The 57,671-nt window shown below is 44.9% G+C and carries 46 protein-coding genes and 1 tRNA gene; 30 read left to right on the top strand and 17 right to left on the bottom strand.

What is annotated here, in order from left to right; genetic code table 11:
- Positions 1 to 204: 204 nt before the first annotated feature.
- Together ACO0K1_RS12220 and ACO0K1_RS12215 are read right to left on the bottom strand one after the other, a co-directional pair.
- The gene (locus ACO0K1_RS12220; protein WP_423026056.1) at positions 205 to 576 is read right to left on the bottom strand and encodes a hypothetical protein; all 372 of its coding nucleotides are present in this window, start codon (positions 574 to 576) and stop codon (positions 205 to 207) included.
- Positions 577 to 678: 102 nt separating this feature from the next.
- Positions 679 to 1,449: a DUF1223 domain-containing protein gene (locus ACO0K1_RS12215; RefSeq protein WP_423026054.1), complete on the bottom strand. Its 771-nt coding sequence runs from the start codon at positions 1,447 to 1,449 to the stop codon at positions 679 to 681.
- Between the two features lie 351 nt (positions 1,450 to 1,800).
- On the opposite strand from ACO0K1_RS12215, the gene ACO0K1_RS12210 reads away from it, so the two are divergent.
- Entirely contained in the window at positions 1,801 to 2,577 is a 777-nt protein-coding gene (locus ACO0K1_RS12210) for a substrate-binding periplasmic protein (RefSeq protein ID WP_423026052.1), read from the top strand.
- A gap of 34 nt (positions 2,578 to 2,611) precedes the next feature.
- On the opposite strand, the gene ACO0K1_RS12205 is transcribed toward ACO0K1_RS12210, so the two are convergent.
- Together ACO0K1_RS12205 and ACO0K1_RS12200 are read right to left on the bottom strand one after the other, a co-directional pair.
- On the bottom strand, positions 2,612 to 3,583 hold the full coding sequence (locus ACO0K1_RS12205; protein ID WP_423026050.1) for a fused MFS/spermidine synthase: 972 nt from the start codon (positions 3,581 to 3,583) through the stop codon (positions 2,612 to 2,614).
- Between the two features lie 87 nt (positions 3,584 to 3,670).
- Complete coding sequence (locus tag ACO0K1_RS12200) at positions 3,671 to 4,531, bottom strand: hypothetical protein (protein ID WP_423026049.1); 861 nt, start codon at positions 4,529 to 4,531, stop codon at positions 3,671 to 3,673.
- 449 nt (positions 4,532 to 4,980) lie between these two features.
- Here ACO0K1_RS12200 and ACO0K1_RS12195 point away from each other — a divergent pair, with 449 nt between their 5' ends.
- The gene (locus ACO0K1_RS12195) at positions 4,981 to 5,226 is read left to right on the top strand and encodes a hypothetical protein (protein ID WP_423026090.1); all 246 of its coding nucleotides are present in this window, start codon (positions 4,981 to 4,983) and stop codon (positions 5,224 to 5,226) included.
- A 23-nt stretch (positions 5,227 to 5,249) separates the two neighbouring features.
- Positions 5,250 to 6,095, top strand: a complete 846-nt coding sequence (locus tag ACO0K1_RS12190; protein WP_423026047.1) for a PA4780 family RIO1-like protein kinase — start codon at positions 5,250 to 5,252, stop codon at positions 6,093 to 6,095.
- 123 nt (positions 6,096 to 6,218) lie between these two features.
- Here ACO0K1_RS12190 and ACO0K1_RS12185 read toward each other — a convergent pair whose 3' ends face one another.
- Together ACO0K1_RS12185 and ACO0K1_RS12180 are read right to left on the bottom strand one after the other, a co-directional pair.
- Positions 6,219 to 6,698, bottom strand: coding sequence for a YHS domain-containing (seleno)protein (locus ACO0K1_RS12185; RefSeq protein WP_423026045.1), 480 nt, complete (start codon positions 6,696 to 6,698; stop codon positions 6,219 to 6,221).
- Between the two features lie 93 nt (positions 6,699 to 6,791).
- On the bottom strand, positions 6,792 to 7,523 hold the full coding sequence (locus ACO0K1_RS12180; protein ID WP_423026043.1) for a DUF6969 family protein: 732 nt from the start codon (positions 7,521 to 7,523) through the stop codon (positions 6,792 to 6,794).
- Between the two features lie 79 nt (positions 7,524 to 7,602).
- Between ACO0K1_RS12180 and ACO0K1_RS12175 the strand changes: the two genes are divergently transcribed.
- A complete protein-coding gene (locus ACO0K1_RS12175) occupies positions 7,603 to 7,917 on the top strand; it encodes a hypothetical protein (protein WP_423026041.1) in 315 nt (104 codons plus the stop codon).
- A 412-nt stretch (positions 7,918 to 8,329) separates the two neighbouring features.
- Here ACO0K1_RS12175 and phaP read toward each other — a convergent pair whose 3' ends face one another.
- Positions 8,330 to 9,406: a TIGR01841 family phasin gene (gene phaP / locus ACO0K1_RS12170; RefSeq protein WP_423026039.1), complete on the bottom strand. Its 1,077-nt coding sequence runs from the start codon at positions 9,404 to 9,406 to the stop codon at positions 8,330 to 8,332.
- Between the two features lie 251 nt (positions 9,407 to 9,657).
- On the opposite strand from phaP, the gene ACO0K1_RS12165 reads away from it, so the two are divergent.
- Entirely contained in the window at positions 9,658 to 10,062 is a 405-nt protein-coding gene (locus tag ACO0K1_RS12165) for a nucleotide pyrophosphohydrolase (RefSeq protein WP_423026037.1), read from the top strand.
- A gap of 141 nt (positions 10,063 to 10,203) precedes the next feature.
- On the opposite strand, the gene ACO0K1_RS12160 is transcribed toward ACO0K1_RS12165, so the two are convergent.
- Positions 10,204 to 10,770: a phasin family protein gene (locus ACO0K1_RS12160; RefSeq protein ID WP_423026035.1), complete on the bottom strand. Its 567-nt coding sequence runs from the start codon at positions 10,768 to 10,770 to the stop codon at positions 10,204 to 10,206.
- 441 nt (positions 10,771 to 11,211) lie between these two features.
- On the opposite strand from ACO0K1_RS12160, the gene ACO0K1_RS12155 reads away from it, so the two are divergent.
- The 3 genes from ACO0K1_RS12155 (at position 11,212) to pbpG (ending at position 13,488) form a co-directional block, all read left to right on the top strand.
- Positions 11,212 to 11,655, top strand: a complete 444-nt coding sequence (locus ACO0K1_RS12155) for an acyl-CoA thioesterase (RefSeq protein WP_423026033.1) — start codon at positions 11,212 to 11,214, stop codon at positions 11,653 to 11,655.
- Positions 11,648 to 12,343 carry a nitroreductase gene (locus ACO0K1_RS12150; RefSeq protein WP_423026031.1) on the top strand — a complete coding sequence of 232 codons (696 nt, stop codon included), beginning with the start codon at positions 11,648 to 11,650 and terminating at the stop codon, positions 12,341 to 12,343. The genes ACO0K1_RS12155 and ACO0K1_RS12150 overlap by 8 nt, the downstream gene beginning before the upstream one ends.
- Before the next feature lie 107 nt (positions 12,344 to 12,450).
- Positions 12,451 to 13,488, top strand: a complete 1,038-nt coding sequence (pbpG, locus tag ACO0K1_RS12145; protein WP_423026088.1) for a D-alanyl-D-alanine endopeptidase — start codon at positions 12,451 to 12,453, stop codon at positions 13,486 to 13,488.
- Positions 13,489 to 13,650: 162 nt separating this feature from the next.
- Here pbpG and glnE read toward each other — a convergent pair whose 3' ends face one another.
- A complete protein-coding gene (glnE, locus tag ACO0K1_RS12140) occupies positions 13,651 to 16,407 on the bottom strand; it encodes a bifunctional [glutamate--ammonia ligase]-adenylyl-L-tyrosine phosphorylase/[glutamate--ammonia-ligase] adenylyltransferase (protein ID WP_423026086.1) in 2,757 nt (918 codons plus the stop codon).
- Between the two features lie 368 nt (positions 16,408 to 16,775).
- Between glnE and ACO0K1_RS12135 the strand changes: the two genes are divergently transcribed.
- The 13 genes from ACO0K1_RS12135 to ACO0K1_RS12075 all read left to right on the top strand — a co-directional run bounded on the left by ACO0K1_RS12135 (position 16,776) and on the right by ACO0K1_RS12075 (position 38,757).
- Positions 16,776 to 20,888, top strand: a complete 4,113-nt coding sequence (locus tag ACO0K1_RS12135; protein WP_423026029.1) for a YhdP family protein — start codon at positions 16,776 to 16,778, stop codon at positions 20,886 to 20,888.
- On the top strand, positions 20,885 to 21,700 hold the full coding sequence (locus tag ACO0K1_RS12130; protein WP_423026027.1) for a carbon-nitrogen hydrolase family protein: 816 nt from the start codon (positions 20,885 to 20,887) through the stop codon (positions 21,698 to 21,700). Before ACO0K1_RS12135 ends, ACO0K1_RS12130 begins: the two co-directional genes overlap by 4 nt.
- A 156-nt stretch (positions 21,701 to 21,856) precedes the next feature.
- Complete coding sequence (gene tldD, locus ACO0K1_RS12125; protein WP_423026025.1) at positions 21,857 to 23,317, top strand: metalloprotease TldD; 1,461 nt, start codon at positions 21,857 to 21,859, stop codon at positions 23,315 to 23,317.
- 122 nt (positions 23,318 to 23,439) lie between these two features.
- Entirely contained in the window at positions 23,440 to 24,207 is a 768-nt protein-coding gene (gene bcsQ / locus ACO0K1_RS12120) for a cellulose biosynthesis protein BcsQ (protein ID WP_423026023.1), read from the top strand.
- A gap of 663 nt (positions 24,208 to 24,870) precedes the next feature.
- Entirely contained in the window at positions 24,871 to 25,362 is a 492-nt protein-coding gene (bcsD, locus tag ACO0K1_RS12115; protein WP_423026021.1) for a cellulose biosynthesis protein BcsD, read from the top strand.
- 47 nt (positions 25,363 to 25,409) lie between these two features.
- Positions 25,410 to 26,051, top strand: coding sequence for a cellulose biosynthesis protein BcsP (gene bcsP, locus ACO0K1_RS12110; protein WP_423026019.1), 642 nt, complete (start codon positions 25,410 to 25,412; stop codon positions 26,049 to 26,051).
- Positions 26,048 to 26,815 carry a cellulose biosynthesis protein BcsQ gene (bcsQ, locus tag ACO0K1_RS12105; RefSeq protein ID WP_423026017.1) on the top strand — a complete coding sequence of 256 codons (768 nt, stop codon included), beginning with the start codon at positions 26,048 to 26,050 and terminating at the stop codon, positions 26,813 to 26,815. Before bcsP ends, bcsQ (ACO0K1_RS12105) begins: the two co-directional genes overlap by 4 nt.
- Complete coding sequence (gene bcsA / locus ACO0K1_RS12100; protein WP_423026015.1) at positions 26,815 to 28,974, top strand: UDP-forming cellulose synthase catalytic subunit; 2,160 nt, start codon at positions 26,815 to 26,817, stop codon at positions 28,972 to 28,974. Before bcsQ (ACO0K1_RS12105) ends, bcsA begins: the two co-directional genes overlap by 1 nt.
- Positions 28,975 to 28,977: 3 nt before the next feature.
- On the top strand, positions 28,978 to 31,359 hold the full coding sequence (gene bcsB, locus ACO0K1_RS12095) for a cellulose biosynthesis cyclic di-GMP-binding regulatory protein BcsB (RefSeq protein ID WP_423026013.1): 2,382 nt from the start codon (positions 28,978 to 28,980) through the stop codon (positions 31,357 to 31,359).
- A 229-nt stretch (positions 31,360 to 31,588) separates the two neighbouring features.
- Positions 31,589 to 35,953 (top strand): cellulose synthase subunit BcsC-related outer membrane protein, encoded by a 4,365-nt coding sequence (locus tag ACO0K1_RS12090; RefSeq protein ID WP_423026011.1) that lies wholly within the window; start codon positions 31,589 to 31,591, stop codon positions 35,951 to 35,953.
- Positions 35,954 to 35,958: 5 nt separating this feature from the next.
- Positions 35,959 to 36,378 (top strand): tetratricopeptide repeat protein, encoded by a 420-nt coding sequence (locus ACO0K1_RS12085; RefSeq protein WP_423026009.1) that lies wholly within the window; start codon positions 35,959 to 35,961, stop codon positions 36,376 to 36,378.
- A 314-nt stretch (positions 36,379 to 36,692) separates the two neighbouring features.
- Positions 36,693 to 37,757 carry a 3-deoxy-7-phosphoheptulonate synthase AroG gene (gene aroG, locus ACO0K1_RS12080; RefSeq protein ID WP_423026007.1) on the top strand — a complete coding sequence of 355 codons (1,065 nt, stop codon included), beginning with the start codon at positions 36,693 to 36,695 and terminating at the stop codon, positions 37,755 to 37,757.
- Positions 37,758 to 38,205: 448 nt separating this feature from the next.
- Complete coding sequence (locus tag ACO0K1_RS12075) at positions 38,206 to 38,757, top strand: PEP-CTERM sorting domain-containing protein (RefSeq protein WP_423026005.1); 552 nt, start codon at positions 38,206 to 38,208, stop codon at positions 38,755 to 38,757.
- A 653-nt stretch (positions 38,758 to 39,410) separates the two neighbouring features.
- Here the strand turns inward: ACO0K1_RS12075 and ACO0K1_RS12070 are convergent.
- Positions 39,411 to 40,049, bottom strand: coding sequence for a retropepsin-like aspartic protease family protein (locus ACO0K1_RS12070; protein WP_423026003.1), 639 nt, complete (start codon positions 40,047 to 40,049; stop codon positions 39,411 to 39,413).
- A gap of 117 nt (positions 40,050 to 40,166) precedes the next feature.
- Positions 40,167 to 40,658, bottom strand: a complete 492-nt coding sequence (locus ACO0K1_RS12065) for a YajQ family cyclic di-GMP-binding protein (RefSeq protein ID WP_423026001.1) — start codon at positions 40,656 to 40,658, stop codon at positions 40,167 to 40,169.
- Between the two features lie 59 nt (positions 40,659 to 40,717).
- On the opposite strand from ACO0K1_RS12065, the gene murB reads away from it, so the two are divergent.
- The 3 genes from murB to ACO0K1_RS12050 all read left to right on the top strand — a co-directional run bounded on the left by murB (position 40,718) and on the right by ACO0K1_RS12050 (position 45,125).
- On the top strand, positions 40,718 to 41,773 hold the full coding sequence (murB, locus tag ACO0K1_RS12060) for a UDP-N-acetylmuramate dehydrogenase (RefSeq protein ID WP_423025999.1): 1,056 nt from the start codon (positions 40,718 to 40,720) through the stop codon (positions 41,771 to 41,773).
- Positions 41,774 to 42,126: 353 nt separating this feature from the next.
- Positions 42,127 to 43,827, top strand: coding sequence for an HD-GYP domain-containing protein (locus tag ACO0K1_RS12055; protein ID WP_423025997.1), 1,701 nt, complete (start codon positions 42,127 to 42,129; stop codon positions 43,825 to 43,827).
- Positions 43,824 to 45,125, top strand: a complete 1,302-nt coding sequence (locus tag ACO0K1_RS12050; RefSeq protein WP_423025996.1) for a putative bifunctional diguanylate cyclase/phosphodiesterase — start codon at positions 43,824 to 43,826, stop codon at positions 45,123 to 45,125. Before ACO0K1_RS12055 ends, ACO0K1_RS12050 begins: the two co-directional genes overlap by 4 nt.
- 172 nt (positions 45,126 to 45,297) lie before the next feature.
- Here the strand turns inward: ACO0K1_RS12050 and ACO0K1_RS12045 are convergent, their stop codons facing one another.
- Positions 45,298 to 47,211, bottom strand: a complete 1,914-nt coding sequence (locus ACO0K1_RS12045; RefSeq protein WP_423025994.1) for an ATP-binding cassette domain-containing protein — start codon at positions 47,209 to 47,211, stop codon at positions 45,298 to 45,300.
- A gap of 199 nt (positions 47,212 to 47,410) precedes the next feature.
- Positions 47,411 to 48,142, bottom strand: a complete 732-nt coding sequence (locus ACO0K1_RS12040) for a substrate-binding periplasmic protein (RefSeq protein WP_423025992.1) — start codon at positions 48,140 to 48,142, stop codon at positions 47,411 to 47,413.
- A gap of 562 nt (positions 48,143 to 48,704) precedes the next feature.
- On the opposite strand from ACO0K1_RS12040, the gene ACO0K1_RS12035 reads away from it, so the two are divergent.
- A tRNA-Arg gene (locus tag ACO0K1_RS12035) sits at positions 48,705 to 48,779 on the top strand.
- Between the two features lie 367 nt (positions 48,780 to 49,146).
- Here the strand turns inward: ACO0K1_RS12035 and ACO0K1_RS12030 are convergent.
- Positions 49,147 to 49,755: a PEP-CTERM sorting domain-containing protein gene (locus ACO0K1_RS12030; protein ID WP_423025990.1), complete on the bottom strand. Its 609-nt coding sequence runs from the start codon at positions 49,753 to 49,755 to the stop codon at positions 49,147 to 49,149.
- Positions 49,756 to 50,174: 419 nt separating this feature from the next.
- Here ACO0K1_RS12030 and ACO0K1_RS12025 point away from each other — a divergent pair, with 419 nt between their 5' ends.
- Both ACO0K1_RS12025 and ACO0K1_RS12020 read left to right on the top strand, forming a co-directional pair.
- Complete coding sequence (locus ACO0K1_RS12025; RefSeq protein WP_423025988.1) at positions 50,175 to 50,747, top strand: GNAT family N-acetyltransferase; 573 nt, start codon at positions 50,175 to 50,177, stop codon at positions 50,745 to 50,747.
- A gap of 36 nt (positions 50,748 to 50,783) precedes the next feature.
- Positions 50,784 to 51,410: a hypothetical protein gene (locus ACO0K1_RS12020; RefSeq protein WP_423025986.1), complete on the top strand. Its 627-nt coding sequence runs from the start codon at positions 50,784 to 50,786 to the stop codon at positions 51,408 to 51,410.
- A gap of 73 nt (positions 51,411 to 51,483) precedes the next feature.
- On the opposite strand, the gene gluQRS is transcribed toward ACO0K1_RS12020, so the two are convergent.
- Together gluQRS and ACO0K1_RS12010 are read right to left on the bottom strand one after the other, a co-directional pair.
- Positions 51,484 to 52,365 (bottom strand): tRNA glutamyl-Q(34) synthetase GluQRS, encoded by an 882-nt coding sequence (gene gluQRS / locus ACO0K1_RS12015; protein WP_423025984.1) that lies wholly within the window; start codon positions 52,363 to 52,365, stop codon positions 51,484 to 51,486.
- Positions 52,358 to 53,287 (bottom strand): LysR family transcriptional regulator, encoded by a 930-nt coding sequence (locus ACO0K1_RS12010; RefSeq protein ID WP_423025982.1) that lies wholly within the window; start codon positions 53,285 to 53,287, stop codon positions 52,358 to 52,360. The genes gluQRS and ACO0K1_RS12010 overlap by 8 nt, the downstream gene beginning before the upstream one ends.
- Before the next feature lie 107 nt (positions 53,288 to 53,394).
- On the opposite strand from ACO0K1_RS12010, the gene ACO0K1_RS12005 reads away from it, so the two are divergent.
- Both ACO0K1_RS12005 and ACO0K1_RS12000 read left to right on the top strand, forming a co-directional pair.
- The gene (locus ACO0K1_RS12005) at positions 53,395 to 54,096 is read left to right on the top strand and encodes a pirin family protein (protein WP_423025981.1); all 702 of its coding nucleotides are present in this window, start codon (positions 53,395 to 53,397) and stop codon (positions 54,094 to 54,096) included.
- A gap of 69 nt (positions 54,097 to 54,165) precedes the next feature.
- Entirely contained in the window at positions 54,166 to 54,735 is a 570-nt protein-coding gene (locus tag ACO0K1_RS12000; RefSeq protein WP_423025979.1) for a flavodoxin family protein, read from the top strand.
- A 79-nt stretch (positions 54,736 to 54,814) separates the two neighbouring features.
- Here the strand turns inward: ACO0K1_RS12000 and ACO0K1_RS11995 are convergent, their stop codons facing one another.
- Positions 54,815 to 55,267, bottom strand: a complete 453-nt coding sequence (locus ACO0K1_RS11995) for a hypothetical protein (RefSeq protein WP_423025977.1) — start codon at positions 55,265 to 55,267, stop codon at positions 54,815 to 54,817.
- A 576-nt stretch (positions 55,268 to 55,843) separates the two neighbouring features.
- On the opposite strand from ACO0K1_RS11995, the gene ACO0K1_RS11990 reads away from it, so the two are divergent.
- Positions 55,844 to 57,502 carry a M28 family peptidase gene (locus ACO0K1_RS11990; protein ID WP_423025975.1) on the top strand — a complete coding sequence of 553 codons (1,659 nt, stop codon included), beginning with the start codon at positions 55,844 to 55,846 and terminating at the stop codon, positions 57,500 to 57,502.
- The last annotated feature ends 169 nt before the right edge of the window (positions 57,503 to 57,671 follow it).

Raw genomic sequence — 57,671 nt, 5'->3', positions numbered from 1 at the left:
TTTCCTTAAAGAGCTTGTAGAGAACTTTGATGAGGTGTTGATGCAAGATAGCCGAGCTTGAGCGGCATGTCATTTATTTATCGGTGAATGAGGGGAATATGTCGGTGAATGTCGGCACCTTCTATGGCTATTCCATTGATTTACTGAGAAATCCAGGTAAAGTTTGATCGATCTAACGTGTCCTGTGGACATGGACAACCAGGCTTAACTTAATAGCTGATTAAAAGTGTCTGCCTGGCGGACGATACGTTTAGATTCGGTTCCAAACAGATCATGCGTCTCTTGCAGAACATAGTCGAAGGAGCCTTTGGTGCAATAGATAATGCCGCGAAAATTAGTTCCCAAATAGACGAAGGGCGTAAGCTTCGTTTTGACGGGCGTATCATTGCCGATTAACGCCCGGAGTTTTCGTTCAACGTCGTACAGACTTTTTTCGCTGAGTTTGACCATCGCACCCTTTGGGTTAGGAAAATTAGACTCAAACACAGGGTTTTGCCCCATTGGATTTCTAATCGCAATTTTGATGCCTAGTTTTAAAAATTTTGAAACAGCGGTAAAGTCATTTTCATCGTACATGGCAAGTTCCTTGTGTCGCGAATACTGAGCGTTATTGCTTGAACGCATGCCACAAGCTTGCCAGACTTCACTCGCAATGACAATCTTGATCGAAAAAAGTATTTAAATCTGTGTTTTACAAACTGGTAGAAGTAAAGATTGCAAGATCGCGCCGTTTTGATTTTGGATAAATCCGACGACCGATAAGTTACTCTTAACTGCCTGAGGTGGGATGGCTAATTGGAAAGTTTCGTGATGTGGACTTCCGGCCGTTAATTTGATGCTGTTTGACCAGTTGCGGGCGACGGCATCGTGTTGCAACGTCGATCCTTTATTTTCTCCAGCTTTGACCTGACTTACCAGTCCATTCTCTAACAGGACCAAATGTAGCTCGTCTGCTTGTTGTGAAACGCTTTCGGTTTTTATCAGCAATATATTTTCGGAGACTTGGGTTATGCCGAGATGGAGACTCGCTCTTGCAGGTTGAAGATTGATGTTTTTTGTGTATTTGATCAAATCGCCACGCCAGTTTGGCAACTCTTGTCCATTGATGAAGAATTCGGGTGTGTACACACCCCGTGCGCGAGAATGTTGTGCCAGATCGCGTTGTCTTTCGGCATGGAAAATCTGCGCATAAGGGTCCTTCCAGCCAATATAGTCCCAATAATTGACGTGCAAAGCGATAGGAATGAGCTGTTCGGTCGATAAACCTGTCAAATCTTGAAGATGTCGTACCGTTTTATCGGCTGGCGGGCAGCTATCGCAACCTTCCGATGTGTATAGCTCTAACAGCGCGACCGTGTGTGGAGGACTTGTTTTGCCGCATATCTCGCCCGCATTGCTCGCATTCACGAAGGCACTAATTATCGCTAATGTCAGTAATAGATTTTTCATGTGCTCTCCAAATTGATCAATAATGATGAGTCAAACGAAATCCCATTTCCTTACAAAAAGCTTGGTTTACGTGATGAGGAATCATGATCTCATTCACAAATTAGGCGTATTAAATTTGCTACAACAAGCTTTTCTGATCAGTTTCTTCTTGGCAAAGGTGTGTTCTGAAACTAGTATAAAAGTAAGTGAGAAAGGTGCAATCTGGTTTGAACGAATTAGATTCGAAATAGCGCATCAATAATGGCAAGCCCTCACTCATCTAAATTGATTCGCCGTGTACGATGAAGCTGTTGGAAAAGATTCGACGTCCTGAAAACGCAAAGGTGAATTTTGAAAATATTGAAAATAATTTTGATATTCATTATTTTTTTCCATACTCAGCGCGCGGTGAGTGCTGACATTCCAGTGTGTCCGGCACGAGCGATTCGTTATGCTGTGTTTGACTCTGGTTACTATTTTCACAATGGTAAAGGGATGGACGTTGACATCGCAAACGAGCTTAGCGCCCGAACGCAATGCAAATTTGATATAGTCGTTTTGCCGATCGCTCGACTGTGGGCTGAAGTCCAAAATGGCAAGGTCGATATGGTCGGCACGGGAGTTCGTACAGCAGAGCGTGAAAAGTACGCTTATTTTTTTAATCTGCGTTACTCAACACCGTATATCGTCGCCATGACGCCGCTACCTAAAAATTTCGTTTCGATGGAACAAATAATGAGCGACCCGACGATCACTATTGGCGTTCAAAGACAATTTGATCATGGTGTATTTTTTAATCCATTTCTTGAACAGTTGCGCGAAGCCAATCGCGTGATCGAGGCGGCGGATACAGAAGCTTTACTGAAAATGTTGGTCGCCAAACGATTTAGCGTTGCGCTCATCTACCCAATGTCTTATCGGCCTATTGCCAAAGAGCTTAAAATAGATCAGACACTCATCGCTTATGATGTTAGTCCTCCGAATACTGGAAAATATGGTGGTCTTGCACTTTCAATGCAATCATTTAGCGCTAGCGAGGCAGAAAAGTGGGGTTCGTTGGTATCTAAAATGCACAAAGATGGCACTGTCAGGAAAATACTGAGTAATTATTTACCAGAGCAAGAGGCAAGGAAAATTGCAATTCCTTAAGCGTAGAAAAAATACAAGGACGTCGCTTGATGTTTCAGTAGCGGCTAGAATCTGTCGGAGAGGGGAGCATTAAGGCTTTGAATTCAGCATAGTTCTGGGGAACGTTGGCATCGCTGACCATGATGCTGCGCAGACTTTTTAACAGCGCTGCTGATAGTTGACTTTCAGGGATTGACGCCTGTTTTTGATACCCGAGAGACTTTAATTTTTTTATTAAAGCTCCTAGTTCTAGCGTTGGGTGATTTTCAATGAGGCTGTCTGCGACCTGTTGCTGTGTGACCGCATCAACTATTGCATCGCTTTCTTTGACTGAAAATACGAGTAAGTTATAACTGTCAGCTGATTTTGCCCAACAGACCTGATGCAAAAATTGTTGATGCAGCATGGTGAGCATTGGCGCCAAAGTGCTGGGTTTTCCCCACACATTAGCAACCAAAATTCCCCCTTTATTCAATTGCTTGTAACAAGTCGCATAGAAGTCTTTGTTATTGAGCGCCGGAACTAAACCATTGATGTCATAAGCGTCCAGAAAAATTACATCGGCATCGCCTTGTTGCTGAGGTAACCAATCCACGGCGTCAGCGTGAATGATATTGAGGCGTTGATCGTCTGCGGGGATCATGAATTGTTCACGCATCGCAATCACATCCGCGTTGATTTCTACTGCTGTAATTCGGCATTCCGGAAAATATTGGTAGCAGTATTTGACCAATGAGCCGCCACCCAACCCGATCAATACAATATGACGAGGCTGTGGATTAAAGAGCACTAACCCCATCATTGTCCTGGAATAATCACATAACAGGTGCGTCGGGTCATCAATACGCATAACACTCTGCATACAATCTGGTGTCAAATACATCATCCGTAGCGGTACGTCGTCCAAAATAAATGGCTTACCTTGTGCCGCTTTTGCCAGCGTACTTAGTGTCGTTTGATGTATCGATTCATCCGCAGTGGATTCGCTTGAAAATCGATGCGATAAGCTTTGACGTGTTTGAGCCATGGTGGTTTACTTTTCCAAAAAGAACTTTGAACAAATAAAAACGATGTTGAACAACCGCGTATTTTTCACTTACCCTGAACCTATTTTTTAGACATTTGCCTGGACGTTTTCGAGCGCTGCTTGAAGCTGCGCTATTTTCTCTAATAAAGCAGCATTTTCATGCTCCAAAGCGATGATTTTTTGCTTTAACACTGGAATATCCGGATCACTTTGTTGATCGTCTGAATTTGTCGTACGACTTTCATTGGTTGCTTCAGATGATTCTGATTGTTTTGCCGCCAGATTCGCATTTTTTTCTGGTGCTTTTTGTTCGCGAATTTTTTCTCGCACTTGCCTTGCAGCTTGTTGCAACTCTTTTCGACCACCGGCGACAGCAGCAATTTGCTCATAATTCGGCAGCGAAGCAACGGCCGCTGCTGCACTAATCGAAATCGTACCATCTCGTACTGCCTGCACCAGCGCTGGGGAAGCAGTACGTTGGATTTTTTCTATTTGTACTACGGCATTGCTACTGATGCCCGCGGCTCGTGCAATTTCCTGACGACTTTGGGTCGGTTTAATCACCGGCACAGCGACGTCACTTTCAGTGTCCGCGGAGGGCAAGCTCTCTTCATGTTGCTTAGTGCGGGCCGTAATAATCTCCTTTTTTCGTAGGGCAAGCATGCCGCGTTGGAAGTCGGAGACGCTGCGACGGCCCAGATGATTATCGATCATCCACAATTGAACATCTTCAATATTGCTAAAATTGTCATTTTGGACGATCTTAAACGGGATCTGGTGTCGTTGACAAATGGCATAGCGGTTATGACCATCAATCAGGACATCACCCCAACATACTAAGGCATCGCGACATCCTTCTGTGAGAATGCTACGTTCAAGCGCTGCGTATTCGTGTTCGGTTAGTGGATCGATATACGCACGTAAGCCTTCGTGAATGGTGATGCTCATGATTCAATCCTTGCAATATGTCGTTGAAGGCGGAATTGTAGCTGAGAATTTGACAAAAAATCACCTACGAAAGAAGTAGAGACCATCAAGCCATTAAGCCGTCAAGCCATTCAAACGATTCTTGCCATTTAGCGGTAGATGCTCCGGTCACGTGTACAATGCTGTGCTGAATACCGCATTGGCGACAATTCAAGGGTAAATATTGATTTTATCGACGATTGATTTCGATGATGTGCAATACATCATAGTAAAAAGCTAAAGATCGCTAAAGTCAAATGTGGCTTAATGCTGGCAGAGTGAATCTGCGTCAATACATACAAACTGCCCCAAGTTTAAAGCATTTGGTTGAACCCACCAGTTAAAAACGCCAGCATTTAATGCTGGCAACTTATTACTATTTATCACTTAAAAGGCGCAATGGCGCCTGATTTGAAGGAATTTCGATTATGATGACCTACGAGCAATATCTAGATGAAGTCACCACACTCATGACGGAAAAATTTGATTTGACCGATGAAGATGCGATCAAACATGTCATGCGCGCACAGGCAAACGATTTTTTTACTTTACATGACGATATCCCTGAGATGCGCACCCAGGAACGTGCCGAACAAGATGCGCAAACGATTTATGATCAACGCAACAAGTCACGCCCACACACGCCGCCCCAGCGCGCTGGCAAGCCGCGTAAATAATTTACCCTAGCCAAAGAACCTAGATGAAAACACCTAAGAGAATCCAGCCATTGGTCGAAGAAGGCTTGGTCGATGAGGTTCTGCGTCAATTGATGAGTGGCAAAGAAGCGACTGTATATGTGGTTCGCTGCGACGAGGAAATACGTTGCGCTAAAGTCTACAAAGAAGCAAGCCAACGTAGCTTCAAACAAGCGGCCTCATATCAGGAAGGACGAAAAGTTAAGAATAGCCGACAAGCGCGTGCGATGGAGAAGGGCACGCGGTATGGTCGCAAGATGCAGGAAGAGGTCTGGCAAAATGCTGAAGTCGATGCCCTCTATAAACTGGCGGCGGCAGGCGTTAAAGTACCTAAGCCGTACATCTGTTTTGAGGGCGTGTTGCTGATGGATTTGGTCACGGATGCGGATGGAAATGCTGCACCTCGCCTCAATGATATTGCGTTGTCCCATGCACTGGCTTTGCAATATCATGCGCAATTATTACAGCAAGTGGTTTTGATGTTATGCGCGGGTGTGATTCATGGCGATTTGTCCGAGTTTAATATCCTGGTTGATGCGGAAGGCCCGGTGATTATCGATTTGCCCCAAGCCATTGATGCTGCAAGTAATACCGAAGCGGCGACGATGCTCGAGCGTGACGTTGCAAACCTTGCCTCTTATTTTGGACAATTTGCGCCAGAATTGAATGGCACGCAATACGGTAAAGAAATTTGGAAATTATATGTTGCCGGTGAATTGACGCCTGACAGTAAATTGACTGGTTATGTCGCTGCGGATACCCGCCCAGTGAACGTCGGTGCCGTCATGAAAGAGATCGAGTCAGCAATTTTTGAGGAGCAGGAACGTTTGCGGCGTATGGCGGAGTTATAAGATTCGCATTAATATCTCAGGACCCGATCTCGAAAGTTAATCTCAGAAATTGAGCAAATGTTGGGCGGGCTGCAACCGCCCAACTATATTTGTTAATGCATTAATTAAATCTTCAATTAATTCTTACTTTTCGACGTACGTACCAGCTTTTAAGTCTGGCCAGTTTTGATTGGCATCATGAATATAGCCAGGAATGTCTTCTTGCCAGCGCTTAAGAACAACTTTGCTTAAGTTTAAATACAATTTTCCATCGACCACTTTGTATGCATACGGATCCGTTTCTGGTGTATACCCTTGCGCTACACCGTAGGCGCAGTAACCACCGTACTGCGGTGAATATTTTTCTGGATCTGCCTTAAATGCATCCAAATTGGCTTGAGTACTAAAATGCCAGGTAGCACCTTGCCATTCGTAAGACAAATTTGCTTTACCTTTTACGGGCTTATTTTGCTTAAAGTAAGCGACCGGGTCGTAGCCACGAATAGCGCCAGCTTGTGTAGAAAAAATGGGAGCGATAGCTTCAGCGAACGCGCTATTTCCTGCAAAACTAAGAACAGCGGCAGCACAAATATGCATAATCAGTGAACGACGGCTTAATGACATGGTAAAACTCCTTTAATTGATTGAATCGGGCGAACGTGAACGAGATATCAAGTAGTCGTTGGAAATACAAAAAACTTACAAAACGTTCGTTTTTTATTTCTTTTTAGTTTTACTTTTTCTTTGCACAGCGAGTTCCAGGCAAGCGATATCGTCCATTAAATGAATCGGGACATAACATAAGACTTCGATATGACGATCAGCAAACACGCTGCGTCGGTCACGTTGCCCGGATAAGGTATTCATGATCTCATCACGCTGTTCCAGCAGAGCTGAAATGGGACGTTGATAAAGCTGAACCAGCGACTTTAAGAAAGAATTGATCTCTTTTTCACCCTTATTGGGTGGAATTTTGAAATGCTGTAGTCCGCGTTCACATTCTGTTTTGGTTAACCAAGGCCCTTTGGTTACCCAGCGATTAACGATAAAAAAACCACTTGGAATTCCTAGCGCATCCATCGATACGGCAACCAGATGTGCTGGCGCCGGCGAATAGGATGGATCTGGGCGCCGTAAACCAATCTTTTCAGCATGTATGAATAGATGGAAGTGGCCATGCTCAATAAAAGGTCTCTGCAGACCTGGATGAGCATGGTAAAAATATTGGGAGGCGTTTTTATCGTCGCGAACGTCATTCTCTGGATAATGATTCCATTCAACGAAAACATGATCGCCAATGATACTCTGTACGACTTGTTTATTTTGTTCAGTCAGTTTCTGCATACTGCCAATGAGCTTAGCTGCAGCTTGCAAAAATTGTTTCAATTCTGTGTCTGAATATTGAGTCCAGTCAGGCTTGTATTTGAGTACCTGAGGTAGTTTCATCATGTTGACCGAGCTTGACGAGAGGGCAGAGACTGTTTATGGATTGAAATGCACGCAGCGAAGCAGATGAACTGATCACTGCGTGCACGAAGCGCTAAATTATTTCTTGGCAGCGCAGCAGCCCTTTTTCGCAGCACAGCAGCCTTTTTTCGCAGCACAGCAGCCTTTTTTCGCATGCTTTTTAGCTGCGCAACAACCTTTTTTGGCCGCACAGCAACCAGTCTTTGCTGCACAGCAGCCTTTTTTACCAGCACAAGCTGACTTTGGTGCACAGGCAGCGACGGCTGCTACAGGTGCAGCAGCGATGGCTGATGCTGCTACTACGGACGCGCCAACGACTTTTTTCAAAACATTTGTCAGGGATGTTGATTTCATAGTTTCCTCCGGTTTGATTTAAGGAGCCTGTAGCTTGGCTAGATTGGTACTGCAATATTTGATGCTACAGTGATTTGGTCGGTCTTCATTCGAATAACTTACAAGCTTATTCAAAATTTCATTAAAAGAGATTAAATTTTCTTAAATCTAAATATTTGAAATTTAATTCTTAAAAAATCTAAATTTAATATTAAAAATTAAGATGGTGTCGTTTTTTGACGATAGAGCATGTCGCTCGAATTCTGAATTAATCAACTTTTAGAGCGCAATTTTTATCTATTTGCGAAGGGGGTTTGAGAATTCGTGAGTTTAAAGACGGAGGTTTTCAATAAAAAAAAGCATGATGAACTGGGTCATCATGCTTTTCTTATTGCTCGAATGTTATGAGCAATAATGATAGGTGCAAGTTATGTGGCTAAAAGTACAATCGTCAATTATTGGCGAACACGCTTTTTCGCCCCTGTTGCAGGGCTTGATTTTGCTTTGAATGCTGGTCTGCTGCCCGTTTTAGGAAATGCCGGCTTATCTCCTTGCAAGCTTTGGGTCAGCGCTGCTGGAAATTTCACAGCAGATTTTTTCTCAACTGCTGGCGCTGTGGTAACTTCAGCGACAGGTTTTGGAACTGCAACCGGTTCAGATGTGTTGTTGTCGACTTTTGTTGTGTTTGAAATCACTGCTGGGGAATCACTTTCTTTCTTAATTGCTGCTTTAGTTACTGTTGCTTTCGCAAGCGGCGTTGCTTTTTTAGGTGTCGAACCTGTCAAACCTTCAGCGTTGGCAGATATAGATTTTTCTGCTGGCTTCGCGATCTTTTTGCTTGCGATTTTAGGACTGGTTTTGGGGGTATCCACGGTCGCCTTAACTACGTCCTTAACTACTTCTTTAGGTGTTTCTTTTACTGCCGATGTCTTTGCAACTTTCGTAGCAGGTTTGGCGTTTGCTACTACTTTTTTAGACGCTGGTTTTGCAGGTGGTTTTGTTGCTTTTTGAGTTTTTTGCTCAGGTTCACTTAATAAGGGCAATTGTGTATTCACTGGCGTTTTTGCAATTGCCTTCGGTGTGGCTTTGCTTGTGCTTGTTTTTGTCTTTGCTTTTGTTTTGACTACAGGCTTTACTTCTTTCGAAATCGGCAAAGCAACAACGTCAGATTGCACTGCGATGATGCTTGGTGTCGCGATCGATGCTTGTGAAGGATTGACCAGATGCAAAACTTCTTCACGAAAACTAGCGGAAATCGTCGCTAGTTCGCGCCCGTAGGCCAACAGCCTCTCAATTTGCGGCGTGCTCTGCTCTTGTACTTTAACCAATAATTCATGCGGCGCTTTAACATTAAAAGCATGCTCAGTGTTACTGGCCAATCTATCTATCGCTTGCTTTGCCGTGGCAAAATTGAGTGCGACAATTTTTTCTAGTCCACCAAAAGCCGCGCTGGAGAATGCTTGGATAGCCGCGAGCTGTTTCTCAATTTGATCTTGCGTTGCAGCAGAAATCTGTGGGTGAAGCAAAGGCATACATCTCTCCTTAAGGTTGGTGAGGGTCTATGATGAGGGAATTTTCTGCGAAATTTACAAATAATCGTCACAATAAAGCGTTTTCCTATTCTAACTCTGGTTCAAGCTTATCGTCACGTAATTATTTTGCAGTGCAGCATTTATGGCCACTTTTAGGAAAAATACGTCGTAAATTTAGATGTTCCGATCGTTAAATAAAACGAATGACCAATTAATAACCCATTAATACTTTGAGGCAGACAAGGCACCCAATGAAAACTGACGATCAATCACAAGCAGACTTGAATGGTATTCGTGATCGCTTACGTACATTTGCAAGAGAACGGCATTGGGAGTCGTTTCATTCCCCCAAAAATCTGGCAAGCGCGTTAATCGTTGAGGCGGCCGAGTTATTGGAGCCGTTTCAGTGGCTTACCCAAGGGAATATTGATGAATTGGGTGTAGAGCAATATGCTGCCGTGCGTTATGAGTTGGCCGATGTATTGACCTATGTCGTGATGCTGGCCGATAAACTCGACATTGACTTGATTGCGGCGACGCATGAAAAGATTGACTTGAACGCCATCAAATATCCTGTCGAGAAAGTCAGGGGGGACGCCAGAAAATATTCGTTCTATCAAAGTCACGCATATTCTGAGGATCAGAATAAGATCTAAACAAAAACACACTAAACGGAAGTTAAAGTTTTTAACTCTATCGTTGTATTGTTGTATTGTTGTATTTTTGAAAACTAAAAATGCCAGAAGCAAATTGCTTCTGGCATTTTTTTAAATCAATCCTTTTTTAGGGAGGTTGAATTATTTTTTCGACGATGCGCGTGTTGCTGGCTTCGCTGCTTGTGAAATTTGCGTCACCGTATTGTTCAGGTTTGCTTCCAAAGCTTCTACAGCTTGCTTGGTATTTTGCGTGAACTGCTCGTAGCCAGTGTTGGCATTAGTGATCGCTGTTTTGAAGAAAGATACAAATTGTTCAGAGCCAGCGGGTGCATTCTTAGCGACTTCTTCAAACAAAGCTTGTACTTTACGATTACTTTCCGCGATTTGCGATTCCGCTGCGCTAGTGAATTCAGATTGCGCGTTGGAGGCAATGCTTGCGAGGTGACGGCTATATGCCAACAGTTTTTCAGCTGTTGGTTGTGCGTGAGAAGTGCTGAGTGTGAAGAACTCTTGTGGATCTTTTGCGGACAACAATTGCTTCGTTGTCGTTGCTGATTCTTCTAATGTGCTTTTTACTGCATTAACGTTCAACTCGACCAGTTTCTCAACACTTTCGAAGGCTTTACCGCTCAAGAGCGAAAATAGCGCGATTTGTGCATCAAAACTTGCTTTAGTTGCCGCAGAGAATTGTTCTGGTACAGAAAACATAGGAATCTCCTGGAAAAAGGATGCAAACGAGTGGGAAATACTTCTGCTGCTCATGAAACTAAATGAAACTAAAATGAAACAAGAAAACGGTCATTAAGACATTGTATTTGTGCGATGCAAAAATTGATATTACATTGATTTATATGACTTAATCAATAAAATTTTGTGCGTTGCAAATTTATAAATAGACATCTTTTATTTAAATAATTTATCATTTTTAATAAAAAAAACACAATAAACGTGGATGTCTGTAGCGGAGTCTGCAGATGATTTATGACCTGATCGTGAAATGAGGGGGTATGTTAAACTTTTGATGCATTTGTTGATTGGTCTGCAAGATGATCGACGCGTATTGGCAGAATGTTGTTTTGGTGATCGACTTTTACTGCTTGGCGAGCGCAACAAAAGTCGTTTTAATGGCTTAACTTCTTAGTCACTTACATGAAATTACAAGCAAAAACCCGTGGACAGTTTAAGCATTTTCTTCCCATCACGACGAGATGGATGGATAACGATGCGTATGGACATGTAAATAACGTGGTCTATTACAGTTGGTTTGATACCGTTGTTAATGAATTTTTAATAAGCCATGGAGCACTGGATATTGAAAATAGCCCGGTCATCGGGTTGGTCATTGAGACTCAGTGCAACTATTTTGCATCGGTAGCTTTCCCCGGTACGATTGAGGCGGGTCTGGCTGTCAGCAAGTTGGGTAATTCCAGTGTTCGCTATGAACTTGGTATTTTCAAGGGCGACGAATTACAGGCATCCGCACAAGGGCATTTTGTTCATGTGTACGTTGACCGTGAACATCGCCGGCCTGCAACTATTCCAGACGCTATGCGTCAACTTTTAATATCGATACAAAGAGATAACGATGATTAATTCCCCCGTTCAGCAGTGTGTTGATGATGTCATTACCAGCCGCCGTTCCATCAGAGCCTTTTTGCCGGATCTGCTTTCTGAAGAGGACGTTCAAAAGATACTGGAAGTAGCGCAACGTGCGCCATCGGGCAGTAATACGCAACCCTGGAAAGTTTACGTTTTAATGGGAGCGAAGCTGCAAGAGTTGTCGACAGCTATTTTAGACGCACACAATCATCCCAATGCGGAATCGCCGCACGTTGAAGAATATAACTATTATCCAGTGTCATGGGTCAGCCCGTATCTTGAACGACGTCGCAAAGTTGGCTGGGACTTGTATGCTTTACTTGGCCTGGGGCGAGACAATAAAAAGGGAATGCACGAGCAACATGGGCGCAATTACGCGTTCTTTAATGCGCCGGTTGGTTTGATTTTTACAATTGACCGTGTGATGGAGCAGGGCTCTTGGCTAGATTATGGGATGTTTTTGCAAAATATTATGATCGCTGCCAAAGCGCGTGGCCTTGATACTTGCCCTCAAGCGGCTTTCACCCAATACCATAAAATTATTGCCGACAAGCTCAAATTACCTGCGAACGAAATGTTGGTATGCGGAATGGCACTGGGTTATGCAGATCACAGCAAAATAGAAAACACGCTCGTCACTGAACGGGATGCTACTCAACACTTCGTAACGTTTGTAAAGTAAATATTTGCTTGAATAAATTGTGCTAAGTCTTTAATTATCTTGCGATTTTTTTGATATTTGCTACACTGCATTTAAATTTTTGGCACATTTTATTCGAGGAGTTGTAGATAGTGAAATTTGCCCGTCAAGCTTGTATATTTTCAATGGCTGTTCTGTTGCCCCTGATGTCCTTTGCGACAGACAGTGATAGCGGGACAGCGTCTAAACATGTCGTTGTCAAAAAGCGCGTTACCCACAAAAGAATAAGTAATACGGCATCGGTTCAGTCGTCAAAAACAGTGAAACGTTACGTACTTGTGCATGGAAAACGTCGCCTGGTGACGCAAAACCTGGCAATGGCAGCGCCTGTTGATAAACCCAGCGTCGGTGATGCGGAAGGTTTGAATCGTTCAAAAGACCCCTTGTCACTACAATCTAACGTAGCCTATGTCGTTGATCAGGCGAGTTCTAAGGTTTTATTTGAGAAAAATCCCGACGTATCGCTACCGATTGCTTCCATCACTAAACTGATGACCAGCCTGGTCGTTGTCGAAGCTCATCAGGACATGAGTGAAGAAATTGAAGTCACCGCGGATGATATCGACAAAGAAAAAGGTACCGGTTCACGCTTAAAAATCGGCGCGAAATTGTCACGTGCCGACATGTTACATATCGCCTTGATGAGCTCTGAAAATCGCGCTGCTTCCGCTTTGGGGAGAAGTTATCCGGGTGGACGTCCAGCGTTTGTCGCAGCAATGAACGCAAAAGCACAACAATTGGGGATGGCAGATACCCATTATGTCGATTCCAATGGTTTGTCGAGCCAGAATCGAGCGAGTGCAAAAGATTTAGTTAAATTGGTTAATGCGGCGTATCAGTTCCCCATCATTCGTCAATATTCAACGGATTCAAAATATATCGTTAATCCTGGTGGGCCAGCGTTGGAATATGGGTCATCAAATAAACTGGTCTCAAATCCATCGTGGGAAATTGGCTTGCAAAAAACCGGATTTATTAATGAGGCGGGGCGTTGTCTGGTCATGCAGGCAATGATAGAAGGCCGTGCCGTGGTAATGGTGTTCCTTGATTCGAAAGGCAAATATTCCAGATTAGCTGATGCAGGGCGGATCAAAAAGTGGTTGGAAACGACCAAACCACAACTTTGATTCGGTCAATGGAATAATTCGTCGACACATGTCGAGAAACATCGATGTTCAATAATCGATGTTCAATATTGAGAATAAACCGGACTTAAGTCCGGTTTATTTTTTTAACTAAAACTAAAATTAAAAGTACAACTTAAGCTTGATTCAAGCCTGATCGCAAACTCAATCTGCTTGAATAAATAGTGTATTCCACAAACGTTTGGTTGATTCCGCTTCCTGCATTATTTTATCGTGGCTAATTCTCGCTCTGTCTTCGCCCTGAAGTCGTATTCCGTGTTGTAGTTTTCGGAACCAGCGATAGGCAATGGACGTTTGCTCAGCGAGCTGAGTATCGATTAAGCCTAACTCTCCACAGCGCTTCAACAGTGCAATATTGCCGATATTCGCCGTAAGTTGCGGAAATTGGTGCGAGTATCTGAGCACGAGATGCTGGACAATGAATTCGATATCGATCATGCCGCCCGCATCATGCTTCAAATCGAATAGATCGCTGCGATTGATATGTGCTTCGTGCATTTTTTGTCGCATGTTAAGAATTTCTCGACTCAACGCCGCTGGGTCGCGTTCTTGGCTTAGGACTTGATCTCGAATTTTCTCAAAACGTTCGCCGATATTGGCGTCACCTGCACAGTAGCGCGCGCGCGTGAGGGCCTGATGCTCCCATAACCACGCCGACTTTTCCTGGTATTTCGCAAACGACGTGACGGATGAAACGAGCAATCCACTGGCGCCATCCGGGCGAAGTGCAATGTCAATATCGAATAAAATCCCCGCTGGTGTATGGCTCGTCATCCAGGTAATAAAGCGTTGAGCTAATTTTGCATAATTGGCCGGAGCGTCCTGATCGTCATCGTCATACAAAAAAATAACGTCCAAATCGGATGCGTAACCAAGCTCTTTGCCGCCAAGTTTTCCATAGGCTATCACAGCAAACTGAGGTACCGGGCGGTGACGACTGGCGATAGTTTCCCACGCTGCCTGCATGGTGGCGGCAACGATCAGATCCGCGAGTTGTGAGAGCTCATCTGCCAGATGTTCGACACTTAATTGACCTTCCAGATCTTGGGCAAGAAGCCGGAATTGCATAGCATGATGCAGCTCGCGTAACACTTCCATTTGCCTCTCAGTGTCACCCTTGTGTTGCGCCAATTGTTGCTGAAGATCGTTCTTAAACGCCACCCAGTCTGGACGTTGATGCAATGACGATTCATCAAGTAGTTCATCCAACAAAATCGGATGGCGGGTTAAAAAAATCGCTGCCCATTCGCTTGCCCCCATCATTCTGACAACGCGTGCTAAAGCATGCGGGTATTCGGTCAGAAGAGCCAGATAGGCCGAGCGGCGTGCAATGGCCTCCATAAAGTCGAGTAGGCGATTCCAGCAAATCAAATGATTATTGTCTTGTTTCGCGATCAACGTGAGTGAGCTATTGACCAATGCGACGAGCTTGTTGCGACTGGCTTCGGAGAGCGTTTGCAATTTTGGTGAATTCCATGTCGCCGTTAATCGACGTGCTGCACTGACAGAATCAGAAAAGCCTGCTTTGCTGAGCTGTGCAGCCAGCATTTCTTCATTGTCGCTATTTGCCAGATTGCCAGCCAGTAGTTCTTGTTCTAATTCATCGTCACTATTAGCCTTGTCTTTAAACATAGCATCAAATTGCTCTGCAACAAAGGCGCGATGCGGTTGTAATTTCTCTAAAAGTTCGTCCACGTCAACGCAGCACATCATTTGTGCTATACGCAGCTGATCTTCACTATGAACTGGAAATGTATGGGTCTGCGCGTCGTCGAGATATTGTAATCTGTGTTCCAGATTACGTAAAAATGTGTATGAGTCTAGTAGTCTATGAACAATCGCTGGATCCAGAATACCTTTCTTGGCCAAGGTATTTAATGTGTTGCGGGTCGAACGATCACGTAGGTGAGCTTCTCGTCCTCCCCTGATTAATTGGAATACCTGGGCTAAAAATTCTACTTCACGTATGCCGCCCCGACCGAGTTTGACGTTGTTGCTACGCTCAGGATGTTTGGTTTCCTGGCGCACAACCTCAGCGCGAATTTGGGCATGCATTGAGCGCAATGAGTCGATCGAGCCATAATCGAGATAACGACGATAAACGAAGGGGCGAATAATTTTATCGAGTAGTGTGATATCGTCAGCTTTTCCGGTGATGGCACGCGCTTTGACCCAGGCATAACGTTCCCATTCGCGTCCCTGGATCATGAAATACTCCTCCACCATGGCAAAACTGGCGACCAGCGGTCCAGAATTGCCATTAGGTCTCAGTGCCATATCGACTCGAAAACTAAAACCATCTTCCGTTATTTCAGAAATTGCAGCGATGAGTTTTTTACCTAAGCGGCTAAAAAATTCATGATTTGATAAACATCGTTGCTTTTCGTTAATAATCTTTGTTTCGCCATCTTCGGCGTAACAAAAAATCAAATCGATGTCAGAGGATACATTGAGTTCGTATCCACCCAGCTTTCCCATGCCCAAAACGATCAATTCTTGCTCTGTGCCACTATCCTCTCCGATCGGAACGCCATGCGTTTCGCACAGTTCTGCATGTAACGCCTTTAGATGATTCACTACAACAAAATCTGCAAATTCGCTGATTGTCGTTACTACTTCGTTTAAATCTGCTTTATTTTCCAGGTCGCGCTTGATTAATGTACAAATAACCAGGTTGCGTAGGCGCCGCATTGCTTTGTTGAGACTGGCGCCAGTTAACATTTCTTTTTGTAAAATTTGAGCAAAAGTAGCTGGGGTCAAGGATAATCTCGACATTTCCTCTAATATCGATTTTCGTTCCACGGCGCCTTCCAGCCAACGTTGTAAAAAACGCGATGCGGTAACGGAAGCGAAAGAAGTCGAAGAAGAAGTTGTCATATTGTTTTTTTGTTCAGAATTTATAGTGTGAAGCGTCAGTTTAATTTTAAGGCATCTATTACTTTCTGGTTCGCATTTGTTAATGATGCAATGAAGTTATCAGATAGATTTCATATACTCTACGTAGTAATGACCAACAGGTGTTTTTTCCCAAAGATGCACTTTAGCCAAATCAATATTTTTAGAAAATAATAGGGGAGTATATTGAAAGTAAGGGATCGATCAGTGACTTCGATGTTCGTTAATGCAGTAAAGAGCCACTGCCCATAATGACGACGGAAACTCCTGCGTCTGTGAATAAAAAAGCCGAGATTGCACCTCAGAAACAAGGGCAATTTTGGTACAGATTGAAGCGTCTTTTTAAGCACACAACACATGCTTGTAGCACATGCATGTGGTTCCTCGTGCGTGCGTTGGTCGTTGTTTATTTTATTTTTTGTGGTCTGCTGTTAGGGCTGCGTTACCTTGTCTTACCGAACGTTGTTAAATACAAGCCAGAAATAGAAAAAATGATGGGACAGGCGCTGGGACGCGATTTACATATCGCCTCGCTTCAAGCGTCGTGGCATGGTCTCAATCCACGCCTGGAGCTAAAAAATGTTGTATTGTTAGATCGTCAAGGTCAACCAGCGCTGACTTTACCTGAAGTGAATACGACACTGTCTTGGCTTTCCTTTGCAGTTGCTGATTTACGATTTCAAACTATTGAGCTTAACCAACCTGACTTGGATGTCGCCCGAGATGCAAACGGGAAATTATATGTTGCAGGGTTCCTTGTTGAAACAAACGAAGTAAAAAGCCAAAAAAATGAGGGTAAAGGGTTGGATTGGCTGCTGTCACAACATCAAATCATCATTCGTAATGGTTCAGTGCGCTGGCATGACCACTTATTGAATGCACCAGAACTCAAACTCAACAAACTCAATTTTATTCTCCAAAATAGATGGCGGCACCACCAATTTGCCTTACGCGCAACGCCTGAATCAGTGGTTGCGGCACCTTTAGATATTCGTGGTGATTTGCAACATAAGCCATTTGCAAAAAAGCTCTCTGACATTGCAGTGTGGAGCGGTGATGTTTATGCTGACCTGAAGCAAGCAGATCTGCATGCACTTAAATCTTATATTGATTACCCCGCACAACTCGACAAAGGCTATGGATCGGTCCGTTCGTGGTTACATCTGGATGCTGGCCGGATTGCCGATTTTACGACTGATTTAAGCTTGTCTGATGTGTTGGGGCGGTTTTCTGCTGATTTGCCTGAGCTTGATATGGCCGAAATTCGTGGTCGAATATCTGTCGCAGAGAAAGCGGATTTGGGTAAAAAATACCTGCCCTCTATTTTCGGTAAGGCCGGGCACTCAATTTCTATTAGTGGCTTTTCTATGCTTGCCCGTGACGGCTCGATTTTGCCAGCAACGACGATCACCGAAAGTTTTACTCCAGGATTAAAAGGGCAAGCTGAGAGTGTCGAGCTTTACGCCAAATATTTAGATTTGCAGATCTTAGCCAGTTTTGCCACACACTTACCATTGCCTTCCGATCAGAGGCAAATGTTGCGCGATTTTTCGCCAACCGGTCAACTCAAAGAATTTACTGCGGTATGGCAAGGTAGTTATCCAAATATATCCGCATATAAAGTCAAAGGCTTATTTCATAATCTTTCTATGCTGGCGCAACCAGCACAATTGGCAATTCCAAAAACAAGTACGACGGCTGGTAAAGCTGCAGTGCCTGCAATTCCGGGCTTCGATCATTTATCAGGTAGTCTGGATGCGAGTGATAAAGGTGGACGTTTTGTATTGGATTCTAGTGATTTGTCTTTGAAATTGAGCAGTTACTTCGTTGATCCTGTGATGCCTTTTAGTCGCTTGCAAATGCAGGCAAATTGGCAATTCGGTCAGAACGATAAACTGATTTTTCAGATCGAACAAATGGAAGCGCAGCAGGACAAAATGCATCTGAGTCTTAGCGGCAAGCATGTCTTGAATATGCGTAAGTCAGCGATTTCGCAACCTGGCGACGCCGATATTAGTGCACATATAACCGGTTTTGATCTTAAAGAATTAGATCGGTATATCCCTGCTGCAACGCAATCTGATTTACGTAATTGGTTGATTAAGGGCATCTTGGATGGTGTTGCTGATAATGTGAATGTGCGTCTTAAAGGTGATCTTGCCTATTTCCCATTTGCAGCCAATGATATTAAAGCGCGCAGCAAAGGTGAGTTCTTAGTCAAAGGGAATCTCATTGGCGCCAAGCTCGATTTTACGGCAGGAGCCCTGTCCGATACTGGTAACTCTCCTTTATGGCCGTTCATTGATGATATTCAAGGGAGTTTTGTATTTGACCGCAGTCGTATGGAAATTGACGGTAACTCCGGCAAGACATTGAGTGCCGATTTGCGAAATGTGAAGGCAATTATTCCAGATTTGTTAAGTCGCAATCCCATACTAACTATTGATGGCAATGTTACGAGTAACTTGCAAACGATGCTGTCCTACGTCAGTGCAAGCCCAGTCGATGTTTGGTTAGGCCATTTTTTAAGGGAAGCGAAGGCAGGTTCAAATGCTAACCTGCGTCTTAAGCTGCAGCTGCCTTTGCAGCATATTCTGGACACTAAGGTTTGGGGCACATTGCAGTTTGCGAACAATGAAGTGCAGTTACAGCCTGAAATTCCGTTGGTGACGAATATCAATGGCAAGCTTGATTTCAATGAGCGTGGTATGAACATTGATATGATCAAGGCAAATACATTGGGCGGCCCTGTTGTGATTTCAGGCGGCACTCAAAAGGATAGTAGTATCCGCATTCGACTTGATGGAACGGCAACCGGTGATGGTCTGGTGCAATATTTGCCCGCGAATCTGCGCCCACATCTAAAGGATAAAATCAGTGGTGCTGCGCGATATTCCGCAATGATCGGCGTTAGGCAGGAACAACCTGAAATTACAATCGAATCCGCATTGCAAGGTCTAGGATTGAATTTCCCAGCACCATTGCGAAAAAATACCAGCGAGATGCTTCCATTGCGTATCGATTTGTCGCCAGTAATAAATAACTTGGGTAAAGCTTCGCCATTCAATCAAGATGAATTACGTATCCAGTTAGGCACTATCTTGCGCGCCAGATATCGGCGCCAAAAGTCGATTGAGCATGATGCTGAGTGGAAGATTTTATCCGGTGGGATTGGGGTTAATCTGCCAGCACCAGAGCCTGAAAAAGGCTTAGCGGTTAATATAGATACTAAAGTTCTCAATGTTGATGATTGGCGAAATTTGTTGAATTCAGCGTCGGGTGGAACGTCAACTGCCGATTCAAATTCAACGACTACCGCAACAGCATTCGATCTTAGTCCTTACCTCGAGGCAGATACTTTAGCCGTGCGCACAGGTCAATTGCAGATTTTTGACAAGCAACTTGATAACGTTGTGTTGGGGCTATCGCATCAAAACAAGGTCTGGCAAGCGAATATTGATGCCAAACAAATAACAGGGCATTTAAATTGGAGTGAGGGTAGTAACGGCAAAAATATTGGTAGTGTTTCAGCAAGGTTAAGCCAATTGAGTATTCCACAATCTGCGGCATCAGATGTCAGTGATTTGTTAGCTGGTAAAACCATTGGAACACAAATCCCTGGTTTGGACATCATTGCGGATAATTTCGAGCTGTTTAATAAAAAAATGGGACGCCTGGAGTTGCAGGCAAGTAATCAGATCAATGCTGGAGTCAGTGAATGGCAATTGCATAAGGTCGCTTTAAAAAATCCTGATGCTGAATTGAAAGCAAGTGGAAAATGGATCAGTCGCGACGGTGCTGGAACGACACAACTCGATTACGTGTTGGAAATCGCGAACACTGGGCAATTGTTAGATCGTCTAGGTTTCCTAAATGTGATGCGTGGAGGTCGGGGTAAGCTTGATGGCAGCCTTAAATGGGAAGGGCTACCATTTTATCTTGATATTCCTAGCTTAAGCGGCAAAATTGAGTTGGATTTAGCTGCCGGACAGTTTTTAAAAGTAGACCCCGGAGCGGCAAAGCTCCTCGGCGTATTAAGTATGCAATCTTTGCCGCGGCGCCTGACGCTAGATTTTAGAGATGTATTTTCGGAAGGTTTTGCCTTTGACGCTATTACTGGTTCAGCACAGATTGAGCAAGGAACCGCCAAAACCGATAACCTTAAAATGCGCGGGGTAAGTGCCACAGTATTGATGGGAGGGACAGCGGATATTGCGCATGAGACGCAACAAATGCAAGTAGCGGTCATTCCTGTGGTCAATGCTGGTGCTGCTTCTGTCGTGTATGGTTTGGCTGTCAATCCTGTTATTGGTCTGGGAACGTTCCTGGCACAATTATTTTTACGTGAACCGCTCGCTAGAGCTTTTACTTTTGAATACACAATTAGCGGCGCGTGGTCGGCGCCCTTGGTGACGAAAGTAGATCATCAGCAAGCGCTCGATGCAGCTAATGCCTTAAAGCACAGCACAACTAAGAAGGGTGAATGATGAAAGTCGCAGCGATACAAATGGTTTCTACACCTGACGTTAAAGAAAACCTGGCGACTGCAAAGCGCCTTTTAACGACAGCAGCTGAAAGTGGTGCTGAATTGTTACTGCTGCCGGAATACTGGCCGTTAATGGGAATGCAGGAAACCGACAAGCTCAATATTGCAGAATCACCCGGACACGGAGAATTGCAAAATTTTTTAGGCGATATGGCACGTAGTCTGAACGTCTGCATTATTGGTGGCAGCATTCCTTTGCGCTCACCGGTCGAAGGTAAGGTGTTAAACACGACACTCGTGTTTGATGCTCAAGGCAAAGTCGATGCTTGCTATGATAAAGTACATTTATTTGGCTTTCATAAAGGCGCTGAGTCTTACGAGGAGTCGCGTACGATCACTGCTGGTGACAAAGTGGTCACTGTCGAGACTCGAATTGGCCGTGTTGGTTTGTCAATTTGTTATGACTTGCGTTTTCCTGAGTTATATCGAGCGATGGGAGAGTGCGCATTGATCGTGGTACCTTCTGCTTTCACCTACACGACAGGGCAAGCTCACTGGGAAATTTTGTTGCGCGCACGCGCAATTGAAAATCAATGTTATGTGCTCGCTGCGGCGCAAGGTGGTAAGCATGTCAATGGTCGGCGCACTTGGGGACATAGCGTGCTGATTGACCCTTGGGGGAAGATAGTGTCGGAACTCGCTGAAGGTGAGGGTGTGGTTTTTGGTGATATCGATACGAACCTGATTCAGAATATCAGAGAAAGTTTGCCAGCTTTAAGGCACAGAAGAATTCAATCTTCTGGTTTGTCGTAAAATGATTGCAACAATTTTTCTGCCTAAATAGTGTAAATTAGATTGCACGAAATGAGTGGCGCTATATTGGCGCACCGAGATCAATGCAAATTCGGTACTCGGAGCTTGGATTTAATATAATGCAAAATTGCATTTTTTTAGTATTGGTTTGTACCCATGATTCTACCTGATTCGCCTTTGAGTCACTTGGCAATAGCCCGTGATGTGTTGTTGACGCCATTTGGCTTGGATGAACATCGTTTGTCCAAAGTGTTGGGTTCGATGTTCACACATCGTGTTGATTACGCCGATTTGTATTTTCAATTTACCCGTAGCGAAGGATGGAGTCTTGAGGAAGGCATCGTTAAAACCGGTAGCTTCTCAATAGACCAGGGCGTCGGCGTACGCGCTATTTCTGGTGATAAAACAGCGTTTGCTTACTCTGACGAAATTTCAGAAAAAGCCTTGTTTGACGCCGCTAAAGCCACTCGTACGATAGCGACCCAGGGTAACGGAAAAATTAAAGTCGCTTCATCTTTTCAAGCAGGTAATGGTCGTGATTTATATTTACGTGATGACCCTTTACATTCTCTGGACGCCAATCAAAAAGTGTTGTTACTTGAGCGGATAGAAAAAATTGCACGCGCAAAAGATCCACGTATTGTCCAGGTGATGGCAGGCTTGGCTGGTGAATATGACGTTGTACTTGTCGCTCGCAGCGATGGGTTAATTGCTGCTGATATTCGTCCGCTAGTGCGCATTTCAGTGACGGTTATCGCAGAGCAAAACGGTCGCCGCGAAACTGGTTCGAGCGGCGGCGGTGGACGCTATGATTACTCCTATTTTTCCGATGTGTTGCTTGAACAGTATGCAGACGAAGCAGTCAAATCAGCATTGGTTAATTTGGATGCACGCCCAGCACCTGCGGGCCCAATGACCGTGGTACTCGGGCCAGGATGGCCAGGGGTTTTATTGCACGAAGCAATTGGACACGGTTTGGAAGGCGATTTTAATCGTAAAGGCTCAAGTACTTTCTCAGGACGTATCGGACAACGAGTAGCCGCCAGAGGCGTGACAGTGGTAGATGACGGTACCATGCAGAGCCGCCGTGGTTCTTTGAATATCGACGATGAAGGTAATCCAACGCAATGTAGTACTTTGATTGAAGACGGTATCCTCAAGGGATATATGCAAGATACGATGAATGCGCGTTTAATGAAAATGCATGTGACGGGTAATGCTCGTCGCGAGTCGTTTGCGCATCTTCCTATGCCGCGTATGACAAACACCTATATGCTGGCAGGTGATAAAGATCCGGAAGAAATTTTGGCTTCAGTAAAAAATGGGCTATATGCAGTGAATTTTGGCGGCGGTCAGGTTGACATAACGAATGGAAAATTTGTATTTTCTGCCAGTGAAGCTTATATGATCGAAAATGGCAAAATTACGTATCCTGTGAAGGGTGCGACCTTAATTGGCAATGGGCCTGAAGTATTGAATCATGTTTCAATGATCGGTAATGATTTGCGTCTTGATTCTGGTATCGGCGTATGTGGTAAAGAAGGTCAAAGCCTCCCAGTTGGCGTAGGTCAGCCGAGTTTGCGAATCGAAAGTTTAACAGTTGGCGGAACCGCATGATTGAACAAAAGTCGCGAGCTTCATTTGAATTCTATGCGACTTCAACTTAGATCATTTGATCGCTGATCGCTGATCGACCGTCGAATAACTTTTTGAAATCGTCATTTATTTGGACTATACCCATGTTTGTAATTGCCGTTGTCTCAGCCAAAGGTGGCGTAGGTAAGACTACAATATCAGCAAATCTTGGTGCTGGTATTGCACAGACAGGACGTCCGACCTTGATTATTGATCTTGATCCACAAAATGCGATGCAATGGCATTTGGGTGGATTAAGTCAAAACGACTGTAAAGGTATTAGTAGTTTAATTGACTCGCATCGTGGTCTTGCTGAAGTGACTCATCCTAGCCCCTTTGGTGTTAATTTCACGCCATACGGCAATGGCGGCGAGGCAGTCAGGATCAATTTTGAAGCAACGCTGGAGAGGCAGAAAGATTGGCTCATCAATCAATTGCGCAGTGCCAAGCTTCACCCAGATACTGTGGTCATTTTAGATACGCCACCTGGGCCCTCGGTCTATTTGAGACAAGCAGTGCGCGCCGCTAATTTTTTGTTAGTTGTGATGTTGGCCGATGCTGGCTCTTACTCTACTTTACCTGAGATGGAAGAACTAATCTCATCCTATTCACGTAGCGCAAAAAAGCGAATTGGCTCGGCATATATTATTAACCAAGCAGCGAAACGCCAACTCGCTCAGGATGTCATTGCGCTATTTTCTAATCGACTTGGTAATCGCTTAGTGCCATATGCGATCCCGGAAAGTCCCGAAGTCGAGGAAGCATTGGCGTTCGAACGTCCAATTCTTGCCTATAAACCATCTAATGCCGCTGCAGAAAATCTACAGGCAATTGCTAAATGGATCCTTACGGGTCTTAAAGGAAAAGCTTGAGTCATTACTGAGTCAATTTACCGGATGAAGATTCAAGTGGAATAAAAAATACTGTTAAGCAATTAAAAAGAATCGTAATTTTATGGAAATTTTTTTTGCTTAAGCTTCATTTTTTTACTTAACTTGACGTTAAGTTGCTAATCTTAGTCAGACGACTTATTGTTTTTTTTAACATTTTCATTGTCGATTTTTTTCGCCAATGTATTTGTTGTTTTGCTATTCTAAAAATAGAAAATGACAAAAAAATAGCCCGAATGTCATTTTCTTTTGATATCTGATAACTAATTATTGAATTAATATTAATTATCGTCAGTATTCATGTTTAAATAAAACACATATTTTGTTATTTGCATTGCTAAGGCCTAGAGTAATGTGATGTAATTTTTAAACTATGTTGGAAATCGGAAATAAAAAATTCACATTGGTTTAATTTTTTATTTTTTTAACAATTAATCCTTACTTTGCTAGCTTCAAGACGATAACCTAAAAGTTCTTATTTGCACTATTTCTCTTACAAATTGTTACTTTTATATATTGTTGACATTTCGGTATCGAAGGTGAGTAGACTATCAATAAGACGTGGTGATACAGTGCCAACCAATTAAGATTGATTGATAAATACATAAAATTTAGTTCCAGAAAAGTATAAGGAAGTGTGCATCTATGTCGACAGCAAATGCTAAATATTACGAAAACCAACAATGCTCTATTCAATGGAGAGCGTTTTTGAAGGCGTTTTCGGCTGAGTTTGCATCTAAAGGCGATGTTAAAGATTTACGTGCCTTCATGCATCAATTAGGACGAACTATGGCATCGGAATTTTCAATTGGCGATGGTAGTAGCTTGTTGGCATTAGAAGCAGGCATGAATCACGTGTGGACTCTACTGAATTGGGGCTGGGCGGAAGTGATTGAAGAGACGGATAGTTTGGTCATCGCTCATCATGCCTCGCCTTTAAAGGTTGCCTTTGGTGCCGACGCATTAGAATGGTCCCCGGCTCTACTCGAAGGTATTTATTCTCAATGGTTTGACGGTTTGGGAATGGACAAAGCATTGCGCTTGACCCAACGTGGTGCTGTTTTGGAAGATGGGCAATTGTTTATTTACGAGTTGAAAAAGCAACTTGAAGAGCCGTCTTATTTCACGCGTCGTTGAATTCAAACAATGACGCACTTGGAAATTACAAAGGACTGGTGAAAATTATGGATGATGACGTTAAAAATCTTTTTCAAGAATTTGGGCAAACTACTAATTCGTACCAAGAGATTAATCGCGACATTGATAGCGAACAAGCAAAACAACGTTGGCCGCTTTTGCGCGATGTCAGAGTCACTGAAGTGCCAGAAAATTTCACTCATGGCGCTGACGGCGTTAGTTACGGCGCTCCAGTTAATGAAGAATTAGCAGCGACTTATAATCCGCCGTCCGCTCCGGTTCTCAAAGTTCGACCACCTGCCGAGAATGTAACTCCATCAATCATTAATCAACAAGTGCATACTTCGTCAGCAGATTCAACTATCGGCGCAGATCAATTTGCTGCCAAAACTGACTTAAAGAAGGTGCCAGTTTTAAATTTTAATACTGCTTCAAGTGTGTTTCAAGGTGACGAGCGACAACTCGAAGTCGATGCCAGACCAGTCGGCTATTCGGCTGCCCAGACTTTTACTTCTGAGACTTCTGCTGATGGGAGTTCGAAAGGATTATTTTCTAGTGGTAATTCTTCCCTATCTGCAAAAACGCAATCTGTGGGTGATGTATTCAGACGATTAGTGAATCAAAAGGAACCAGTGCACGGCAATGAGTCGCCGGTTAATTCATTTTTTAAAAAAATATTTAGGCCATGAGGGTAGTCGCTGTTATTTCTCCAAAAGGGGGAGTGGGCAAAACGACGGTAACTGCGAACCTTGCGGTCTCGTTGGCACGTCTCGGCGCACGAATTACTGTTGTTGACCTTGATCCTCAAAATGCCCTCAGGTTACATTTTGGCATGGCTCACGATGATCCAACTGGGATCGGTTCGCGTGATTTGCTGAATGGGCAATGGCAATATGCGTTGCACGAAAGTAGCTATGGCGTTGATTTTTTGCCTTACGGAACAGTGGATGAAAGGCAGCGGGAAATATTTGAACATAGAATTAAATCAAATCCTGACTGGCTATTGACTCACTTAAATACTTTACGATTGGACGACACTGACGTGGTACTGATCGATACACCGCCTGGGCCCAGCATGTATTTGCAACAAGTACTAAAAGTCGCCAATATTGCGGTGGTTGTTCTCAAACCCGATGCTGCGTCCTATTCGACAGTGCCTTCCATTGAATCCTTAATTCAGCATTACACCGAAGGCCGCAAAGATTTTCTAGGATACTGCTATTTGTTAAATCAAATGGATGCATCGAAACAACTTTGCCGTGATGTATTTGGTATGTTACGTTCTAATTTGGGCGTGAAATTTGTTCCTTTTGCAATACACCGCGATGAGGCCGTCAGTGAGGCGCTGGCTTGTCAGACGCCCGTTTCGTACTATGCACAGCACAGTTCTGCAACGCAGGATGTGCAGTATTTTACGACTTGGTTGCAGAGAAACTTTGGACTGGTTGACTAATGCGTTCAATACTTAACTCTCGTTATTTGTATGGCCGACTTAATGAGTTTGGCCTGTCTATGGTCAATTGGCCCGGCTGGGAACTCAAGATTCCACGTGCGATTTCCTTGCTTGCTGCGGCTCTTCTGTTTTGGGCTGCAATAAGTGTGCCTATGGAGTTGCCGTTACAAGCTTTGTTTTCTACCATTGTTTTCTTATCTGCACTTTACTTGCGGCGCTACACAGGGACTTTGATTTCTTTGATCATGGTCATGTTTTCTGTTAGTGCTACAAGTCGTTATATTTACTGGCGCATTAATTACACGATTGATACCGAAAATCCGCTGGATTTGTTTTTTGCTCTCGTTTTAGTTCTGGCGGAAGTATATGCGTGGCTAGTATTGATACTGGGATATTTGCAAACAGCGTGGCCACTTAAGCGCAAGCCGGTCATGATGCCGGCTGACACATCTACGTGGCCGACCATTGATTTGTTCATCCCAACATATAACGAAGATTTAAGTGTTGTTAAGCCAACGGTAATGGCTGCAATGGGAATTGATTGGCCGCCAGAGAAATTGAATATTGTGATTTTGGATGATGGTAGACGGCCTGAATTTGCTGAATTTGCTGCAAATATTGGTGTGCAGTGCTTTACTCGTGACGACAACAGATATGCAAAAGCCGGCAACATTAATGCTGCTTTAAGTCGAACAAATGGCGAATATGTCGCAATTTTCGATTGCGATCACATGCCTACGCGGTCATTTTTGCAGTATACGATGGGCTGGTTCTTGATTGACCCTAAGTTATCAATGGTACAAACACCCCATCACTTTCTGTCACCTGATCCATTTGAACGTAATTTGCAAACGTTTCGCCATGTCCCGAACGAAGGTGAGCTTTTCTATGGTTTGATTCAAGATGGGAATGACCTTTGGAATGCGACGTTCTTTTGTGGTTCATGTGCCATCTTGCGCAGGAGCTGCCTTGATGAGATTGGAGGGATTGCAGTCGAGACGGTTACTGAAGATGCTCACACAGCATTAAAAATGCAAAGACTGGGTTACAACACGGCCTATCTGTCTTTGCCGCAAGCAGCAGGTTTAGCAACTGAAAGTTTATCTGCTCACGTCGGACAACGGATTCGCTGGGCGCGCGGTATGGCGCAGATTTTCCGGATTGATAATCCCTTGTTTGGTAAAGGCTTGAGTTTCGGTCAGCGTCTTTGTTATAGCAATGCAATGTTGCATTTTTTCTATGGCTTGCCTCGGATGGTGTTTTTGCTGGCGCCAATCGCCTACTTATTTTTTGAAGTGCACATTATCAAGGCATCTGCCCTGTCGATTGCCGCCTATTCATTGCCCCATTTGATGCATGCCAACCTGACAAACTCACGGATTCAGGGAGAGCATCGACATTCATTTTGGGCTGAAGTCTATGAGGCGACCCTGGCCTGGTACATTTTCCGACCTACTCTTGTGGCTTTGATCGATCCTAAGGCTGGTACCTTTAATGTGACGGCGAAAGGTGGTTTAGTTCAGGAAGAACATTTTGACTGGTCCATTTCCAAGCCTTACCTCGTCATGTTGGTGTTGAATGTGGTTGGCTTTATGATCGGTATTGGACGGGCAATTTGGTGGAATACCTATGAGCTTGACACCGTTATTTTGAATATGCTGTGGACCATTTATAACCTGGTTATCCTTGGTGCAACGTTGGCGGTTGCGACTGAATCGAAACAGGTTCGTCGTACGCATCGTGTACGTGCTTTGCTAAATGCAACCTTACGATTACCTAATGGGCATTCCATTGTTTGCCAGACAGAAGATTTTTCCATGGGCGGCATGTCGTTAAAAGTGCCTGACGGTTTCTCCATGCAGAAAGACGAAGAACTCATGGTTTCTTTATACGGAACAAATGGAGAATGTTTGTTCCCCTCTAAAGTTATCTTTGCCAAGAAAAACGTATTAAGTGTACAGTTTTTGGATTTAAGTTTACAGCAGCAAAAAGATTTAATTAGTTGCACAGTTGGGCGCGCGGACGTCTGGTTGAATTGGTCTGACAACCGCGATATTGATCATCCCTTAAACGGATTGAGGGAAATTGCTTTTCATAGTTTGCAGGGGTTCGTCAGGTTTGGCGATGGACTAAGGCAATATTGGGGGAAGAAGTCTTAGCATATGAATACACTTACTGAAACTGACATCGTGAAAAAAGACAAAATGAAGTTATCTTTAAAATATGCAGCGAGAAGCTCGCTGGTTTTAGCGCTTGTGGCTGGTATGTCGCTGACTGGCCATGACCAGGTTTATGCGAAATCAAAGTCAAGCAAAGCTAGTACCGAGCAGGTCGCTGAAAAAGATGACGATGCCGTATCGTCCTCCGTTGCCGCTAACGCGAACGCTGCCTCTGCTGTAAGTCAAAAGGTTTACACGATCAGCCTCAAGCAAATGGGGCAAGACTCAAGCGTTGAATTACGTGGCATTGAAGGTGAGCGAAGTTTCCCTTTCACTGTCCGTAGCGATGAAGTGATCACTTCCGCCAAGGTAAAATATGGACTGGCATATTCGCCGGCACTTCTACCTGAACTATCGCATCTTAAAGTGCTGGTCAACAACGAGTTAGTGAGCGTAGTTCCTTTGCCGAAAGAGACAGCCAAAGGGATAGTACGTGAAGATGCGATTGATCCACGGTTTTTTGCGGATTTTAATCAGCTGAAATTTAAGCTGATCGGCCACTATACGCGCGAATGTGAAGATCCTTATCATTCCAGCTTGTGGGCACATTTGAGTAATACCAGCTATCTTGAGCTGACAGTGAGTTCTTTAGAGCTAGCGAATGATCTGGCGTTACTGCCAGGGCCTTTTTTTGATAAGCGTGATTCTAAATTACTAGAATTACCTTTCGTATTGCCCCAACAAGCATCATTAGATATGTTGCGAAATGCAGGTTCTGTAGCTTCCTGGTTCGGTCATCTCGCTTCTTATCGCGGTGCAAATTTCCCAGTCGCGACGGACGGTTTGCCGAAGGGACATGCGATCGTTTTCGCTACGAGCAAGGAAGCACCCGCCGGCATACAAATACCTGCCATCAGCGGACCTACTTTGATGGTGGTGCCGAACCCAGCTAATCCTAAAGCAAAGTTACTGCTGGTATTGGGCCGTGACAATCCTGAGTTAAAAATTGCGGTACAAGCTTTAACGCTGGGGCAATCAGTACTTTCCGGTCCAAGCGCAGTCATTCGTGATTTCAAAGAACCTGAATTACGCAATGCCTACGACGCGCCGAACTGGTTGCCGACGAACCGTCCGGTCAAATTTGGTGAAGTCTTGCGTGTCGATGACCTTCAGGTGAACGGATTGAATCCAGATACAATTCGCTTGAACATGCGAGTCGCTCCGGATTTATTCACTTGGCAACGTGATGGTGTTCCAATCGATTTGCGCTATCGCTTCACACCACGTCCAACTTTGGACAAGTCGACTTTGAACGTTGGAATTAACGGTGGATTTGTGCGCTCCCTTTCATTGTCGGGTGCTGAAACGGAAAAAGGCAAAATTAAAGAGTCGGTGATGTTATTCTTTAAAGAGGGACATCGCTTCGCCCAAGAAGAAATTCAGGTACCTTTATTCAAGATCGGTGCCGAAAATCAACTGCAATTCCAGTTTTATTACGATTATCCAAAGTTCGGAGAGTGTCGTGATGTCTACCTGGATAATGTTCGCTCTGCGATTGATCCGGATTCGACGATCGATTTTTCGGCGATGCCACACTATGCGACTTATCCAAACCTCGCCTACATTGCTAATGCTGGTTTCCCATTTACAAAATATGCTGATTTGTCGCAATCAGCGGTGGTGATGCCTGATCGTCCAAGTAATGAAGAAATGCAGGTGTTTTTTAATTTAATGGGGCGTATGGGCGAGTCAACTGGGTATCCAGTGATCAATAACTCTGTGATCCGAGCCGTTGACGTTGATAAACATAGCGACAAAGATTTCCTTGTTATTGCTACAAACGGCGATCAACCTTTGTTGAAGCAATGGGCAAAATACATGCCGCTGAGCATGGATGAAACGGGTAATCATTTACAGATTCCACGCGGTTTTATCCGCACCTTGTATCGCTGGGCAGGTAAGGATATTGATGAAGTAGAGCGTCGTTCTGGCGAATTATTAGCGAAAACTGGAAACGACTTTGGTGCAATGATGCAATTCGAATCACCTTTGTCTGCTGGTCATTCTGTCGTTGTAGTGACGGGTGGTAACGGTGCGAGTTTGTTGGGCGTGACCAATGGCCTGAGCAAGTCAGATCTCCGGAGCAAATTCCAAGGGGATTTGGTACTGATCAAAGGTAATAAAGTGGTTGATGCATTGATCGGCGATACTTATTATTCTGGGCACTTACCAGTGTGGACATGGGTTAAATGGAGTTTGTCTACTCGTCCAGTGATATTGATTATTTTCCTGATGCTGGCTACGCTCATTGTTGCAACGATGTTGTTCCGTTTCCTCAGAAGAAAAGCTGCACAACGTCTGCATGTTGAAGATGGTAACGACTAAAGCAACTAAAGCAACTAAAGCAACTAAAGCAACTAAAGCAACATAATTTCAAATTGTCGTCACAGACTTCGTCAATCAGACCGTGATAGTGCGGTCTGATTGGTTAAAATGTCTGGCAGGGTTTTGCGATAATTTTATGTCAGTCAGATGATCATGGCTTGCGCCGGATTATCGAGATCTGAACGTGGCACCGTCACACAGTTATTTAGGTATTTAACAGGGGATATGAATGGTTTTCAAAAGAAAAGCGATCGTACTGGCGCTTTTGTCAATGTACATTGAGTCCGGTGCGGCTTTTGCAAACTCTCCTCTGCAACAAAAATTACTTGAACAAGCTCAATTCTGGGAACAGCGTGGCCGTGATGATAATGCGGCTGATGCCTGGGGGAAATTACTTAAGCTTGATCCTAATAATATCGATGCGCTTGTGGCATTGGGTATGTATGAGGCTCGCAATGGTCATCCTGAACAAGCAAAAATCCATCTCAATAAACTACGCGAGTTGAAAGCGAGTCAGGCACAAATTCGCCCCGTAGATGAAGCGATCCGTCGCGGAGCAGTAAATGCTAATAGTCAGCTTGAAGACGCACGTAAGCTTGCGCAACAAGGTGACATTGAAGCTGCTGCGGATAGTTTTCGATTACTTGGTGATCCGACCCGCTTAAAAGGCGACGCTGCGCTTGAATATTATCAAGTGCTGGCGGGGACTAAGAGTGGCTATAACGAAGCAAAGGTTGGTTTAGCCAAACTCGTTAAAGAAAACCCGGGCAATTTAAAATACGCCCTGGCTTATGCGCAAGCGCTGACATATCGCGACACAAGTCGCCATGAAGGCATCGCAATACTGGAAAATTTAAGCAATAAGCCAGAAGTCGCTAAACCGGCAAATGAAGCGTGGCGGCAGGCCTTGAGTTGGATGGGGGCTGAACAAAGTAATAGTAAATACTATCGCGCCTATCTGGATCGTCATCCTGACGATAAAACGATTCAGGCTAAACTGAGTAACGTTGGTAAGGTAGCAAAGTCTGATGTTCAAGAACAAAAAAGAGTTCCGAATAAGCCTAATATTGACACCAGTTTCGCCAGAGGGCAGTCGAAAGGTTTTGCTGCCTTGGATAACAATGATGTCTCGGCAGCAGAAAAAGAATTTCAGTCCTTGATCAAATCGCACCCGAAAGACCCTGTCGGTTATGGCGGTATGGGGCTGGTGAAAATGCGCCAGGAAGAGTTTATTCAATCCAGAAAATATTTAGAAAAAGCAGTGAAGTTATCACCTTCTAAAGGTCGATCCAACTGGAAGCAAGCCTATGAAGGCGCAAGTTATTGGGCGATCATTGAAGAAGCGCGCAGCGCCTTTGAAGATGATGATAGCGCCAAAGGGATTGCATTATTGCGTAAAGCAATTGCGCTCAACGGTAAAGAGCATTCAGGCATTTTGCAACTTGCCGATGCACTCAAAGCTGATAACGATATGGCGGGTGCAGAAGAAAACTACAAGCGCGTATTCAACCAAGATAAAACCGACATGCGTGCATTGGATGGTTTAATTGGAATCTATGACGTCCAAAAACGGCTTTCTGACATGGAGGCATTGGCGCCCCATATGTTGCCAAGGCAACTCGCTATTCTGGAAAATCTGAAGTCGTCATTGTTGGCTGAAAAGGCGAAACAACTCGAAGCGGCTGGCGACATTAATGGCGCTCAATTGGCTTTGGAAGATGCGATTTTGATTAAGCCGGACGATGCGTGGTTGCGCATGGCATTGGCGAAAATTTACTTGAAGCGAAATATGCCGGGTCAGGCGCAGGCACTGCTTGATGCCTTAACCAACGTCGAAAAACCAGAAGCTGAGGCACTGTATGTCAGTGCGCTATTGAGTCAGTTACAGCAACTCTGGTGGGAAGGTATGATTACGCTGGAACGTATTCCAGCCAATGCCCGTAGATCAGAAATGTACACGTTGCAAAAGCGGTTATGGATTCGTGTTCAGCTTGATCGTATCGACCTTTTAAATAAACACGGTAATGTTGAACAGGTTAAACAAATTTTAGCCGCAATCGAAGCCGCTGCTGGAAAAGATCCAGAATTTATCGGCACGGTTGCCGCGCTTTATATCAAGCTTGGCGATACAGATCGTGGATTTGCGATTATCCGCCAGGCAGTGCAGGATAGCCCTAAGCCTTCCGCCAGCTTGTTACTTCAATATGCAACGACGCTGTTGCAAGTAAATCAAGAAGCTGAACTGGAAGCGGTGATGCGCAAAGTTGCCGCGATGCCGAATTTGACTGAGGATGAAGTTACCTCGTTTAAACAGCTGCAAAAAGCGTTAGCAATGCGTTATTCCGAGCGTGCCCGTGAAGCTGGCGATTATGCATCTGCCTATACCTACATACAACCGATGTTGATTACTACACCGGACGATAATTTGTTATTGCTGACCTTAGCACGAATTTATTCTTCGTCTGGTGATGTTGATTCCGCGACCGAGTTATATACCAAAGTATTAAAGACAGAGCCTGACAATCCAGAAGTTTTACAGGGTCTGGTGTTTGCCGCCATTCAGGTGAAGGATTTTAAAGGTGCAGAGGAAAACCTTGATAAGTTAATGCGCTTGCAGCCGGATAATCCAAGGTTTATCGCGTTAGCCGGTAATGTCGCCAGAGCTCAAGGGCAAAATGGCAAGGCACTTGGTTACTTTAAAAAAGCGCTGGCAATGGAGCAAGCACAAAGACCGTTATCTGGAGCATCGGATAACACTGGTGCTGGTGGCTTGCGTTTAGTCGATCCCGCGCCAACAGTTGTCAACGTAGGTAATTTTAAAGTGAATCCCTTTGCCGATCGTAAATCGGATACGGTCGTAGATAAAGCTGTTGCAGGACCGATCTTGCGTGAAGTACCACAACTGCCTGCACAATATAGCTTGCCAACTTTGGCAGGATCCAGGACGGTTGCACCAGCTACCGTGACTGTTCCAGCCGTTGCTGCCGGCGTCATGACAAAATCAGCGGTGACATCAACCAACGCGATAGTGAACTCGGCGCCGATTGCAGCGGCTTACTCTGCTCCTGCAAGTACAGTCAATGTGCCAGGCACTAACGCTCCGGCACTCAGAAGTGTGCCTGCATTACCTGCGAGTCAGGCTGCGAGTCCAGCTTTAATGATGCCAGCGTCACCGATGTCAACTACCTCAAACACGACATATAGTGCAGTTAATGCGACAGTGCCTCGATCGGCCGGGCAAAATGTGAACCTGGCGAGTGCCACAACGCTGACGTCTGGAGCCCGTGTGAGTGCGACATCGCCTGGTTCTGCTAAGAAGCAGGCAGTACAAAATGTAAGCCCGGAAGAAGAAGCATTAATGAAAGAGATAGATTCACTCAATGAACTTAATCGTTCAGAGGTGACGGTTGGTCTCGCCTCGAGAGCGCGAAGTGGGCAGAGCGGTTTGTCGCAATTAAAAGATACAGAAATGCCGATGGAAGCTCACCTGTCTACTTTGGGCTATGGACAATTTGGATTGAAAATCATTCCGGTCGTCATTGATCCGGGTGTTTTATATTTGAATGACCCGAATACTGGCGGCTTATTTGGTAAGAATGTGATTTTGAGCCAGCAGGCCCAATACGCCAAAGTACCATTTACAACGATTGCACAACAACAAGGCTTGTCGAATGCTGCATCCATCGATCAGATAGCGAAAGGTGTCGCCCTCAGCCTGAGTTATGAACTCTCCGGTTTTAAATTGGATATAGGTTCGAGCCCGATCGGTTTCCCTATCAAGAATGTTGTTGGGGGCGTCCGGTGGAGTACACAGGTTGACGATCTTACCTTTACTGCAGAACTTGCTCGTCGGTCAGTCACAGACAGTTATTTATCCTATGCCGGTGCAAAAGATACGGTATATGGTTTAAGTTGGGGCGGCGTGACCAAAAATGGTGTGCATCTGGACGTTGGTTATAATGCAGACGACGGTGGCGTCTATGGTGGCCTTGGGTTTGCTGAGCTGTTAGGAACGAACGTTGTTAACAATTCGATGATCGATTTCGGCGCTGGTGCGTATTGGCGAGCTTATAAGACCAAAAATACGAACGTCACTGTTGGTGTGAATTTGACGACCATGTTCTATAAGAAGAACCTGCAAAATTTTACGTATGGTAATGGGGGCTATTTTAGTCCGCAGTCTTATTACGCTTTGAATTTTCCAGTCGAAATCAGTGGCCGCAATGGAAAGTTGTCGTATCAGCTAGGAGCGGCCGTAGGTGTGCAGTCTTTCAGAACTGACTCAGCTCCTTACTATCCTTTGGTGAGTGCGGACCAGACGTCTTTGGAGTTGTTTGCAGCAGCTAATCCCAAGATTGCCATCAATACATCTTATGCGGCGCAAAACCACACTGGCGTGCAGTATCGCTTAGCCGGTGCAGCAGAGTATTTAATTAGTCCGCACTTTGCATTCGGCGGCCGCTTGTCGGTTGATAATTCGGGTGACTTTACTGATGCGGCAGCGCTGGTGTATTTGCGCTACACGTTTGAACCAAAACGTGGTCCAGTATCGTTCCCACCTGTGGTGCCAAAGCCGTATTACTTAGGGAATTAATGCGTATGTATCCAATTTTATTACGCTCTTTATGTGCACTTCTGTTAGCGGTTGTGTCTGGTATTTCGTGGTCAGCCGATTTGCAGAGCGAGGGTAGACTTCAACTGTCGCAGGGAGATAACGCAGAGGCAAGTAAAAAATTTGCCGAAGCGGCAAAAATTAACCCGTTTGATCCGTCTGCATTAAACAATCAGGCAGTTGCTGTCGCAGCACAGGGTGACTATGAAAAAGCCTTGTATCTGCTAGAACGCGCCGTTCGCTTGGGACCTGGACGCGCTGACATTGTTGCTAATTTAAAAGAATTGCGTCGTTGGGTTGGTCGTAATGCTCCTCAAATTAAAATGGCAGAGAAAAGTAATCCTGTGATGAATGTTTATCCTGATGGCGATATTCCACCGGAACCACCAGCATTGTGGAAGAAATAAGCGAAAATTATGATTTTTGGGCTTGCTAATTGCAAAATTTTGATGCAATATCAAACCCTGACTTTTAAACTTTTATCAAAATTAAATACAGGCAATTAAGCCAAGTACCTAATTTCATGAAAATGACCCATTTCTTTTTCTTTTTTTACTTTAGCTATTCCCAGCCTGAGGCGGTCGGAAGAAGGTAAGCGCGCAAAGAAAAAGAGCCCAACCAGAATTCTTAAAAACCGCCAGATATGGCGGTTTTTTTTTGCCAGTTTTTATCAATTGCAATTTAATTACATAATCTTAATTTGAAATACACAGGAGAAAATATGCAGCGCACCGATGATTTACGTATTCGCGAAATGAAGGAACTGGTTCCGCCATCACATTTAATCCGTGAGTTTTCCTGCTCGGAAAAAGCTTCAGAAACCGCCGCCAATGCCCGCACTGCTCTGCATAGAATTTTGCATGGACAGGATGACAGGTTGATGGTCGTAATCGGGCCGTGCTCAATCCACGATACGCAAGCGGCTATGGAATATGCGCGCAAACTTGCAGTCCAACGTGGGCGTTTTGCGGGCGAGCTTGAAATTGTGATGCGCGTCTATTTCGAAAAACCGCGCACGACGGTTGGCTGGAAAGGTTTGATTAATGACCCCTACATGGACAATAGTTTCAGAATCAACGATGGCCTCCGAATTGCGCGTGAACTGCTATTGAACATCAATGAATTAGGCTTGCCAGCGGGGACAGAATATCTGGACGTAATCAGTCCACAATATATTGCTGATCTGATTAGTTGGGGCGCTATTGGTGCTCGTACTACTGAGTCACAAGTCCATCGAGAATTAGCCTCTGGTTTATCGTGCCCGGTAGGATTTAAAAACGGTACGGATGGTAACGTCAAAATTGCCGTCGACGCGATTAAGGCATCGTCGCAGCCGCATCACTTTTTGTCCGTCACTAAAGGTGGCCATTCAGCGATTGTTTCAACCAATGGTAATGAGGATTGCCACATCATTTTGCGTGGTGGTAAAACGCCAAACTATGATGCTACTAGCGTCGAAGCTGCCTGTAAAGATATCGCCAATGCGGGATTGGCGGCACGCCTGATGATCGATGCGTCGCACGCAAATAGTTCCAAAAATCCTGCCAATCAAATTCCTGTGTGCGCTGATATTGGCAATCAGATTGCTGCGGGCGACACACGTATTGTCGGCGTCATGATCGAATCCCATCTGGTTGCTGGTCGCCAGGACCTGGTGCCGGGTAAAGAATTAATCTATGGCCAATCTGTCACCGATGGCTGTATTGATTGGGATTCCAGTGTTGCCGTTTTAGAAGGCTTGGCAAATGCGGTAAAGCAGCGCCGTCTGGTGCAATCAGCGGTATAAAAAAAATTAAATTCAAGCGGTTAATGCAGTCTGGAGAAATTCAGATGTGTAAAAAGCACCTCACGGCGGTTCAATCAAAAACTTGCTAAGACGCGAGCTTTGTGAGGATTACTGTTGGGTGCTTTTGTGTTTTCAAGATGCGTCCAAAGACCCACCAGGCGTCGTCGGATGCTACTTTTGTAAAATTTATTTAAAATTAACGGAAAAAGTTTGGCGGACGCCTGAAAATAACTTTTTTCTTCGCCTTTTAATTGGGCTGAACTTGATTATTCGTCATGAAATAAGGAGTAAAGAAAAATTAATTAAAGATTAAGTCAATGTCGAAATTTTTTACATTAGTTAAATTAATTTTATGTAACGTATTGATTTATATAATGTTTATCTGCGGGAACAGTATTTGCTTCAAAAGATTGCATTGATTTAGATTTTCTCTTTTGAAAGCATTTCCATGAATAAATTTCTTTCCCGTGCAGTACTGGCATTCGCTGTTTGCGTTCCGCTTGTATCGCAGGCTACGGTGATTGACTTTAGCACACTGAGCACAACTCATGCTCAGGATAGTGCAGTCGACGGCTCCACGTGGGCATCGCTCGGTCTTAATTTATCAAGTCCACAAGGCTTGGTTACCGCATGTGAAGGGGCTTGCTTGTCGGCAGGTGCGGGCACGTACGATGGTGAAGTCGATGGTTGGTTCTCTGTTCCATCGACAAGTACGCTTGCCACGGTAAATAAACTAACCATCAGTACATTAACTGGTAACTCTATTACTCAGTTGTTCGATATCTCAAACAATGTAATAGCTACCTACTCGGCAGATGTAAATTATTCTGGAACGGTTGGTGTTGCGCGTTTTTCTACTTTGGAAAATGTCGATGCCTTCACTAGTATCTCTTTCGATACTATTGCCCCAGCACCTTCTGATGTCCCTGAACCTGCGAGTCTTGTCCTGGTAAGTTTGGGGCTCTTGGGTTTCGCGGCAGCGCGTCGTCGCAAACAGTAAGATTGCGATATCTGAAAACTGAGTCCCGGGTTTATCACTCGGCTCAGTTTTTTTCATTTAGCTTACTTACTCTTACAGCGAACACCTCAAGGTTTGCCACTGTAGCAATCTGGCTTAATAGGGCGTCTAAATGACTCAAGCCTGGTGACAAATCGATTATCGCCATCCTAAGTAGTCTATCAATGTGTCAACTAGCACGACATACTAAAAAGCTAAGATTTTGATCATCATGATTGATGATCAAAATGATCAAAATGATCAAAATGACCGGGATATTCTAATACTGCTTCGTTTTCAAGTGCACTGAATAGAAATCATGACACCTGAATCATGATTTTTTTACTGTTTTTATGACTGATTTATGGTGGTTCTGCGCATAAGCTGGCTCGTTTTGATTCAACGCGAGCATCAAAGTGGAGCGTTGTACTTTTATTCGAGCCATCAGTGCCGTATTGCTTGCAGCTGTAACGCTTGCGAGTGCAGTTTGCATTTAATAAATCGCTGCAGGTGCCATTGCTGCGTTGGAGCAAATTCGTCGTTAAATCGACATCGTCGCTGGATATTGAGTTAAATCTTTGTATCACGACGTCGATGGGAGAAAAACCAACGATCGACGTTCGTGTTCTGAATTGGATGATTTCTGAAAAAGTAGTTCAAAATCGCTTGGTCAGGGTCATTTGATTGCCTTCGCGTCGCATTTCCATGCGATTTAAAAATGACATGCCCAATAAGGGGATGGTTAATCCAGAATCGAGAACCGCTGCGTCAACTTGATAAAGTTCGATATCACCAATCTTGATACTGTCGATCTTAATACCATAAGCGTTGACTACGCCACCAGCGGTACTCACTCTGCCTCGTATGCCATTGGTGTAATTTATGCCGAGACGAATTGCATCGCTGGCAGGAAGGGTTACCAGACTGGCGCCAGTATCGACCATCATTTTGACACTGATGCCATTAATACTCGCGTTGGCAATGAAGTGACCATGGTCACCTGCTTGCAGGATGACCTGGTTGCCCCTGCCTGGTGCGGCGCGGGCGACTGCCTGACCCATTGCTAGTACAGAACGTTTGCCATTACTGATAATGGTGGCGCTGTCGTGGTCAACATCGAGCAATTTTGTATCGTTGCTTATCATGCTGCCGACGTTATATGTTTTTGGTGGTCCGCCATCCACCACCAGAATCGCTTTACCAGGAAATAAGCCAACGACCCCAACTTCCGTAGCGTGAACGGAGGCGTTGTAACCGATTAAAACCAGTAAAAAAAACGCGGACAGGCAATTCATGGCAAGCCTTTTAGGCGAACAGCACAGAAAATAGGCAGCTATAGAAGACTAAAAAATAGATCGCTTTAGTCCACAGCCGCCCTAGCATTTTATTCGGCAACGTTCAGGCAGATTCAATCAATCACGGAAATTATTAAACTCGAGCGGCAAATCTTTGATTTCTTTACGTAGCAAAGCCATCGCAGCCTGTAAATCGTCACGCTTCGCGCCTTGCACACGCACAGCATCACCCTGAATGCTGGCTTGCACTTTCAATTTACTGTCCTTGATTGCTTTGACGATTTTTTTTGCATCTTCTGTTTCGATACCATTTTTGACTTTGATCACTTGCTTTACCTTGTCGCCGCCAATTTTTTCTACTTTACCCATATCGAGGAAACGCACATCAACTTTACGCTTTCCAAGGGTTTGCGTTAATTCAATGTTGATTTGATCCAAATGGAAATCGGAGTCACCGAAAACGATGATTTCGCGCTCTTTATCTTTGAGCTCGATTTTGGCGCTGGTACCCTTGAGGTCGAAGCGATTCGTGATCAATTTGTTCGATTGCGTTACCGCATTCTTTACTTCTTCCATGTTTGCTTCAGAGACGGTATCAAATGAGGGCATATTACTTCCTTGGTGAATAAATAAACATAGCGCATTTTATCAAATGCGGGGCGTTCACAATGCCTAGCAGCTATAATTTACAGCCTATGAAGAATCTTATTTCCCTTTTCCATGATGTTTCCCTGCAAAAACTCAATACTTTTGGTATTGCTGCGCAGGCAACGCACTTTTTGCCGGTTGTTGAGCTGGCGCAATTAACTGCCATCCGCAATGATTTATCATTAACTAAGCTGCCACGTTTGATACTTGGTGGCGGCAGTAATTTAGTCTTATCTGATCAGATTGATGCCTTGGTATTACAAATGTGCCTGCAGGGCAAAAAAATGTTGTCCGAAGACACTGAGTTTTACTATGTGCAAGCCGCTGCCGGAGAGAATTGGCATGATTTTGTCATGTGGACATTGCACCAAGGTTGGTCGGGATTAGAGAATTTGTCACTCATTCCTGGCACTATAGGTGCAGCTCCTGTACAAAATATCGGCGCTTATGGCGTCGAAATTCAAGACGTATTTCACCAACTTGAAGCGTTTGATTTTGAGACTGGCGAAGTAGTGGTGATGGATAAAGCGGCATGTTCTTTTGCTTATCGGGACAGCGTATTTAAACAACATTTGCGTGACCGTATGGTTATTTTGAATGTGACTTTTGCCTTGCCAAAATTGTGGCAAGCAAAACTCGCGTATGCCGATGTTGCCAAATGGTTAGAACAGGCCAAAATTTTGCAACCGGATGCGAAGGATGTGAGTGACGCAATTATCGCCATTCGGCAGGCTAAGTTGCCAGACCCGAGAGTCATTGGCAATGTAGGTAGTTTTTTTAAAAATCCTGTGGTGTCGGCCTTACAAAGGTACTCTCTCTTGGAGCGATATCCAGGGCTGGTGAGTTATTTACAAACTGACGGAAAATTTAAACTTGCAGCGGGTTGGTTAATTGAACAAGCTGGTTGGAAGGGGCGCAATTTAGGTGCTGCGGGGGTATATGAAAAGCAGGCGCTGGTGTTGGTGAACCGCGGCAACGCAACCGGCGCCGAAGTACGTGCTTTGGCGCAGCAGATTCGTGCTGATGTTTTATCGAAATTTGGCGTTGAGCTTGATATTGAACCCAATTTCTTTTAACGAAGACTGACATTATTTGGGATATTTTTTGTAAAATTGAACATGTCATTGTTTTTTTGTAATCAAATAATCCAATTGACCTGACTAATTTAAAGCGCAAAGACGGTAGGAAACAAAAAATTTCTCATGTGAACGAATGTCAAAAAGTATTATTTCAATTGTAACTAATGAGATACTTTGCACAATAATACGTTATGATTTACTCGGCAATATCAGGGATGATGCTTCCGTTGCTGAGTGCCAGGTTTTGACAAAGCTGGCCTATCGATTTTTTGCTGCATTAATCAATTTAATTTTGGTCTAAACGTTACTCATTCACTGTGCTACACGAAAAAAGAAAATTACGCGACGCTTTGTTGATCAGTATCAGTGATCTGCGCGTTGGCATGTTCGTGGCCGAACTTGATCGGCCATGGGAGAAAACGCCATTCATGTTGCAGGGTTTTTTGCTGACTGAAATACTAGATTGTCAGACCCTGCAGGGCATGGTGCGGGAATTGACCATCGACCCTAGCCGCAGCGACCCAGCCGCACTATTGCATTTACCGTGGGATAGTTTCCATTTGCCGCTTGAAGAGACGGATCTAAAGTCCACCGTTGCACCAGATGCTACGGTGAGGGTGACCTACACTGCACCACCATCAGAGATTGATCAAAAACAAGGTTTGCCGGCCGTTGCTGTTTCTATGAAACAAATGTGGCGAGCCCTGCGTGATTCTGGTGAAAACGCCAAGGCAACGAAGAAAGTTTTTCAAAGTAAAAAAGTTACCCACGAGCTTAGTTCGCAACCAGCACCGTTTTATTTGCGTTATGCCACCGTGGCAGAGGTGCCTTTAAGTAGTAATAAGGCTGAACGCAGCACACAGCTAGTGCCACCATCTACAGCATCTTTTAGTCAGTTGATTAAAGAGTTATATCCACGCGATGTTGCCTATGCACCGCTGAGTTTGATGGAGCAAATTCAAGGCTGGATGATTAAATGGCGTTCCGCAAAACCGTACAAACGTAAACCGCGTGATCGCACCCATTTTGTTGCCAGAAAAGTCCATCCTGAATATATTCCCCCGACGCTTAATCTGGTCATTTACAAAGATCGCGCGCCGATGCAGGAAGAAATTAAGCATGCGACGGTTGCATTCGGTAGAACCCAGGAATTTTTAGAGAAAATGTCGCAAGACATTCATGAGGGAAAAGAGCTTGAAATAGAGCAAGTACGTCCAGCTGTGCAGTTGCTGACGGAAAGTGTGATTGCAAATCCCGCAGCCTTGATGTGGCTGGTGCGTATGCAGAGTGAAGATGCACAAACTTACGCTCATGGTTTGAAAGTTGCTGTGTATATGATGGCGCTTGGACGTCATCTCGGTTTTGCTCGGCAACAACTGAATGATTTAGCCATGATAGGTTTGTTGATGGACGTTGGTAAGCTGAGTATGCCTGAAGAAATTTTAAGGAAACCGGCTAAACTAAATGACGACGAATGGCATGTGGTATCACAACACGTCGGAACTAGCTTAGACAAGCTGCAACAAAATGGCCCGCTTTCTCAAAGCGTCTATCTCGGCATTAGTCAGCATCACGAACGTTTGGACGGCACTGGCTACCCACAAGGATTAAAAGCGGCTGAGATTAGTATTTATGGTCGTATGGCAGCCATTGCGGATTGCTTTGCTGCCATGACTTCATTACGTTGTTACGATTCAACGCGTTCTGCCTTTGATGCGATGAAAGAGCTATTTAAGTTAGCCGAATCGGAATTGCACGCACCACTGGTAGAAGAGTTTGTACAGGCGATCGGTATTTTCCCGATTGGAAGCTTGATTGAACTCTCTACGGGCGAGGCGGCAATTGTGCTCGAGCACAATAAGTTGCGTCGATTGGAACCGCAGATTCTGGTACTGACAAATACTGAAAAAGAAGCCTTAGAACAACCTTGGGTATTGAATCTGATGAATCAACCACGGGTGGATGGCGAAGTATCGATTAGGATTTTGCGTGGGTTGCCTGATGGTGCCTACGGAATTGATGGCCGCAGCTTTTATCAGGCTAAATCATGAATTCTGTGCCGATCCCTTCAGAGCCGCGTCGCCTCGGTACTTGCACCGAGTTTTCAATGCTTTTGCAAGAGGCTATTGAGCACGCGTCGACGTCACAAATACTTGCGTTGGCAGTAGTGAACTTTCAGCGTAGCGACCGCATTGCAGCGCTGGTATCTGTCGCTCACGCTAAATATTTAGAAGATCGCATATGGCAATGCTTGAAACCAATTTTGCGATCACGTGACCAAGTGGTGTTTGTCAGCCCCAATGAGTGTTGGTTGATGATGCCGGGATTAGCCGCGCCAACACTCGCGTTGCTGGCCGTGCACAGAGTCTTGGCCGCATTAGAGACACCGTTACCGATTGATAATGGCAGTGTTTATTTTAGTCCGTGTATCGGCGTTGTTTGTGCACCGATGTCAGGATTAACTTCACTGACAATGTTACGTTTGGCCGATAACGCGCAGAAAAAAGCGTTACAGGAACATCAGAAGTTTTCGTTTTTGAGTGGCGATATCAACACGAATTTATTGCCAGAGAATTTGCCAAAGTTGGTTGCTGAGGTCATTGATGCGAATGCGCTCAATGTCGTTTATCAGCCGAAAGTCCACTTGGCAACGATGCGGGTTCATTCGGTTGAAGCGTTGGTTCGCTGGCCTTCGGATCATGATCAATATGTCCCGGTAAATATATTGATCGACACGGTGGAGCGTTGTGGCTTAGTAGAAGCGCTGACCTTGCAGGTGTTGAGTACGGTACTACGGGAGTCAGTGAATTGGAAATCGATCGGTATAGATCTACTGATTTGGGTCAACTTGTCCGCAGCCCTCCTATCTCAACCACATCTGGTCGCGACCTTAGCGCATAGGATGAATCTTTGGATGAGCGCACCCTCAAATATCGGTCTGGAAATTACCGAAAGTGCGCTCATTATGGATGTTGGTCAAACGACTGAAGTCTTGTTTGAGTTGAAAAAACTCGGTTTTCGCTTGTCAATTGATGACTTTGGGACGGGTTATTCATCGTTTGCCTATCTGCGCCGCTTTCCTATTGACGAATTAAAAATCGATAAGATGTTCGTGCAAGGGATGATTGATTCAATTCAAGATCGGCAAATCGTAAAAAGTATGATTGACCTGGCGCACAATTTTGGCCTACCGGTAGTTGCTGAAGGGGTTGAAGATGAGAATACCTTGCTCGCTTTGAAGGCACTAGGCTGCGAGCAGATTCAAGGTTTTTATTTTGCCAAGCCCATGCCTGCGGAAGAGCTCTTGACGTGGGTCGCTGAATTTCATCAGAAACACGCTGCTACCTGAAAATAAGTCGATCGTTACTTGATCTTCGGGGTGCGACGCGCATTGCACTCATTTCACCCATGTGGCATGTAGGCGGCACTTTAGGGCTTTACCATTGCAGATGCAAAAAGAGGTGTCCGCGTTATGTCGGCCACCTCTTTTTTTGTTGATGCACTTTGAACGCAATGTTTGACTATCCCTTGGTTTTAGCTTCTATGGTTTCCCATTTATCCAAGGCTTCGAGCAATTGCTCATCAATTTCTGCGAAACGGACATTCAATTTATTTGCTGTGTCGGGACCATTTTTGTACAAATCAGCATCCGCTAACTTGTCAGAAATTTCCTTTTGTTCAGCTTCTAATTGAGCGATTAATTTTGGGAGTTCGTCCAACTCTCGTTGCTCTTTGTAGCTCAGTTTTTTTGTTTTTGCAGCGGATGCGATCGTTCCAGTAGTACTATTGTTGGCGCTAGATTTGCTATCGATTTTTGGCGTAGATTTTGACGCTGTTACGGTATTACGGTAGCGCTCCCAATCACTATAGCCCCCAATAAACTCACGCCATTGACCGTCGCCTTCAGCAACAATGACCTGCGTCACCACGTTATCGAGGAAGGTACGATCATGGCTGACCAAAAATACGGTACCTGTATATTCTTCTAACAATTCTTCCAATAATTCCAGAGTGTCGATATCCAGATCATTGGTTGGTTCGTCGAGTACTAACACGTTCGCAGGTTTGGCAAATAAACGCGCTAGCAATAATCGGTTGCGCTCACCACCAGACAAGGACTTTACCGGTGAACGGGCACGTTCAGGGGCAAACAAAAAATCACCAAGATAAGACATCACGTGCTTACGTTGACCGTTGACTTCTACCCAATCACTACCTGGTGCGATCGTGTCTGCGAGGCTGGCTTCTTCATTGAGCTGCGCACGCATCTGATCGAAATAAGCGATTTGCAATTTGCTGCCTTGCTTAATGGTGCCGCTGTCTGGCTGGTCCTCACCTAAAATCATTTTCAGTAAGGTCGTCTTACCCGCACCGTTCTGACCAATTAAGCCGACTTTATCACCGCGTAAAATAATGCTGGAGAAATCGCGCACAATCACTTTGTCGCCAAAAGATTTGCTGATATTTTCCATCTCGGCGACGATTTTTCCTGAGCGCTCACCTGACGATACATCAAGTTTTACCTGGCCTTGTTGTTCGCGTCGGGCGCTCCGTTGCACTCGCAATTGTTCTAAGCGCTTGACGCGTCCTTCATCACGTACACGGCGAGCCTTGACACCTTTGCGTATCCAGATTTCTTCCTGCGCCAGGAATTTATCGAATTTCGCATTTTCAACTTCTTCGATTTCCAGTTGTTCTTCTTTACGAGTTTGGTAAGTCGTAAAATTCCCGGGGAATGAGGTCAATTTACCTCGATCGAGCTCGATAATACGCGTCGCTACGTTGTCGAGAAAGCTACGATCATGGGTAATAAACAGTACGCTACCTTTGAAATCCTTTAATAATCCTTCCAGCCATTGAATCGAGGAAAAATCCAGATGGTTGGTTGGTTCATCAAGCAGCAAGACATCTGGTGCACTCACCAGCGCGCAAGCCAGCGCCACGCGTTTCTTCATACCACCAGATAAGGTACCCATGATGGCATCTTTGGCCAGATTGAGTTTGTCGAGTGTGGTTTCAACTTTGTTATTCAGACTCCAGGCATCTGCCGCATCGAGCTTGACCTGAATGTCGTGCATGCGTTCCATCAGTGCATCGTCGTTATCGCCACCAAACTGCCCGGTTAATTCTTCGTATTCCAGTAACAACGCAGGCAACTCACCAAGTCCTGAGGCAACCGCATCAAAAACTGATAAGTCTTGTGAAAATTGTGGTTCTTGTTCGACGTAGGCAATTTTGATGCCTTGTTGCATGACCAAAAGCCCATCGTCAATTTTTGAAGTGCGCGCGATAATTTTGAGCAGCGACGATTTGCCAGTTCCGTTGCGACCAATCAAGCCTACGCGTTCGTCTGCTTCAATAGAAAACTCTGCATGATCGAGCAGAGCAACGTGACCAAATGCCAATTGGGCATCGCTTAATGAGATAACTGCCATAAATACCTGTGAGGTCAGCGCATTAAAGCGCAGGACTAAATTGGAGAAAACCCGTATTGTACGCGAGACCAGCTCGCATTCGACGTCCGCTGTTCTGTCGATGGGTAGATAAATCTGTGGAAATAGGGCGGCGGACTTCCCTTCGGTGCAGGAATTGTTAATTTTGCCACAATATATTGGGGAGATCCGCTACATGGATTTATTTATATTTCTTCTCTATGGCACTGCTTGTACCGTCTTTTTCCATATTCTTCAAAATCATGTTCCATTTATCGACTTTTTCTTGAGCCATACTCAGGTTACACGCCAAATACATGTCAACTTGATTAAATGTGAATAGAGGAACAATCAATTTTGTCAGTCCTTGTTGTTTAAGTAGCTCCATTCCATGTAATTCTCCGCTAGCCCAAAAATCGAACCGGCCAGCGATTAATTTACGTGGATTATCAGCATCGGCATTTGCCAGATCAGTGTCTATGCCTTTTAAAGAAAAATACTCTGCCTTTGCGTCGTTGCGATAACTACCAATAACGTAAGTTCGTAAATCATCAATATTTTTAGGGTGCCGCGTGTCATCTGCACGGGCAAAAATCACCCAGTTATTTTTAATGAGTGGGCCTATCCATTTGTAAAGATTTTCACGCCCGGGAGTACGGGTCGTAGAAAAGGCACAAGTATCAGAATTATTTTGTGTCATCTGCACCGCCCGTGACCACGGATAGGCAGATATCGTATATTTTTCGTCAGCACGTCGCATTAATTCCTGGACTTTCTCCGTTGCAATGCCCGTGATTTCACCGGTTTTAAAATTGACGATGTTAAATGGCGGGTTGTCTTCAGTGACCAGTGTTTCAGCGGCAGATAGCGTGGTCTGGCTTGCGCAAAAAAACAAACAAGTTAACGCAATGACTTTAGATCGTAACAAGTGCATATTGCCTCCAATATTTAAATTTGAATGCAAAACTGATTTTGAGTAATTGCTTTTTATCTGTTGAAAAGTATCTTGACTTAGTTGGTTTGGAAGAATGTTTTGCAGTTAAATCGAAGTGTTGTGACGTCAGAGGTCTGGCAGAAGTTGAAACTGAATAGAAACTGTAAATTGAAGCAGGCAGATGCTCGCTTATTGATTCAGGATAGGCGATTTGAATTTTTTCGCAATCAACTTCTGCTGGTTTTTTTTATTTTTAGTGATTCTAAAAACATCACTAAATGTCGTGTTAATTTCCTGTAATATTGATCAGCGGAATCAATTTTTTCTTAGCAATTTTTGCTGTAGCGTCGTTGTTGAAATTTTGTTCGAGCTTGCGTAAATAAATGATTGCCTTTGCTGGAAGCTGAAAAATAAATCAGCGTATCCAAGTGCTGAATTAATTATTTTCCTTGCTGTAAGCTGAATATCAATCGGTGTATCTGAGCGTTGATTTGATTGTTCTGCTTCCCTCAGGTAAGATGGCGGGCTTGTTGAACAGCTGTTAAGTATGTTCGCACCGTGTCTCGCCGTAGTTCAATGGATAGAACGTATGCCTCCTAAGCGTAAGATGTGGGTTCGATTCCCGCCGGCGGGACCAGCTAGTAGCTGTATCAGTTCGTTTTGCAGGGTCTAAACTCATTTCTTATTGTTATGGTCGACGGTAATTTTGCTTCAATCAGCCACAGTCTGAGCATGCGACGCCGTCAAATCAATGGCACCTGAGAAGGTATTGCCAAAGATTAGCTCTCAATATAATGTCAAAAACTCGCATCATCGCGCTCAGCGACACATTCGTTATACATTACCAAATATGCGCAAAAGTTCAAACTTGACATGTCGACCAGTACGATAGCAAGGAAATGAATGCTTGGTGTTCTTGTAAAAGTCTGGTCGAATAATTTATAGTCACAGGAAATAAAAGGGAACCGAAGTTCCCTTTTATTTCCTTGCAAATCGTTTTCGACTTATTTGGCCTTGCGACGCATAACGCTCAAACCAGCCAGACCCAATCCGAGCAAAGCCATAGATGCTGGCTCAGGAACGTCATTTCCGGCAGCATTAATTGCAGCAGAAAAATACACGGTATTATAGTCGCTGCTGCCGTTGCTAACGTAGTTCCATACCCATGTCGGTTGAACGCTGTAACCGCCACGTGTACCCCATGGTCCCACGCCATTGACGCCTTCATTGACAGTTGGGTTATAAGCGTTGCCAAATCCAGTCAAATTTTGTTTCCAACCAGCGTCGCCAGTCAATAAGGTTTGTGTTCCATTGGCGAACGCAAAATTTGCATCACTCAGTGTGAACTCACCCAGAAAGCCACCAGGACCACCTTGATTTACAGCAACTAAATGCAGGTAATTGGTTACGCCGCTGCTCAGGCTCGTGCTGCCAGCGTAAGTTGTCGGCCAACTATTGCCTGCACTGAACAAGGTTCCAAGGGTCGAATCGTTTGTGCTGATGTAAATGTTGAAAGTGTTGTCGACATTGACCAGTGAGTTCACGACAGTGGCATTAGCCATTGACGAGACTAAGCTGCCAGAAATCAACAAAGCAAGTGTAAGTTTTTTCATAATTATCTTTCTAATTGTTTCTAAATTTGCTAACTGAGTTCTTAAGCAAATTGTGTGCCAAATTATTTTATATATGAAAATCAATGAGTTGTATTGATTTGTTGGTAAATATGGCTGTAATACGTAAAAGATATCGACAAAATAATGTGGGCGTTTTTTTGGGGGGGCGGGCGCTGATTTTAGGGTGCCTACGAGTTTGTATCTTGCCTCGCAGGTTGGCGAGAAGCTGGTGGTGATCCGTACATGATGATCGAAAAGCAGGCAATGAAGACCCAATACCGTGCCTATTCAATTTTATGATTTTATTATAATATTTTGTGCTGCTTTAAACTTCAGAAACCAATTGAGTTCTTGAACGTGCGTCGGTCGATGGTCAGAATCCGTCTGCTAAACGACATTATTTACGATTGAAGATATTGATGAGAGAAGTTCCACTTGATTTTGCACAAATCCAACTGACAACACGTCGTTTGCGTTTGCGTCCTTTGCGGACTTCGGATGCAGAGAATATGTTCGCGGTTTATTCTGATCCCAAAGTGATGCGATATGGAAGTACGCCAGTCTGGAGCTCAGTTGAAACTGCACACACTTCATTGGCGCGAACTGATACTGGGATGAAGGATAGGCAGTTTTTGCGCTTGGCATTAACGCTGGGTGACGCTGATCGCTTTATTGGTGATTGTTGTCTGTTTAAATTTGATGAGCAATGTCGCCATGCTGAGGTTGGTTACAGCATGGACACGAATTATTGGGGGCAAGGCTACATGCACGAGGCATTGATTGCATTACTGAATTATGGATTTGATCATCTCCATCTGAATCGTGTTGAAGCGGATGTCGACCCACGTAATACCGCGTCGATGGCGTGCCTTGAGCGATTGGGATTTGTGAAGGAGGGGTATCTTCGGGAACGCTGGATCGTGGATGGCGTGTTATCGGATACCGCATTATTTGGTTTGTTGCGTCGTGAGTGGAAATACGCACCGAAGTAACTTCTGTTGTTTAATTAAAAAATAAAAGGGGTAGTGATGGTATTCAAGCGTACGGCAATGTTAGCGGTGTTATGGGCAGTTTTTCCGTTCTCAGCATCGGCAGAAGATATTGTCATTAGCAGCACCTTTAATAGCGTGTCGACGATTTCGGAGCTGGCGCAAGAATTTGCGAATAAATGTCTCCCCACCAGTGCCGCGGCGTTCTTAAAAATGGTCAGAGATGCAGGCACTGCGTCGACGGTGGTCACACGTAATAGTGATCGCTTGAAGCCATTTTTGGTGGTCAATGGCACACGGACCATTTGTGTTGCTCAATCCCCGAAAGGCTACTCAGTGTTGCCCACGGAGGTGTTTGATCAGACTATTAATTTTAACGACATGCCAGCAGAGGACCAAAAAGCCTTGCAAACATCCTTGGCACGCCAGTTGGCATTGACAGGTGCAGCAAACGCTTTGATTAAAACAGAGGCCGGTAATGCAATGGGCGTGTATTACATGTTCTCGTCCGACAACCCACTCAAATTTTACTATCATCTGGCATTTTTAAAGCTCAATGAAATTGATGAGTCCAAGTTTGCCTTTGTGACCAGCACAAAGGGACCGGTTTCTTCCACGGCACGTAATCAACCGCCGGAAAGTTTTAAACCGCTGTATCAAAAATAAGCCTCACTAACGACGCGAGCTGATGTTGCGCCTTGCTCAGCTCGCCGTCACATTATGTGATCTTGATCGCGCGTTAAAGCCTCTTTTGACGCCAAAGCGTCGTCGCCTCTCTCCAAAAATCGCTGATCGTCGTGCAATGGGTGCTCACTGGCAATTGCAGAAAATGCGCGGCTGGGAGCAAAGCATCGTGCAGTAGATCATTGTCGCCACGATCAAAAGCTAACGCCCCTGTTTGCTTGGAGAGTTTTTCGCCGAGATCGTTGTTGACCACCGGCACGTGCAGGTACCGCACGCCCGGCAAGCCCAAGACCTGCTGAAGATAAATCTGCCGTGCAGTGGAGTCGAGCAGATCGGCACCACGGACGATATCGGTCATCCCTTGTTCTGCATCATCAACAACAACAGCAAGTTGATATGCCCAAAAGCCATCGGCGCGCTTGAGGATAAAATCGCCCGCCTCGGTGCTGATGTCCTGTTGTTGTGGACCGAGGTAGCGATCTTCAAAATGAACAACGTGATGCGGTTGGGGTAAGCGGAGGCGCCATGCGCGTGGTGCTTTTCCTGCGGTTAAACCTTCGCGACAGGTACCGGGGTAAATTTGGCTGACTGGTTCGCCTCGACGAAGGCGGGAGTCGGCAATTTCTTTGCGAGAACACCCACAAGGATAAACCTGATCGGCAAGGCGTTCAATTGCCTGCTGGTAGAGTGACTGGCGCTGGCTTTGCCACGTGACTTCGCCGTCCCACTGCATGCCGCAGCGCTGTAATGAGTGCAGAATATGGGTGTCAGCACCTTGGACATTACGGTCGAAATCCAGATCTTCGATACGGACAAACCATAGCCCATCATGGGCTTTCGCATCGAGATAACTGGCCATGGCGGCGACGAGTGAACCTTGATGTAAAGGGCCCGTCGGCGAGGGCGCGAAGCGGCCCCGATAAATGGGTTTATGCATGTGAGTTATTTCCAAGCAACATACTATGTACAACGGGTTCTTTGAGTTTTTGTAAAAACCAATGCAGTGCCTTGCCTTTGTTGGTTTGCCGCCAGACGTAGCAACAGGTTTCTGTCGGACGTTGATGATCTGTGCGCTTTTCAATCAACTGATGGGATTGCAAATAGCGGGTAGCTATCGCGCGGGGGAGATGGCCACATCCCAAGCCCGATAACTGGGCGGCGAGTTTCGCTTCGACTGAGGGTACGGTCAGGGTATCTTGCCCATTCAGCAATCCCGCGGTCATGGTAGGCAGACTTCGTCCGGTGTCTCCAATGGCAATGGCGCGGTATTGCTGTATCAATTCCGTACTGAGGGGTTCGTCAGCCCGTGCCAGTGGATGATCCGGGGCGACCGCGAAAACCCAATCGATGGCACCTAGCACACGGGTTTGTAAGTCGCCTTGCATACGAATCGTATCCGGACCGTCATACGCTGCGCCGATAGCCAGATCGGCACGTCCAGTCATCATTGACTCCCAGACACCCGATAAAATTTCTTGAGAAAATCGTAATCGCGTACCACAATTTTGTTGTTCAAATTCTTTGATTAAGGGGAGTAAGTGATCAAACTGGATGATGCCATCGAGGACAATTCTGAGCTCTGATTCCCAGCCTGTCGCTGTTCGTTTGACGCGATTTTCGAGTTCTTGCGCCGCATTGAGCAAATGTCGTCCCTGCGATAAGAGTTCGGTGCCAGCAGGCGTGAGCTTGGCGCGATGACCACGGCGGTCATAGAGCAAGACATCGAGATCTTCCTCCAGTTTTCGGATGCTGTAGGTAATGGCAGAGGGCACTTTATCCAAGGCCATCGCTGCTGCCGCAAAGCTTCCTTTACGGTCAATCGCATCGAGAATTTGCAGTGCTTCAAGGGTGATATTCATTATTGTTCAAAATTTTTGAATGATTTGTATGAAATTTTACCCTTATATTGGATCTTGTCCTTGTATATAGTGGGTACATTCATCAAATAAACTGAATTGGAGCGAATATGATTACCCTTAGATTGTCTCAAGACCGCGGTCCTGCGAATCACGGTTGGCTCAAATCTTTCCATAGTTTTTCATTTGCTGAGTATTATGATCCACAGCACATGGGTTTTGGTCCACTGCGCGTAATCAATGATGATTGGATTGCACCTGCGATGGGATTTGGCACGCATCCGCACAAAGACATGGAAATTATCACCTATGTTCTGGAAGGCGCGATAGCGCACAAAGATAGCATGAACAATGGCAGTACGATACGTCCTGGCAATGTCCAGTACATGAGTGCAGGAACAGGCGTGCGTCATTCAGAATTTAACCCATCCAGCACTGAACATACGCAGTTATTGCAAATTTGGATACAACCGGATGGTTTGAATCTGCCGCCTCTTTATGAAGAAAAAGAATTCAGCCGTGCCGATAAAGAGGGTAAATTATGTCTGGTTGCCTCTGGCGATGGAGCCGAAGGATCGATCAAAATTCGACAGAATGCACGATTGTTGATCGGCTTATTCGACGGTGATCAGCAGCAAGAAATGACCCTGCATACCGATCGCCTGACGTATGTGCATCTGGCGCGGGGTGAGCTGACCGTGAACGGTATCGAGCTCAAAGCGGGCGATGCCATGAAATTACAAAATGAAACGTTGTTGAAGTTAAGTGCAGGCAAACAGGTAGAAGTTTTGGTTTTTGATCTGCCGCAATAATAGCAGGACGAACATTGATATTCAGTGCTGATTTTAATTTTTGATAAACCTATTACCCAGGAGCAGAACATGACTAAAGTAGCGATTGTGTACCACTCAGGCTATGGACATACCACCAAAGCCGCCGAAGCCGTGCAAGCAGGCGTGACATCGGCGGGCGCGGAAGCAGAACTGATTTTGATTGATAAAGACGGCAATATTACGGATGAACAATGGGCATCATTAGCAGCGGCACAAGCCATTGTATTTGGTTCACCAACTTACATGGGCACCGTGTCCTGGCAGTTTAAGAAATTTGCTGACGCAACATCCAAGCCTTGGTACACCCAAGTCTGGAAAGATAAAATCGCCGCTGGCTTTACTAATTCGGCAACCATGAACGGCGACAAACTGTCGACACTGCATTATTTGTTCACTTTGTCACAGCAACATGGGATGATCTGGGTTGGTACAGGTTTGATGCCATCGAATAGTAAAGCAGCTCAGCGCAATGACATTAACTTTATCGGTAGCTCTAGTGGTCTGATGACTCAATCACCATCCGATTCTTCACCAGAAGAAGGACCATTACCAGGCGATTTAGAAACAGCCAAATTGTTTGGACACCGTATTGCAACAGTCGCCAAAAAACTTGCATAAGTTCCCTGAATTTTGCTTGTAAATTTGTTAGTTTAAGATTTCTGGCATCCATGCTTGTATAGAGCGGATGCCAGATTTTTTATGGATGCGCACTTACTTTCGTTTTTGCATCTAATTCTAATGTCTTGGATAAAATCTGTTCTATCGTCCAATGACGTGTCAGCCAAATTACCAATGCACTACCAGATAATTGCTGCCAGCTTGCACCATCGCGTAATTGGTGATCATGCTGATAAGCGGCAGCAATGCGCCAAGCAAAAATCATTGCCGGAGGCGGTGCTTCCATGGTCGCAGCGGAAAAAATATACGACTGCGGATCTGATTCGACCAAAACAGGCGAACCTTCACATCCCGCCTTTTCCCACAATGCTTGCAGTTGCTCGTTGCTGCCAATCACTCTCGGCAGCGCAGGTTTGCCGCTGACTCCCTCTAAACCCCAATAGTACAAAACCCACGGGCCGCCGTAGATCAAACTGCTAATGGCGATAAGTAGAACGAAAAGTGAGATCTTTATTTTGGTCGATGTCAGCATAAATTAATGGGTAAATAAAACGGATAATGATGATAAATAAGGATGATAAATAACGATGATCGTTAGTTCAATCACTCGTATCTTGTCGATGATTTTTGATGATATTGTACGTAGGTTTGCGTTCGCTAACCCAGACTAAATGCGCATAGATTGTTGCAGGTCATAATATGCGTTATCCAGAGTCTGTAGGAGGGAATCCTGTGTCGTTAACGCATCTGACGCGACTTGGCGAGTTGCAACCGCCCTAGTAATTACATAAGTCACTGGATCAGGTACTGTAAAGATAAATCTCACATTTAATCCAATCTTAGCCTGTCACCTCAGGCCGTCACTTCAGGCAGCCACCTTTTGAACCAATCCGGCTTCTAATCGCCAAGTGTGGTTCGTTACATCAATTTTTCTATCATTGTACTGCTTCCATGACGCGCAAATGATCGTACGTAAAATTTCAAGCTACAATTGAAGCTCATTTTCTTTGATTAAATCTCTCGTTTTTAAATCGCCCGTTTCTAAATTTCGCGTCTATAAATCTCCCATTTCTACATCTCCCGCTTCTAAATTTCATTCAGGCTCCCTATGTCAAAAATAACTTATAATTTTTTCAAGCAATACAGGGTTGGGCTCGGCATTGTCCTGGGCCTTGCCTCCACGCTCGTTATGGCGCAGCAAAAGCCGATAGCGCAAATCAGTGAGCCTGCTTTACGTGCGCATCTTGGCTTTTTGTCCGATGATCTTCTGGAGGGGCGAGGTACGGGTCAGCGCGGGGGAGATTTGGCAGTGCGTTATTTTGAAACGCAGCTTGCTATTATCGGTTTGCAGCCGCTTCCGTCTGATCAGGTTTCGGGGTTTCGGCAATCGGTGCGCATTGTTGGAAGTAAAACCATGCCTGACAGCACTGTCAGTTTTGACATCAACGGTCAGACCTTCACACCGCAATTGGGAACTGACATCGTCTATGGTTCATCTGGCGGCAAGTCTGATGTTGCTTTCGACGCGCCAGTCGTTTTTGTTGGCTATGGTGTCCGCGCGCCGGAAGAACGCTGGGATGATTTTAAAGGGATGGATCTCAAAGGTAAGTTATTGATCATGGTGGTGAATGATCCACAACCGACCGCACAAGAACCAAACCGATTCGATGGCAAAGCACTGACTTATTATGGTCGTTGGACTTACAAGTTTGAAGAAGCGGTGAGGCAAGGTGCGGCGGGTGTACTGCTGATACACACGACACCGTCAGCAACGTATGCCTGGAACGTGCCACGAACCAGTTTTAGTCATGAGCGGTTTAGTCTTGCTAATAATGGCAATGCATTTGAAGGCTGGATGCAAGAAAACGTCACGCAGCAACTTTTTAATCGCGCTGGTGTTAATCTTGATCAGTTACGCGCTCTCGCTGAAACACGTGAATTTGCGCCAGTCACGCTCAATGCAACCGCGCACGTCAAATTAAAAAGTCAGGTGCGCCAGGTCGAGCAATTTAATGTACTGGGAATGGTGCCAGGAACGGATGCCAAATTGAAAACGCAAGCAGTCGTCTATTCTGCGCATTGGGATCATCTTGGTATTGAAACACAAGCAGATGGCACGCAACATATCTGGAATGGTGCTGTGGATAATGCATCAGGGTCGGCGGCATTATTGGCGATGGCGCAATTTGCTGTGTCACATCCAGCTAAGCGTACGCAAATATTCTTGTGGCCGGCAGCTGAGGAACAATATTTATTGGGTAGCGCAGCTTATGTGAATAATCCGCCTTGGCCGCTCGCGAAAACTGCTGCAGATCTTAATTTGGATAGCATGAATTTCGTTGGAAAAACGCGTGATATCGGGATTGAAGGCAGTCAACGGAGTAGCTTGCATGCAAGCGCGCTCAAGGTAGCCAAAGCAATGGGCTTACAAATTGCATCAGCTGCGCCAGATCTTGGTGGCGCATTTTTCCGTGCAGATCATTTTAACTTCGCTCGTGCTGGTGTTCCTGCCTTTAATGTTGGTTCAGCCGTATTTTCCGGGGATGGGCATTTTGATTTTATCCAACAAAGCCCGACGGATGCCAGTGCCAAAATGTTGGGTTTTAAAAATGACTACCATACAGAACGCGATAAATACCATGCAGATTGGGATTTGAGCGGCATGCAACAGCAGGCAGAATTTACTTTAAATCTTGGCTATGAGATTGCTAATGGTAAAGCGATACCAGTCTGGAATAAAGGCGAGGCGTTTGGAAAAAATCGATAGCGAGCATTCGATGTAAAGTTAAAAAGCCTAAGCAAGAAAAGATGCGCGAGTTCAACTATGAAGTGCAACTGAAGATAAATGGTTAAAGGTGGGAAGATGCAGTAGCATCCGGCCTTCCAGACCTCCAAGTCAAAGTTGCCCGAAATGACATACACACATCTTACCCAAG

This window comes from Undibacterium sp. SXout20W (assembly GCF_049340285.1).
Classification (GTDB): Bacteria; Pseudomonadota; Gammaproteobacteria; order Burkholderiales; family Burkholderiaceae_D; genus Undibacterium.
Note: the sequence above shows the minus strand (reverse complement) of the source record. Positions and strands in the feature narration are given on the sequence as shown.

What these genes read in the sequence shown, in the direction of transcription:
- ACO0K1_RS12220 (WP_423026056.1), bottom strand. Translation starts at nt 576, where the DNA reads ATGTACGATGAAAATGACTTTACCGCTGTTTCAAAATTTTTAAAACTA.
- ACO0K1_RS12215 (WP_423026054.1), bottom strand. Translation starts at nt 1,449, where the DNA reads ATGAAAAATCTATTACTGACATTAGCGATAATTAGTGCCTTCGTGAAT.
- ACO0K1_RS12205 (WP_423026050.1), bottom strand. Translation starts at nt 3,583, where the DNA reads ATGGCTCAAACACGTCAAAGCTTATCGCATCGATTTTCAAGCGAATCC.
- ACO0K1_RS12200 (WP_423026049.1), bottom strand. Translation starts at nt 4,531, where the DNA reads ATGAGCATCACCATTCACGAAGGCTTACGTGCGTATATCGATCCACTA.
- ACO0K1_RS12195 (WP_423026090.1), top strand. Translation starts at nt 4,981, where the DNA reads ATGACCTACGAGCAATATCTAGATGAAGTCACCACACTCATGACGGAA.
- ACO0K1_RS12190 (WP_423026047.1), top strand. Translation starts at nt 5,250, where the DNA reads ATGAAAACACCTAAGAGAATCCAGCCATTGGTCGAAGAAGGCTTGGTC.
- ACO0K1_RS12185 (WP_423026045.1), bottom strand. Translation starts at nt 6,698, where the DNA reads ATGTCATTAAGCCGTCGTTCACTGATTATGCATATTTGTGCTGCCGCT.
- ACO0K1_RS12180 (WP_423026043.1), bottom strand. Translation starts at nt 7,523, where the DNA reads ATGATGAAACTACCTCAGGTACTCAAATACAAGCCTGACTGGACTCAA.
- phaP (WP_423026039.1), bottom strand. Translation starts at nt 9,406, where the DNA reads ATGCCTTTGCTTCACCCACAGATTTCTGCTGCAACGCAAGATCAAATT.
- ACO0K1_RS12165 (WP_423026037.1), top strand. Translation starts at nt 9,658, where the DNA reads ATGAAAACTGACGATCAATCACAAGCAGACTTGAATGGTATTCGTGAT.
- ACO0K1_RS12160 (WP_423026035.1), bottom strand. Translation starts at nt 10,770, where the DNA reads ATGTTTTCTGTACCAGAACAATTCTCTGCGGCAACTAAAGCAAGTTTT.
- ACO0K1_RS12155 (WP_423026033.1), top strand. Translation starts at nt 11,212, where the DNA reads ATGAAATTACAAGCAAAAACCCGTGGACAGTTTAAGCATTTTCTTCCC.
- ACO0K1_RS12150 (WP_423026031.1), top strand. Translation starts at nt 11,648, where the DNA reads ATGATTAATTCCCCCGTTCAGCAGTGTGTTGATGATGTCATTACCAGC.
- ACO0K1_RS12135 (WP_423026029.1), top strand. Translation starts at nt 16,776, where the DNA reads ATGTGGTTCCTCGTGCGTGCGTTGGTCGTTGTTTATTTTATTTTTTGT.
- ACO0K1_RS12130 (WP_423026027.1), top strand. Translation starts at nt 20,885, where the DNA reads ATGATGAAAGTCGCAGCGATACAAATGGTTTCTACACCTGACGTTAAA.
- tldD (WP_423026025.1), top strand. Translation starts at nt 21,857, where the DNA reads ATGATTCTACCTGATTCGCCTTTGAGTCACTTGGCAATAGCCCGTGAT.
- bcsQ (WP_423026023.1), top strand. Translation starts at nt 23,440, where the DNA reads ATGTTTGTAATTGCCGTTGTCTCAGCCAAAGGTGGCGTAGGTAAGACT.
- bcsD (WP_423026021.1), top strand. Translation starts at nt 24,871, where the DNA reads ATGTCGACAGCAAATGCTAAATATTACGAAAACCAACAATGCTCTATT.
- bcsP (WP_423026019.1), top strand. Translation starts at nt 25,410, where the DNA reads ATGGATGATGACGTTAAAAATCTTTTTCAAGAATTTGGGCAAACTACT.
- bcsQ (WP_423026017.1), top strand. Translation starts at nt 26,048, where the DNA reads ATGAGGGTAGTCGCTGTTATTTCTCCAAAAGGGGGAGTGGGCAAAACG.
- bcsA (WP_423026015.1), top strand. Translation starts at nt 26,815, where the DNA reads ATGCGTTCAATACTTAACTCTCGTTATTTGTATGGCCGACTTAATGAG.
- bcsB (WP_423026013.1), top strand. Translation starts at nt 28,978, where the DNA reads ATGAATACACTTACTGAAACTGACATCGTGAAAAAAGACAAAATGAAG.
- ACO0K1_RS12090 (WP_423026011.1), top strand. Translation starts at nt 31,589, where the DNA reads ATGGTTTTCAAAAGAAAAGCGATCGTACTGGCGCTTTTGTCAATGTAC.
- ACO0K1_RS12085 (WP_423026009.1), top strand. Translation starts at nt 35,959, where the DNA reads ATGTATCCAATTTTATTACGCTCTTTATGTGCACTTCTGTTAGCGGTT.
- aroG (WP_423026007.1), top strand. Translation starts at nt 36,693, where the DNA reads ATGCAGCGCACCGATGATTTACGTATTCGCGAAATGAAGGAACTGGTT.
- ACO0K1_RS12075 (WP_423026005.1), top strand. Translation starts at nt 38,206, where the DNA reads ATGAATAAATTTCTTTCCCGTGCAGTACTGGCATTCGCTGTTTGCGTT.
- ACO0K1_RS12070 (WP_423026003.1), bottom strand. Translation starts at nt 40,049, where the DNA reads ATGAATTGCCTGTCCGCGTTTTTTTTACTGGTTTTAATCGGTTACAAC.
- ACO0K1_RS12065 (WP_423026001.1), bottom strand. Translation starts at nt 40,658, where the DNA reads ATGCCCTCATTTGATACCGTCTCTGAAGCAAACATGGAAGAAGTAAAG.
- murB (WP_423025999.1), top strand. Translation starts at nt 40,718, where the DNA reads ATGCCTAGCAGCTATAATTTACAGCCTATGAAGAATCTTATTTCCCTT.
- ACO0K1_RS12050 (WP_423025996.1), top strand. Translation starts at nt 43,824, where the DNA reads ATGAATTCTGTGCCGATCCCTTCAGAGCCGCGTCGCCTCGGTACTTGC.
- ACO0K1_RS12045 (WP_423025994.1), bottom strand. Translation starts at nt 47,211, where the DNA reads ATGGCAGTTATCTCATTAAGCGATGCCCAATTGGCATTTGGTCACGTT.
- ACO0K1_RS12040 (WP_423025992.1), bottom strand. Translation starts at nt 48,142, where the DNA reads ATGCACTTGTTACGATCTAAAGTCATTGCGTTAACTTGTTTGTTTTTT.
- ACO0K1_RS12030 (WP_423025990.1), bottom strand. Translation starts at nt 49,755, where the DNA reads ATGAAAAAACTTACACTTGCTTTGTTGATTTCTGGCAGCTTAGTCTCG.
- ACO0K1_RS12025 (WP_423025988.1), top strand. Translation starts at nt 50,175, where the DNA reads ATGAGAGAAGTTCCACTTGATTTTGCACAAATCCAACTGACAACACGT.
- ACO0K1_RS12020 (WP_423025986.1), top strand. Translation starts at nt 50,784, where the DNA reads ATGGTATTCAAGCGTACGGCAATGTTAGCGGTGTTATGGGCAGTTTTT.
- gluQRS (WP_423025984.1), bottom strand. Translation starts at nt 52,365, where the DNA reads ATGCATAAACCCATTTATCGGGGCCGCTTCGCGCCCTCGCCGACGGGC.
- ACO0K1_RS12010 (WP_423025982.1), bottom strand. Translation starts at nt 53,287, where the DNA reads ATGAATATCACCCTTGAAGCACTGCAAATTCTCGATGCGATTGACCGT.
- ACO0K1_RS12005 (WP_423025981.1), top strand. Translation starts at nt 53,395, where the DNA reads ATGATTACCCTTAGATTGTCTCAAGACCGCGGTCCTGCGAATCACGGT.
- ACO0K1_RS12000 (WP_423025979.1), top strand. Translation starts at nt 54,166, where the DNA reads ATGACTAAAGTAGCGATTGTGTACCACTCAGGCTATGGACATACCACC.
- ACO0K1_RS11995 (WP_423025977.1), bottom strand. Translation starts at nt 55,267, where the DNA reads ATGCTGACATCGACCAAAATAAAGATCTCACTTTTCGTTCTACTTATC.
- ACO0K1_RS11990 (WP_423025975.1), top strand. Translation starts at nt 55,844, where the DNA reads ATGTCAAAAATAACTTATAATTTTTTCAAGCAATACAGGGTTGGGCTC.